Source organism: Flavobacterium sp. 245, from assembly GCF_004362055.1.
GTDB lineage: Bacteria > Bacteroidota > Bacteroidia > Flavobacteriales > Flavobacteriaceae > Flavobacterium.
Map to the genome: position 1 here is coordinate 1 of NZ_SNXB01000018.1, position 48744 is coordinate 48744.

General features: G+C 33.6%; 39 protein-coding genes. 28 read left to right on the forward strand and 11 right to left on the reverse strand.

Annotation, left to right across the window (positions count from 1 at the left end):
• Nucleotides 1-528: 528 nt before the first annotated feature.
• The 16 genes from EV145_RS21765 (at nt 529) to EV145_RS21840 (ending at nt 22032) form a co-directional block, all read left to right on the forward strand.
• On the forward strand, nt 529-1371 hold the full coding sequence (locus EV145_RS21765) for a prephenate dehydratase (protein ID WP_133527279.1): 843 nt from the start codon (nt 529-531) through the stop codon (nt 1369-1371).
• A 117-nt stretch (nt 1372-1488) separates the two neighbouring features.
• The gene (locus tag EV145_RS21770; protein WP_133527280.1) at nt 1489-2634 is read left to right on the forward strand and encodes a pyridoxal phosphate-dependent aminotransferase; all 1146 of its coding nucleotides are present in this window, start codon (nt 1489-1491) and stop codon (nt 2632-2634) included.
• Between the two features lie 93 nt (nt 2635-2727).
• Nucleotides 2728-3588: a prephenate dehydrogenase gene (locus tag EV145_RS21775; RefSeq protein WP_133527281.1), complete on the forward strand. Its 861-nt coding sequence runs from the start codon at nt 2728-2730 to the stop codon at nt 3586-3588.
• A 12-nt stretch (nt 3589-3600) separates the two neighbouring features.
• On the forward strand, nt 3601-4683 hold the full coding sequence (locus tag EV145_RS21780; RefSeq protein ID WP_026983484.1) for a bifunctional 3-deoxy-7-phosphoheptulonate synthase/chorismate mutase type II: 1083 nt from the start codon (nt 3601-3603) through the stop codon (nt 4681-4683).
• 505 nt (nt 4684-5188) lie between these two features.
• Nucleotides 5189-8530 (forward strand): VIT domain-containing protein, encoded by a 3342-nt coding sequence (locus tag EV145_RS21785; protein WP_133527282.1) that lies wholly within the window; start codon nt 5189-5191, stop codon nt 8528-8530.
• A gap of 139 nt (nt 8531-8669) precedes the next feature.
• Nucleotides 8670-9647: a ribosome small subunit-dependent GTPase A gene (rsgA, locus tag EV145_RS21790; RefSeq protein ID WP_133527283.1), complete on the forward strand. Its 978-nt coding sequence runs from the start codon at nt 8670-8672 to the stop codon at nt 9645-9647.
• 160 nt (nt 9648-9807) lie between these two features.
• The gene (gene dtd / locus EV145_RS21795) at nt 9808-10260 is read left to right on the forward strand and encodes a D-aminoacyl-tRNA deacylase (RefSeq protein WP_133527284.1); all 453 of its coding nucleotides are present in this window, start codon (nt 9808-9810) and stop codon (nt 10258-10260) included.
• A gap of 63 nt (nt 10261-10323) precedes the next feature.
• Nucleotides 10324-12231 (forward strand): DUF3857 domain-containing protein, encoded by a 1908-nt coding sequence (locus EV145_RS21800; protein WP_133527285.1) that lies wholly within the window; start codon nt 10324-10326, stop codon nt 12229-12231.
• A gap of 157 nt (nt 12232-12388) precedes the next feature.
• Nucleotides 12389-14404 (forward strand): DUF3857 domain-containing protein, encoded by a 2016-nt coding sequence (locus EV145_RS21805; RefSeq protein ID WP_133527286.1) that lies wholly within the window; start codon nt 12389-12391, stop codon nt 14402-14404.
• 1 nt (nt 14405) lies between these two features.
• Nucleotides 14406-16328, forward strand: a complete 1923-nt coding sequence (locus EV145_RS21810) for a DUF3857 domain-containing protein (protein WP_133527287.1) — start codon at nt 14406-14408, stop codon at nt 16326-16328.
• Nucleotides 16329-16538: 210 nt separating this feature from the next.
• Nucleotides 16539-16745: a hypothetical protein gene (locus EV145_RS21815; protein WP_133527288.1), complete on the forward strand. Its 207-nt coding sequence runs from the start codon at nt 16539-16541 to the stop codon at nt 16743-16745.
• Between the two features lie 2 nt (nt 16746-16747).
• Nucleotides 16748-17074: a nucleotide pyrophosphohydrolase gene (locus EV145_RS21820; RefSeq protein WP_133527289.1), complete on the forward strand. Its 327-nt coding sequence runs from the start codon at nt 16748-16750 to the stop codon at nt 17072-17074.
• 98 nt (nt 17075-17172) lie between these two features.
• Nucleotides 17173-18402 (forward strand): 3-phosphoshikimate 1-carboxyvinyltransferase, encoded by a 1230-nt coding sequence (locus tag EV145_RS21825; RefSeq protein ID WP_133527290.1) that lies wholly within the window; start codon nt 17173-17175, stop codon nt 18400-18402.
• A 309-nt stretch (nt 18403-18711) separates the two neighbouring features.
• A complete protein-coding gene (gene queA, locus EV145_RS21830; RefSeq protein WP_133527291.1) occupies nt 18712-19761 on the forward strand; it encodes a tRNA preQ1(34) S-adenosylmethionine ribosyltransferase-isomerase QueA in 1050 nt (349 codons plus the stop codon).
• Between the two features lie 181 nt (nt 19762-19942).
• On the forward strand, nt 19943-21220 hold the full coding sequence (kynU, locus tag EV145_RS21835; protein WP_133527292.1) for a kynureninase: 1278 nt from the start codon (nt 19943-19945) through the stop codon (nt 21218-21220).
• Between the two features lie 386 nt (nt 21221-21606).
• The gene (locus EV145_RS21840; protein ID WP_133527293.1) at nt 21607-22032 is read left to right on the forward strand and encodes a YMGG-like glycine zipper-containing protein; all 426 of its coding nucleotides are present in this window, start codon (nt 21607-21609) and stop codon (nt 22030-22032) included.
• Between the two features lie 58 nt (nt 22033-22090).
• Here EV145_RS21840 and EV145_RS21845 read toward each other — a convergent pair whose 3' ends face one another.
• Nucleotides 22091-23899, reverse strand: coding sequence for a hypothetical protein (locus EV145_RS21845; protein WP_133527294.1), 1809 nt, complete (start codon nt 23897-23899; stop codon nt 22091-22093).
• 335 nt (nt 23900-24234) lie between these two features.
• Nucleotides 24235-25791: a hypothetical protein gene (locus EV145_RS21850; RefSeq protein WP_133527295.1), complete on the reverse strand. Its 1557-nt coding sequence runs from the start codon at nt 25789-25791 to the stop codon at nt 24235-24237.
• A 117-nt stretch (nt 25792-25908) separates the two neighbouring features.
• On the opposite strand from EV145_RS21850, the gene EV145_RS21855 reads away from it, so the two are divergent.
• Nucleotides 25909-28296 carry a penicillin acylase family protein gene (locus EV145_RS21855; protein WP_133527296.1) on the forward strand — a complete coding sequence of 796 codons (2388 nt, stop codon included), beginning with the start codon at nt 25909-25911 and terminating at the stop codon, nt 28294-28296.
• A 112-nt stretch (nt 28297-28408) separates the two neighbouring features.
• Here the strand turns inward: EV145_RS21855 and EV145_RS21860 are convergent, their stop codons facing one another.
• From EV145_RS21860 to EV145_RS21885, 6 genes are all read right to left on the reverse strand, one after another.
• On the reverse strand, nt 28409-28858 hold the full coding sequence (locus EV145_RS21860; RefSeq protein WP_133527297.1) for a hypothetical protein: 450 nt from the start codon (nt 28856-28858) through the stop codon (nt 28409-28411).
• A gap of 147 nt (nt 28859-29005) precedes the next feature.
• A complete protein-coding gene (locus EV145_RS21865; RefSeq protein WP_133527298.1) occupies nt 29006-30457 on the reverse strand; it encodes a serine hydrolase domain-containing protein in 1452 nt (483 codons plus the stop codon).
• Between the two features lie 364 nt (nt 30458-30821).
• A complete protein-coding gene (locus EV145_RS21870; RefSeq protein WP_133527299.1) occupies nt 30822-32357 on the reverse strand; it encodes a serine hydrolase in 1536 nt (511 codons plus the stop codon).
• A gap of 78 nt (nt 32358-32435) precedes the next feature.
• A complete protein-coding gene (locus EV145_RS21875; RefSeq protein ID WP_133527300.1) occupies nt 32436-33230 on the reverse strand; it encodes a helix-turn-helix domain-containing protein in 795 nt (264 codons plus the stop codon).
• Nucleotides 33231-33291: 61 nt separating this feature from the next.
• Nucleotides 33292-33831: a hypothetical protein gene (locus tag EV145_RS21880; protein WP_133527301.1), complete on the reverse strand. Its 540-nt coding sequence runs from the start codon at nt 33829-33831 to the stop codon at nt 33292-33294.
• A 48-nt stretch (nt 33832-33879) separates the two neighbouring features.
• Nucleotides 33880-34473, reverse strand: a complete 594-nt coding sequence (locus EV145_RS21885; protein WP_133527302.1) for a GNAT family N-acetyltransferase — start codon at nt 34471-34473, stop codon at nt 33880-33882.
• Between the two features lie 430 nt (nt 34474-34903).
• Here EV145_RS21885 and EV145_RS21890 point away from each other — a divergent pair, with 430 nt between their 5' ends.
• Nucleotides 34904-36247: an FAD-dependent oxidoreductase gene (locus tag EV145_RS21890; RefSeq protein WP_133527303.1), complete on the forward strand. Its 1344-nt coding sequence runs from the start codon at nt 34904-34906 to the stop codon at nt 36245-36247.
• An 85-nt stretch (nt 36248-36332) separates the two neighbouring features.
• Here the strand turns inward: EV145_RS21890 and EV145_RS21895 are convergent, their stop codons facing one another.
• Entirely contained in the window at nt 36333-37850 is a 1518-nt protein-coding gene (locus EV145_RS21895; protein ID WP_133527304.1) for a helicase HerA-like domain-containing protein, read from the reverse strand.
• 380 nt (nt 37851-38230) lie between these two features.
• On the opposite strand from EV145_RS21895, the gene EV145_RS21900 reads away from it, so the two are divergent.
• The 8 genes from EV145_RS21900 to EV145_RS21935 all read left to right on the forward strand — a co-directional run bounded on the left by EV145_RS21900 (nt 38231) and on the right by EV145_RS21935 (nt 44717).
• Nucleotides 38231-39055: a MotA/TolQ/ExbB proton channel family protein gene (locus tag EV145_RS21900; RefSeq protein WP_133527305.1), complete on the forward strand. Its 825-nt coding sequence runs from the start codon at nt 38231-38233 to the stop codon at nt 39053-39055.
• Between the two features lie 55 nt (nt 39056-39110).
• Nucleotides 39111-39737, forward strand: coding sequence for an ExbD/TolR family protein (locus EV145_RS21905; protein WP_133527306.1), 627 nt, complete (start codon nt 39111-39113; stop codon nt 39735-39737).
• Nucleotides 39738-39756: 19 nt separating this feature from the next.
• On the forward strand, nt 39757-40311 hold the full coding sequence (locus tag EV145_RS21910) for an ExbD/TolR family protein (RefSeq protein WP_133527307.1): 555 nt from the start codon (nt 39757-39759) through the stop codon (nt 40309-40311).
• A gap of 37 nt (nt 40312-40348) precedes the next feature.
• Nucleotides 40349-41149 carry an energy transducer TonB gene (locus tag EV145_RS21915; protein ID WP_133527308.1) on the forward strand — a complete coding sequence of 267 codons (801 nt, stop codon included), beginning with the start codon at nt 40349-40351 and terminating at the stop codon, nt 41147-41149.
• Nucleotides 41149-41379, forward strand: coding sequence for a hypothetical protein (locus EV145_RS22650; protein WP_133527309.1), 231 nt, complete (start codon nt 41149-41151; stop codon nt 41377-41379). The genes EV145_RS21915 and EV145_RS22650 overlap by 1 nt, the downstream gene beginning before the upstream one ends.
• A gap of 1 nt (nt 41380) precedes the next feature.
• Nucleotides 41381-42301 carry a PstS family phosphate ABC transporter substrate-binding protein gene (locus EV145_RS21925; RefSeq protein ID WP_133527310.1) on the forward strand — a complete coding sequence of 307 codons (921 nt, stop codon included), beginning with the start codon at nt 41381-41383 and terminating at the stop codon, nt 42299-42301.
• Nucleotides 42302-42317: 16 nt separating this feature from the next.
• The gene (locus EV145_RS21930) at nt 42318-43985 is read left to right on the forward strand and encodes a tetratricopeptide repeat protein (RefSeq protein WP_133527311.1); all 1668 of its coding nucleotides are present in this window, start codon (nt 42318-42320) and stop codon (nt 43983-43985) included.
• Between the two features lie 99 nt (nt 43986-44084).
• A complete protein-coding gene (locus tag EV145_RS21935; protein ID WP_133527312.1) occupies nt 44085-44717 on the forward strand; it encodes a 7-carboxy-7-deazaguanine synthase QueE in 633 nt (210 codons plus the stop codon).
• Between the two features lie 63 nt (nt 44718-44780).
• Here EV145_RS21935 and EV145_RS21940 read toward each other — a convergent pair whose 3' ends face one another.
• Together EV145_RS21940 and EV145_RS21945 are read right to left on the reverse strand one after the other, a co-directional pair.
• Nucleotides 44781-45326, reverse strand: a complete 546-nt coding sequence (locus EV145_RS21940) for a YfiT family bacillithiol transferase (RefSeq protein ID WP_133527313.1) — start codon at nt 45324-45326, stop codon at nt 44781-44783.
• A gap of 21 nt (nt 45327-45347) precedes the next feature.
• A complete protein-coding gene (locus EV145_RS21945) occupies nt 45348-46055 on the reverse strand; it encodes a class I SAM-dependent methyltransferase (protein WP_133527314.1) in 708 nt (235 codons plus the stop codon).
• A gap of 74 nt (nt 46056-46129) precedes the next feature.
• Here EV145_RS21945 and EV145_RS21950 point away from each other — a divergent pair, with 74 nt between their 5' ends.
• On the forward strand, nt 46130-46624 hold the full coding sequence (locus EV145_RS21950) for a YkgJ family cysteine cluster protein (RefSeq protein WP_133527315.1): 495 nt from the start codon (nt 46130-46132) through the stop codon (nt 46622-46624).
• Between the two features lie 107 nt (nt 46625-46731).
• Nucleotides 46732-47967 carry an ABC transporter permease gene (locus tag EV145_RS21955; RefSeq protein ID WP_133527316.1) on the forward strand — a complete coding sequence of 412 codons (1236 nt, stop codon included), beginning with the start codon at nt 46732-46734 and terminating at the stop codon, nt 47965-47967.
• Nucleotides 47968-48744: the final 777 nt, after the last annotated feature.

The following is a 48744-nucleotide window of genomic DNA, read 5'->3' on the forward strand; positions in this document are numbered from 1 at the left end:
CTAAAGTCGAATCTTGACTATTATTTCTCATCGTAACAAAATTTATTAAAGTTAAATTTTGTTACCGAATTATCTAACCTTTACAGGAATGACAACAAGGAAGAAAAATATGGCTTTAACTCGAAAAATTGAATTAAATACCCACAAAGATTTACGCTAATTCGTGAATTCGTGGCGAAAAAACCTTAGCATCTCAGCAACTCAGAATCTTAGAACCTCATTTTAATATTCTCATTTTAAGATTCATTTATTAAATTATCCTACAAAACCGGTAGATTTTGTTAAGAAATCCTTTTTTGTTTCATAAAATGCATTATTTTTTTTGGTGCGCTAAAAATAATTTATACATTCGCAGAGAATTTAAATAATAACACAAACAAAATGGCATCTAACCGTTTTTATTTTAGCAACTCTTTTTATTTCTTCTTTAGTAGAAGTAAGGATTGTGCTATGGTTATTTGAGAAATATAAAAGACAAATAAAACTAATATACAATCCTGATGAAAATCAGGATTTTTTTTTGAATATATGACAACTAAAATTGCGATACAAGGTATAAAAGGTTCCTTCCATCATCAGGTAGTGAATGAGTATTTCTCTGAAAATGTGGCTATTGATGAATGTTTGTCTTTTGAGGAATTAATCGACAGCCTTCTTTCAGGAAAATCGGATCAGGCGGTTATGGCGATTGAAAATTCGATTGCAGGACCAATTATTCCGAATTACGCTTTGATTGACAAGAACAATTTACACATAATTGGAGAGCATTATTTAAGCATTCACCAAAATTTAATGGCTTTGAAAGGTCAGAAAATTGAAGATATAAAAGAAGTTCATTCGCACCCAATGGCAATTTTGCAATGTATGGATTTCTTAAAACAGTATCCAAACATCAAATTGGTTGAAGATAAAGATACAGCCGAAACTGCGAGAAGAATTCAGGAAAAACAATTAACCGGAATCGCTGCAATTGCAAGTAAAACGGCTTCTGAAATGTATGATTTAGAAATCATCGCTCCGGAAATTCAAACAATCAAAAACAATATGACGCGTTTTGTGATCATTAAAAAACAGAATTCATTTTTACCGGAAAGCGAAATCAACAGAGCTTCTATCAAATTTGAATTAGATCATAAAAGAGGAAGTCTGGCAGCGGTTTTGAATGTAATGAGTGACTGCAAACTGAATTTGACAAAGATTCAGTCGCTTCCAAAAATTGAAACACCTTGGAAATATTCGTTTTTCGTAGATGTCACATTTGAAAAATACGAAGATTTTGCAAAAGCCAAAGCGTTACTAAACATAATGGCAGAATATTTCAAAGTGTTAGGAGAATATAAAAACACAAAGCCTTTGAGTAGTGAGTCATAAAGTTGGAAAGTCGAAAGTCTTAAAGTCCAAAAAAGCTTAGAGCTTACTGTCTAAAGCAAAAATAAAAGTTTAAAAAGAGCCTAAAGCCTAAAGCTTACGGCCTAAAGCAAATAAAAAATGATTACAACAGCAAAAAGATTAGATACAGTTGAAGAATACTACTTCTCATCAAAATTGAGAGAAGTTCGTCAACTAATGTCTGAAGGAAAATCTATCATCAATATGGGAATTGGAAGCCCTGATTTGAGTCCGTCGAAAGCAGTAATTGAAGCGGTTGCCGCGGCAATTCAGGATGAAAATGGGCATGGTTATCAGAGCTATCAGGGATTACCGGAATTGAGAAAAGGAATGGCAGATTTTTATCAGAATCAATTTGGTGTTGAATTAAATCCGAATAACGAGATTTTGCCTTTGATGGGTTCGAAAGAAGGAATTATGCACATTTCGTTAGCTTTTTTAAATGAAGGCGATCACGTTTTAATTCCGAATCCAGGTTATCCAACGTATACTTCGGTAACCAATTTGGTTGGTGCAGTTCCGGTTTATTATGACTTGAAAGAAGCAAATGCCTGGGAACCGGATTTTGAAGCTTTAGAAAAACTGGATCTTTCGAAAGTAAAAATTATGTGGCTGGGTTATCCGCACATGCCAACAGGAGCAAGAGGAAGTTTAGCGTTATTTAAAAAATTGGTTGCTTTTGCTAAAAAACACAACATATTATTGGTCAACGATAATCCGTACAGTTTTGTTTTGAATGATAATCCGATGAGTTTGTTGCAAGTTGAAGGTGCGAAAGAAGTGGCTTTAGAATTGAATTCATTAAGCAAGACGTTCAACATGGCTGGCTGGAGAGTCGGAATGGTTTTAGGGAATCCTGAAATTATAGATGCAGTGCTAAAAGTAAAAAGCAACATGGACAGCGGGATGTATTACGGAATTCAGAAAGGTGCAATTGCAGCGTTGAATTGCGATAAATCATGGTTCGAAGATCAAAACAAAATTTACAGACGCCGCAGAGAATTAACAGAAAAACTAGCAGAAAAATTAGGTTGCGAAGTTTATAAAGAAGGAGTTGGACTTTTTGTTTGGGCCAAATTGCCGGAAGGAATCGAATCAGCAGAAAAGTTCATTGACGAAATATTATACGAGAAACACATTTTCATCACACCGGGAACAATTTTCGGAAGTAATGGAGAAGGATATATCAGATTCTCGTTGTGTGTGAAAGAAGAAAAAGTACAAGAAGCGATAGATCGATTTTAGAAGTCATTGCGAGGAACGAAGCAATCTCAGTTGCTGAATCAGTTGTTAGTGTGGTTGCTTCGTTCCTCGCAATGACAAAAAATAAAAATAAATATGAAAGTATACGTAATAGGAATAGGGTTAATAGGAGGTTCGATGGTGCTGGACATCAAAGACCAACATCCGAACGCGACTATTTTTGGGATTGACAGCAACGAAAAACACTTGCAGGAAGCAATTGATTTGGGTGTTATCGATCAGGCAGGAAACTTTGAAGATTTGGCTGAAGCCGATTTTGTAATTGTTTCGGTTCCGGTTGATGTGGCACTGATCGTTTTACCAAAAGTATTGGATTTGGTTGGAGATAAAACAATTGTTTTTGAAGTAGGATCGACTAAAAAACCAATTTGTGATGCAGTTGCCAATCATCCGAAAAGAAGAAATTTTATCGCAACGCATCCAATCGCAGGAACAGAGTTTTCCGGGCCATCAGCGGCGATAAGAGGTTTGTTTAAAGGAAAGACAAACATTATTTGTGAAGTGGAAAAAACCACTTTTAAATTGCAGGAAAAGGCATTACAGCTTTTTAACGAAATTGGAATGAGGATTCGATATATGGATCCAACGTCACACGACAAACACATTGCTTACGTTTCGCATTTGTCGCACATTAGTTCGTTTATGCTCGGAAAAACGGTAATGAACAAAGAAAAAGACGAACAGGATATTTTTGATATGGCGGGAAGTGGATTTGAAAGTACCGTTCGTTTAGCAAAAAGTTCTCCCGCAATGTGGACACCTATTTTCAAGCAAAACAAAGAACACGTTATTGAAACATTAGAAGAATATATTTCAAATCTCAGTCGGTTTAGAGATTTGCTAAAAGAAGATAATTACAATGCCATTTTTGAAGAAATGGAAAGCACAAATAAAATTAAAGAAATACTAAACGGATTAACAACAACTAAAAAGTAAATTAGAATTAAGATGGAAAATAAGAAAGAAATGAGAAAGTGGTTAGAAGATTTCAATTTAAATCACCCACTTGTGATAGCTGGACCTTGTAGTGCAGAAACGGAAGATCAAGTATTGAAAATTGCTCATGAATTGAAAGATTCAAAAGTTAGTGTATTCAGAGCTGGGATCTGGAAACCAAGAACGCGTCCGGGAGGATTTGAAGGTGTTGGAGAAATTGGTTTAAAATGGTTGCAAAAAGCTAAAAAAGAAACTGGTTTATTGATGGGAACTGAAGTTGCGACTGCAGCTCACTGTAAATTAGCTTTAGAACATGATATTGACGTTTTATGGGTTGGTGCTCGTACAACTGCAAACCCTTTCGCAGTTCAGGAAATTGCTGATACTTTGAAAGGAACTGACAAAATCGTTTTGGTTAAAAACCCTGTAAACCCGGATTTAGCTTTATGGTTAGGTGGTGTTGAGCGTTTACACATGGCTGGAATTGAGAAATTAGGAGTTATTCACAGAGGTTTCTCTACTTACGAAAAAACAAAATATAGAAACATTCCAGAATGGCAGATTGCTATCGAATTACAAAATAAATTCCCTGATTTACCATTAATCATCGATCCATCTCACATTACCGGAGATCGTAAAATGATTTTCGAAGTAACGCAAGAGGCTTTAGATTTGAATTACGATGGTATGATTATCGAAACGCACTACGATCCGGACAACGCTTGGTCTGATGCTGCTCAACAAGTTACTCCAGATGCTTTGAAACAAATCATTAAAGATTTGACTATTAGAAAAACGGATGATACTACAGATGAATACAGTTCAAAAATGACAAAATTAAGAGCTAACATCGACGTTTTGGATGCTAACTTATTAGAGTTATTAGGAAAACGTATGAAAGTTGCTGACGAAATTGGTCAGGTGAAAAAAGATGCAAACGTAGCGATTCTTCAAAATAATCGTTGGAATGAAATCTTAGGAAAAATGATTTTAGAAGGTGAGAAAAAAGGTCTTACTGAAGAGTTCGTTTTGAGAATGTTCAAAGCTATCCACCAGGAAAGTATTGGTCACCAAGAGAAAATTTTCAACGCATAATTTTTTCTAAAACATATAAGTGATATAAGTTAACTTAGGTTTTTATAAAATTATTGTAAAGTTTTCTTATAACATTATTTAAAGATAGATTGTTTTTTTAAGAATCTCCGGCACTTTGTAAAAGAAGTGTTGGAGATTTTTTTTGGGTTGTAATTCATATAATTTATGCAAAATAGATTTTTATATAAACATAGCCCACGGTTTTAACCGTGGGGACAAAGATTATGAATACGCTTTGTCATCAAAAAAATGCAAACATTGATTGTGTTCCCACGATTTCAACGATGGGGACAAAAATTATTAATATGCAGTGCGATCCCAAATATTGCAAACATTGATTGTGTCCCCACGGTTGAAACCGTGGGCTATATTTTACGAGACTTTTAATTAATCGTGAACCAATATTTTCTTATGTAACTTATAGTTTTTAATTTTTTTTTAATTCATTCCAACCTTTTTATATTTTTTGATCTCTATATCAATATACAATCTTAACTTTCGTGCTATGAAATCAAAAACATGTATGTCTATGCCAAAAAATTTTCAGGTTAATTTGAAACTATTGTTTTATGTTTTACTGTTTTTAGGAACAAAAATGTTCGGACAAAGTCCTGAATTAACGGTGAAAGGTGAGGAGGCTGAAAAAGTGCGAATGAACAAACTTTTCGTCAATGTAAAAGTCGTGGGTAATATTGCTTATACCACTGCTGAAATGCATTTTTTTAATTCGGGGACTCGCCAGATGGAAGCGGAACTTATTTTTCCGTTGCCCGAAAATGTTTCGGTTTCCAGATATGCGATTGACATAAATGGAAAATTGCGTGAAGCGGTTCCGGTAAATAAAAATAAAGGAAAACAGGTTTTTGAGGCAATCGAACATCGTCGTGTTGATCCAGGATTATTGGAGAAAGTCGACGGGAATAATTTTAAAACAAGAATTTATCCGCTGATGCCAAATGGTGAACGAACTGTTGTTATTGGCTATGAAGAAGAACTTTCGGCTTTTGATAAGGATAATTTGGCGTATCAACTGGTGAGCCGATTCCCTAAAAAATTAGATCAGTTTGAAATTAATGTTTCGGTTTTGGGAGCCTCAACTGCGCCAATTGTTACCGAAAATTCTGGGAAAGAAATTGTTTTTTCAAAATGGGATCAATCTTTTCAGGCTTCGGTAAAAAAAGAAAATTATCAGCCTGAGGAAAAAATAATAGTTAAGATTCCGATTCAGCAAAATATTCCAAGTGTTTTGATGCAGAATGCTGGCGGTCAATATTATTTTTATGGAAATACTTTTATAGAAGGAAATAAAATCGCTAAAAAAATACCAGCTTCAATTGGTTTGATTTGGGATAATTCTTTGAGCTGTAAAAATCGGGATCTAAAGAAAGAGTTGAATTTATTAGATGCTTATTTCCAAAAGATAAAAAACACAAAAGTGACTTTGTATTTTCTGAATTACACTTTTGAAAAACAAAAAGAGTTTGTGATTTCTAACGGAAATTGGTCCGAATTAAAGACCATTTTAGAAAACACAAAATACGATGGCGGAACGCGTTATTCACAAATTAGTTTTGAGAATCAGGATGAATTTTTGTTTTTTTCTGACGGATTATCTTCTTTGAGCGAAAACCTTTTGCCAAAAACAAAAAAGCCTATTTACACTATTGCATCTTCGGTTTCTTCAGATTTTGCTTTTCTGAATTTTTCTTCAATTAAAACTGGCGGTAATTTTATCAATTTAAATCAGATAAATTCGGAAATAGCTTTGGATAAATTGACGAATGCGAATTTGAAGTTTCTTGGAATAAAAGAGAATTTTACAGTAACCGATTTATTTCCCATGGAAGGAACTTCGGTTTCAGGGAATTTTAGTTTTTCTGGTATTTCTTTGAATCCAAAAAACGAAATCACTTTATTATTCGGATATAATAATGAAGCTGTTTTAGAAAGAAAAATTACACTTGATGGTGCGGTTCAAAACACTAATGATATTAATGTTGAGAAACTTTGGGCACAGAAAAAAATAGCCAATCTTGAATTAGAATATGCTAAAAATGCTGATGAAATTGAACTTCTTGGAAAGAAATTCGGAATTGTAACAAAAAATACTTCACTGATTGTTCTGGAAAATGTAAGAGATTATATTTCATATGATATTTTACCGCCTGCTGAATTGCGTGCAGAATTTGACCAAATTAAAAAGCAGGAACATGATGCTACATTGGCACAGCAAAAAAATAATTGGGAAAGTATTGAAAGTTATTTTGGAAGTATAAATGCTTGGTGGAAAGAGAATGTAAAATACAAAGGGCAGAAAATTGCTTCTAAGTATAAATCCAAAAGATTGGCTCAGCCAGTGAGAGCTGAAGCAAATGAAACAATTAAAGGAGATCCAGATGCAGTGCTGACGGTAGACGAACCTGTTGGCAGAGGAACATCTGAAACTGTAATTGAACAAGACAACAATGTTTATAATACTGCTGCACCACCTGCACCAAAAGTCGACCAGGTTAAATTCGTATCACCTGTGGTTGCGAAATCGCAAGAAATTACCCAAGATATACCAGTAATTACTGAAATTAAAGATAAAAAAGTAGGAAGTGAAGTTTTAAAGACTGCAGAATTAGAAGAAACAGTTGTAGTAGGATATGGTACTCAAAAAAAATCAGATTTAGTCGGTTATATCCCAGAAAGCGTTTCAAAAAATAAAGATCTTTTGGAAGATTCAAATCTCACTAGAGGTTATTTGGCTGGAGATTCAAAAAAGCCTTTAATTATAGTTGATGGTCAGTTTTATGAGGGTGAATTGACCGATCTAAAGTCGGATGATATCGATACAATAGATGTTTTGAAAGATGCATCGAGAATTGCTACTTATGGCAGCAGAGGGGCAAATGGAGTTATTATTATAACAACGAAAAAGAACTCTTCAAATAGTGGAGTTGTGCAAACTAAAAGTTGGAATCCAGATCGATTGTATTTAAAAGCTTTAGCAGCTGCTCCAAAAGAAAAACAATATGATTTGTATTTGGATTTGAGAAAAGCACAGGAAAGAAATCCGAGTTTTTATTTTGATGTGGCACACTTTTTCTACAATCAAGGTGATGTTAAAAAAGCGCTACTGATCATTAGTAATATTGCTGATTTAGGTTTAGAGAATCATCAGCTTTATAAAACTTTGACTTATACTTTGCGTCAGTGGAAAGATTATAATGATGCGGTTTTTACCGCAAAACAAGTTGCGAAATGGAGAGCTCACGAACCACAGAGTCTTAGAGATTATGCTTTAACGCTAGAAGATGCAGGAAAATATCAAGAGGCTTTTGATGAATTGGTAAAATCACTTGAGGTAACTTACTACGGAGAAATGAGCGGGCAATATGAAGGTGTTGAAGATATTATTTTAATGGATATTAACCGATTGATGACTGCGCATCCAGGATTGAAAACCGGAAAATTAGATAAAAAATATATTGCAAAAATGCCGGTTGATATTCGAATTATTATGAATTGGAACCAAATGGATGTCGATTTAGACCTGCATGTTATTGAACCAACTGGCGAAGAATGTTATTACAGCCATACAAGTACGGCGATTGGAGGCAGATTTTCAAAAGATTTTACGCAAGGTTACGGCCCAGAACAATATTTAATTCGAAATGCGGTAAAAGGAAAATACCAAATTAAAACCAATTTCTATGGCGAAACGACATTAACTGAAAATGGCCCGGCAACAATTATGGTTGAAATTTATACAACAAAAGCCGGGAAAACTTCCAGAACTTTGAAAGCAATTCAGTTAGGAAAAATTAAAGAGAATCAAGTTTTAGCCGAAATTATCTGGTAAAGTCTGCAAATTAAGAGGGTGTCTTTCAAATTTAAAAGGCGAAATTGCGTTGTTCCATTCTAAAAACGTAATTTTGCCTTTTAATTTTTTAGATTAAAGAGCAATCTAAAATCTAAAATTTGATATCTAAAATTAAAGAATGACAGGAACCGTTTATAAATCTACAGGAAGCTGGTACACCGTAAAATCTGAAAATGGAGATTTTTTGGAATGCCGTATGAAAGGGAAATTTAGAATTAAAGGTATAAAAAGTACCAACCCTATTGCTGTAGGCGATATTGTTGATTATGAATTAGAAGAAACATCTGATGCTCTGACCGGAACGATTCATAAAATTCACGAAAGAAAAAACTATATCGTTCGTAAATCGGTTAACTTATCGAAACAGATTCATATTATTGCTTCAAATATTGATCAGGTTTTTTTGCTGGTCACTATTGATAATCCGCCAACTACAACGAGTTTTATCGATCGTTTTTTGGTTACTGCCGAAGCATACGGAATTGAAGCCGTCCTGATTTTCAATAAAATTGATACACTAAACGATCAGACTTTAGACGATCAGCTTTATCTGCAGCATATTTATCAGGAAATTGGATATAAATGCCTCCGAATTTCATCTACAGAAAATAAAGGCGTTGACAAGCTGAAAGAAATGATGATTGGAAAAGTAAGCATGTTTTCAGGACATTCTGGAGTTGGGAAATCAACTTTGGTAAATGCGATGGAACCAAGCCTGCATTTAAAAACAACAGTAATTTCAGAACAAAGCAAACAAGGACAGCACACTACAACTTTTGCCGAAATGTATGATTTGTCTTTTGATGCTAGAATTATCGATACTCCAGGAATTAAAGGCTTCGGAATTGTTGATATGGAGCCATCAGAAATCAGCGGTTATTTTCCTGAATTTTTCAAATTAAAAGATCAATGTAAATTTAACAATTGTTTACACAAAGAGGAACCGCATTGTGCCATAAAAGCAGCATTAGAAAAAGACGAAATCGCTTGGTCGCGTTATAATAGCTATCTAAAAATCCTTGAAGGAGACGAAGAGCATTATCGAACAGACAATTATGGAGAAGATCGTGCGGCGAGTGATGAAACGAGAAAATAATTGAAATTCCAAACTTTTTAAATTCCAAATTCCAATTTGAGCGAGATCGCGATTCTATTGTAGAGATGCACTGCAGTGCATCTCTACAATAGAATTTAAAATCTGCGTAATCCGTGTAATCTGTGGCCAATAAACTACGTCACATTAGATCGAAAAAATAATGAGAGTAATTATTCAAAGAGTTTCCCAGGCATCAGTAACAGTAGATGGTCAAAAAACAGCCGATATTCAAAAAGGATTATTGATTTTAGTTGGAATTGAAGATGCAGATAATCAGGAAGATATTGATTGGCTTGCTGGTAAAATCATAAAAATGCGAATCTTTGGTGATGAAAATGATGTTATGAACTGCTCAGTTCAAGATATCGCCGGCGAAATTATTGTCGTTAGCCAGTTTACACTTCACGCTTCTACAAAAAAAGGAAATCGACCATCTTATATAAAAGCGGCAAAGCCAGATTTTGCAATTCCAATGTATGAACGCTTTGTTGAAGCATTGGAAAAAGAATTCAATAAAAAAGTTCAAACGGGAATTTTTGGTGCCGATATGAAAGTCAGCCTCTTAAATGATGGCCCTGTGACGATTACTATGGACAGTAAAAATCGCGATTAAAAAAAGTTTGACAAATGTTAAGGATTTCTAAAAAAAATATATATTTGAAGAAATTACTTACCAATGAGAAGCCCTTTTTTTTCGTTATTTTTTTGTTTAATTGCCCTTACTTCTTACGCACAAAAGGTTAATTACAATGTTACTTCAATCCCAGACAGTCTAAAACAAAATGCAAATGCAGTTGTTCGATTAGATCAAATGGATATCACGATTGCTTCCCAGCGAAGCATGAATGCGAAAATCCAAAGAATTGTTACTGTTTTAAATGACAAAGGACTTGGTCATATTGATGCTTATAGGCATTATGACAAAACCAGTTCAATAAACAGCATCGAAGCTATTGTCTATGATGCAGCCGGAAACGAAATCAAAAAAATTAAACGAAAAGATTTTAGAGATCAAAGTGCTGTCAGTGGCAGTACGCTTTTCTCAGACAGCCGTGTTATTTATTTAAATTATACCCCAATTTCATATCCTTTTACAATTGTTTTTACATGTGAAGAAGAAACTTCAAACACGGCATTTATACCGCAATGGTATTTTCTGGGCGGCTATAATGTAAGCGTCGAAAAATGCGTGCTAAATATTGCTTTTCCAAACGATTTAGGTTTTAAGAAAAAGGAATTTCAGTTTTCTGGTTATAACATTAAAAAAACCGAAGAATCGAGTACAAAACTAAGTTATATCGCAGAAAATATTTTAGCAAGAAAATCAGAAGATTTAAGTCCGTCTTCACGTGATTTATTTCCAAGAGTTATTATGGGGTTAGAAAAATTTCATTTAGAAGGTGTTGACGGAACAGCCACAACTTGGGAAGCATTTGGAAAATGGTACGGTGATAAAATTTTAACCGGAACAACGACTTTGCCTGAAGAAACCAAAGCGAAGATGAAAGCGCTTGTTGGCGACGAAAAAGACCCAATCAAGAAGGCAAAAATCATTTATGACTATGTGCAGAAGAAATCACGATATGTAAATATTGCTGTTGGAATTGGAGGATGGAAACCAATGCTTGCCAGCGATGTTGATCGTTTAGGTTATGGCGACTGCAAGGCCTTGTCAAATTATACCAAAGCGCTTTTGCAGGCAGTTGATGTTCCTTCATATAATACTATTTTATATGGTGATTCGGATAAAGCGAATATTCAATCTGATTTTGTTTCAATGCAGGGAAATCATATGATATTAGCAATTCCAAACGGCGATAATTACACTTTCTTGGAATGTACTAGTCAAGATGATCCGTTTGGTTATCAAGGAACTTTTACAGATGATAGAGATGTTTTGGTAGTAAAACCAGACGGCGGTCAAATTGTTCGAACAAAAGTGTATGATGATAAAGGTAATATACAAAAAGACAAAGGAACTTACACGATTGACGAAAACGGGCATTTTTCGGGTTCTATTTCGATAATTTCTGAAGGTTCTCAGTATAGTGAAAAGTACAGAATCGAAACGTATCAGCCCACAGAAAAAGAAGCGCATTATAAGGAATATTGGGATAATATCAATAATCTGAAATTAGGGAAAATAACATTTTCAAACGATAAAGAAAATATTCGTTTTACTGAAGATGTCCAGTTAAGTGCCATAAATTATGCTTCAATTTCGGCAAACAAAATGATTTTTGCTATTGATGCTTTCAATCAAAATGGTGAAAGTGTGAAACGCATCAGAAACAGAAAAAATCCATTCCAGATTCAGCGTGGTTATGTCGATTTTGATGAAATTGAAGTAAATCTTCCAGCTGGTTTTACAATCGAATTTCTTCCCGAAAATTATGAACTGAAAGGAAAATTTGGTGAGTATAAAACTGAAATTATCAAAAAAGACAATAATAAACTGATCTACAAACGAAGCATGTTTTTGAATAAAGGAAAATATTCAAATAAAGAATATGATGAGTATCGACTTTTTAGAGAACAGATTTCAAGAAATGATAACGCAAAAATTATTTTAATAAAAAACTAAAAAAAACAACCAGTAGTACAATTTTCAAACACCTAGAAAAATAGATTTAAAATACTTAAAAAGGCGTTTCTTTTTAAGCTCTTTGCTGGAAATAAAATCTATGTTTCTATGTGTTGAATAAAAAAACAATAACTAATTAACCAAGACCTAACCCCGCATGAAATTAATTAAAATCTTAAGCCTTTCAATTGTGCTTTTGGTTGTATCAAAAACAACAGCACAAGAGTTTAAATTAGGAAAAGTATCTGTTGCTGAATTAGAACAGAAAGTACATCCCAAAGATTCCACAGCTCCGGCTGCTATTTTGTACAAAAAAGGAAAAACAAAAATCGAGTTTGATCAAAGTGAAGGTGACTTTGTTACGTTGACAGATGTTGAGGTTCGATTAAAAGTGTACAAAAAAGAAGGTTATGAATGGGCAAATCATGAAGTTTGGTACTACAAAACCTCCGGACTTACTGAAAAAGTATCTTTTTCTGATGCCTATACTTATAATTTGGTAAATGGTAAAATCGAAAAAACGAAGTTGAAAAGCGAGGGCACTTTTGATGAAGTTTTAAATAAATTCAGAGCTCAAAAGAAAATTACAATGCCAAATGTAAAAGAAGGTTCTGTAATTGAATTTAAATATACAATCAAAAGTCCGAGTGACCGCTTAATAAGAGAATGGAATTTTCAAGAAACTATTCCGGTAAATTATTCAGAGTTTGTGACTTGTATTCCTGAATATTACGTTTTTAATTCTAGGCAAAAAGGTTATTTTTTTCCAAAAATGACTGTTGATAAAGGCCCTCGCTCAATTGTAATAACAAGTAAAGAAAGATCTGAGGGATATGTAGCTAAAACTACATTTTCAACTGACAAAATTGATTATACTGAGACAAGAACAACATATATAGCACACGATTTTCCAGCGATGAAAGAGGAATCTTTTGTTAACAATATGGATAACTATGTTTCGAGTATTCAGCACGAATTGTCGATGACAAAATTTCCAAATTCGCAAATGAAAATGTATTCTACTGATTGGGAATCAGTTGTAAAAACAATTTATAACTACGAAAGCTTTGGTCCGGAATTAAATAAAACAGGTTATTATGAAGATGATCTAAAAGTGCTGCTTGCTGGAAAAAATACGCCTGAAGAAAAAATCTGGACGATTTTGAATCATGTAAAAGCGAATGTAAAATGGAATGGTTATACAGGTTATGACTGCGATAACGGCGTTAAAAAAGCATACAAAGAAAAAACAGGAAATATTGGTGATATCAATTTAATGCTGACTTCAATGCTTCGTTACGCAGGGCTGACTGCAAATCCAGTTTTATTGAGTACACGTGAAAACGGAATTGCATTATTTCCTAACAGAACCGCTTTTGATTATGTAGTTGCAGCTGTCGAAACGCCACAAGGAAATTTATTATTAGATGCTTCAAATAAATTTTCAACACCAAATATCCTTCCTTTCAGAACCATCAACTGGACTGGAAGATTGATTCGTAAAGATGGTACTTCTGAAGAGATTGAGTTGACACCTAGAAAAGTTTCAAATGATATTGTTTTTTTAAGTTACAGTATTGATCCTGATGGAAAAGTTTCTGGAAAAACCAGAAGACAATACACAGATCATATGGCAATGATTACAAGAGAAAGAATTGACGGCGTTAAACAAGAAGATTATCTTGAAAAATTAGAAAACAAAAGCAAAAAAATCGAAATAAGTGATTACAGCAGAACTAATGAAAAAGAAATTTTATTGCCTGCAATAGAGACGTATGCCTTTACCGGAAACGACTTATGCGAGATTATTGGCGGTAAAATATATATTAATCCAATGTTGTTTTTTGCCAATGATAAAAATCCATTTAAACAGGAAGTAAGAGAATATCCGGTAGATTTTGGATTTCCACAAATGGATAAATATAATATTACAATTCAGATTCCTGAAGGCTTTATTGTAGAAACACTGCCGGCTCCTGCGATTATAAATATGGAAGACAACGCAGGAAGCTTTAAATTTAATGTTGCAGCGAACGGAAATAGCTTGCAAGTAAATATTGCAAATCAAATTAATGAGGCAATTTTTTCTGCAGAAAAATACGAAATGCTGAAAGAATACTATAAAGGAATGATTGCGAAAGAAACGGAGAAAATTGTTTTAAAACGTATCTGATATGAAGTTCCAAGGCTTGGTAATAATCTTTTTTCTGTGCATTGGTTTTTCAAAAATCAATGCGCAAAATTTTACATTAGGTAAATTAAGTATTGCTGAGCTTGAGGAAAAAACACACTCAATAGATTCTTCTGCTCCGGCAGCTGTTTTATTTACTAAAGGTCTTGTCAAAATAAATAATACAGGATATACAGAACGCATAACGCAGACAAGAATAAAAATTTATAAAAAAGAAGGTTATCACTGGTCAAATATGCAATTTACATTTCCGTCAGGGAAATTAAGCGCGATCAGTATTACCGATGTTTATACGTATAATTTAGTCGACGGAAAAATTGTCAAATCCAAGCTAAAGTCAGAAGGGGAATTTTTAAATAAAATAACCAAAGATTTTTGGGCTAAAAAAATTGCATTTCCAGATGTCAAAGAAGGTTCTATTCTGGAATTTCAGGTTAAAATTATTGGAGGTTCACTAAATATTCCGGATTGGGATTTTCAAAAAAGCATTCCTGTGAATTTTTCGGAATTTAAAACGATTATTCCAGATGTGTTTTCATTCAAAAAAAACATGAAAGGATTTTTTATTCCAAAATCAAACTCACAAGTTGCCCAAACATATGGTTATTTAGCAATGGAAAGTACGTATTCTCTTCAAAACGTGCCGGCAATGAAAGAAGAGGATTTTGTAAATAATATGGATAATTATCGTTCGTCAATTTCGCATGAACTCGAAGCGATCACTATTCCAGGACAGATTTACAAAACATTTTCGTCTAATTGGCCTTCTGTTGCAAAAACCATTTATGAGTTTGAAGATTTTGGTCCCGAATTAAGAAAAACCGGTTATTTTGAAGAGGACTTAAAATTGTTATTGACTGATAAAATAAAGCCAGAAGATAAGACAACTGCCATATTTAATTATGTGAAATCAAACATAAAATGGAACAAGCATCTTGGTTACGGATGTGAAAAGGGAGTCAGAAAAGCATATAAAGAAAAATCAGGAAATTGCGCCGATATTAATTTAATGCTTACGGCGATGCTTCGTTATGCAGGTTTAGAGGCAAATCCGGTTTTGATAAGTACGCGTTCAAACGGAATTTCATTTTTTCCGAGTACGGGCGGATTCAATTATGTGATTGCAGGAATAGAAACACCGAAAGGAATGGTTTTGTTAGATGCAACAGATGATTATGCAACTATAAATGTTTTGCCTTTAAGAGATTTAAACTGGGTTGGAAGATCAATTCGTAAAGATGGAGCCTCTAAAATTGTTGATTTAATGCCCAAAAAGAGTTCCGCAGATATTGTTGCACTGAGTTTTGAAATTTCAGAATCTGGAAAAATTGAGGGAAAAGCAAGAAGACAATATGCTGATTATCATGCGCTGAATTTTAGAGAGAAAATTGCAAAGGAAAATGAAGACGTTTATATCGAAAAATTTGAAAATGAAAATAATAAAATAGAGTTAAGTGATTATAAAAGAGTTAATGAAAATGAATTTGCATTGCCCGTTTCCGAATCATTTTCTTTCGCAGGAGCAGATTTGGTAGAAATCATCGGCGGAAAAATATATTTAAATCCGATGCTGTTTTTTTTAAACGAAAAAAATCCTTTTAAACAGGAAAAAAGAGAATATCCGGTCGATTTTGGATTTCCAAGTTTACAACGTTATAATATTGATATAAAATTGCCAGAAAATTTTACAGTGGAAAATTTACCAAAGCCCGTTGCTGTCGTTATGGAAGATAATTTAGGCGTTTTTAAATTTGATATTGCACTTTCAGATAACAGAATTCAGCTCTCAATCATCCATCAAATCAATGAAGCGATCGTCCCAATTGGGAAATATGACATGCTAAAAGAATATTACAAAACAATGATTGCAAAAGAAACCGAAAAAATTGTTTTAAAAAGAATATAAAAAATGAAGTTCTTACATGGGCTGATCAAAAGGTGCGTTTTTATATTAGGAATGAAAATCTGAACGAAGATCGCTTAGAATTTCCGAACGGAATTGCCTATAATCTTGAAAATGGCGCAATAGTAAAAACAAAACTTGATAAAAAAGGAAGTTTTAAGAAAAAGGTCAATAAATTTTGGAAAGAAAAAACAATAAAACTCCCAATTGTAAATGCCAAATCCAATTCGAATCTCATCTGAAAATAAAGAAATCGTTTTTACATTAAATATTTCAAAACAGGAAAATAAAATTCAGATTAGCTGTATCAAAGAAATAAACAATAGTATTTTTGCAGCTGGCGATTACAATGGATTAAAAGATCTTTTTCAGAAAATGATTGCCAGCCAAAATGAAAAAATTGTCCTAAAAAAAATATAGCAATGGATTTGAAAAATGCACAATTAGATGTTGATACTTGGATAAAAGAACATGGCGTTCGTTATTTTAATGAATTAACCAACATGGCGCAGCTTACAGAAGAAGTAGGTGAAGTGGCCAGAATTATTGCACGCCGGTACGGAGAACAATCAGAGAAAGAAAGCGATAAAAACAAAGATTTAGGCGAAGAATTGGCCGATGTTGTTTTCGTTGTTTTATGTTTGGCGAATCAAACGGGAATCGATTTACAAGTCGCTTTTGATAAAAAAATGGATTTAAAATCGGTTAGAGATAAAAATCGTCACAAAAACAATGATAAATTGAAATAATTGTGAAATTTCAGCGCGAATTTTGATTTACGGGCGAGGAGTGGTAAATTGCGCGCTTGGATTATGTTACTCATAGTTCGCAACACATAACTAATATCATGAATTTAAAATTAAGCACGAATTCGCAATTCACAATTGATGATTCGCAACTAAATATCACTGGTTCTAAAAGTGAAACGAACCGATTATTGTTACTAAAAGCGTTATTTCCTAATATTACTTTAGCCAACACTTCAAATTCTGACGACAGTGAAGTAATGCAGAAAGCATTAATTGGCAATGACGAAATTGTTGATATTCACCATGCGGGAACGGCAATGCGTTTCTTAACGGCTTATTTTGCTGTTAATGAAGGCAGAGAAGTTGTAATGACAGGTTCAAGCAGAATGCAGGAACGCCCAATCAAAATTTTGGTTGATACTTTAAGGCAATTAGGAGTTGAAATCTCTTATGAAAAAGAAGAAGGCTATCCGCCAATTCGAATTAAAGGAAAAAAAGTAACGGCTTCAAAAGTGAACTTGGCGGCAAATGTGAGCAGTCAATATATTTCGGCACTTTTATTAGTGGCTTCAAAACTAGATAATGGTTTAGAATTGACATTAGAAGGAGAAATTACTTCAGTTCCTTATATCAAAATGACTTTGGCTTTGCTGAATGATTTAGATATTCAAACTAGTTTTGAAGGAAATGTAATCAAAGTGTTTCCAAAAGAATCTGTTGAATCAAAAGAAATGGTTGTAGAATCGGACTGGAGTTCGGCTTCTTACTTCTTTAGTTTAGTCGCTTTGGCCGATGCTGCAAAAATTACATTAAGCAGTTATAAAGAAAACAGCCTTCAAGGAGATTCAGAATTAATTTCTCTTTATGAAAAAATGGGTGTAAAAACCACTTTTCAAGGCAATAAAATGACATTGGAAAAAGTAGCTGGTTTCAATTATCAAGATGTAAATTTTGAATTGAATAATACGCCAGATATTGCGCAGACAATCGTTGTAACTTGTTTAGGTTTAGGAATCGGATGTCATTTAACAGGTCTTCATACTTTAAAAATTAAAGAAACTGACAGACTTGAAGCATTACGAATTGAGCTTACAAAACTAGGCGCTAATATTTCGGTAACTAACGACAGCTTGACTTTAGAGCGTTCTGGAAATATTAATCACGATGTAAAAATAGGAACTTATAATGATCACCGTATGGCAATGGCGTTTGCTCCGTTAGCAATTAAAGTTCCAATTATTATTGAAGATGCAGGAGTAGTTTCAAAATCATACCCAGATTTTTGGAATGATTTAAAAGCTTTGAACTTCCAAATCTCAGAAGTGTAAATTTTTTTGGAACAATATAAATTCATATAAATGCAAACTTAAAACATAGCCTCTGGTTTCAACCAGAGGTTTTTTTATGTTCGAATTTGAATATGATCGCAAAGTTTGTCATTTCAATAATAAGTTAAACAGGTTTGTGTAAGAAAAAAAACATTTTTAATGCTTTCCGAAACGCCACTAAATCAACGACTTTTGAAAATAAACGTCAAAACACTTGACAACGCCTATCTCACAATCGTATATTTGCAAACGATTTAAAATTTTAGATAAAAAAGTCTAAGATTGATATTTTAAAATCTAACTTCAAATATGAAATTATCACACTTCAATTTCAATTTACCGAAAGAACTTTTGGCTGAATTTCCAGCAGAAAACAGAGATGAATCTCGTTTAATGGTAATTGACCGTAAAAAACAGACTATCGAGCATAAAATGTTTAAAGACGTTATCAACTATTTTGATGACGGAGACGTTTTAATTTTGAATAATACAAAAGTTTTCCCTGCACGTTTGTACGGAAACAAAGAAAAAACGGGAGCAAGAATTGAAGTTTTCTTATTAAGAGAATTAAATTCTGAGCAACGTCTTTGGGATGTTTTAGTTGATCCAGCTAGAAAAATCCGTATCGGAAACAAACTTTATTTTGGCGACGACGATTCATTAGTTGCTGAGGTAATTGACAATACAACATCTCGTGGAAGAACATTACGTTTCTTATACGATGGTTCTTATGAAGAATTTAGAAATAAATTGACAGAACTTGGAGAAACTCCAATTCCTAAATATATCAACAGAGAAGTTACTGCTGAAGATGCTGAAAGATACCAAACTATCTACGCAAAAGAAGAAGGAGCTGTGGCGGCACCAACTGCTGGTTTACACTTCTCAAAACATCTTTTGAAAAAATTAGAAATCAAAGGAGTAAATTTTGCTGAGGTTACACTTCACGTAGGTTTAGGAACTTTTAATCCAGTTGAGGTTGAAGATTTATCTAAACACAAAATGGATTCAGAAGAATTGATCATCAATCAGGAAGCTTGTGATGTTGTGAATGAAGCAAAAGCAAAGAAAAAACGTATTTGTGCCGTAGGAACAACTTCTATGCGTGCAATAGAAAGTTCTGTTTCTTCTGCTAATACTTTGAATCCTTATGAAGGATGGACAAATAAATTTATTTTCCCTCCTCACGATTTTAGTATTGCAAACTGTATGATTACAAATTTCCACACACCAAAATCAACATTATTAATGATGATTTCTGCTTTCTGTGGACATGACTTAATGAAAAAAGCATACGACGAAGCGATCAAAGAAGGATATAAATTCTATTCTTACGGAGATGCGATGTTAATTCTTTAATTAGAATTTATCTTATAAAAAGGCCCGACAAGTTTTAAAAAACCTGTCGGGTTTTCTGTTTTTTAATGGTTTCAAGTTTCAAGTTTCAGGTTTCAAGTTGCTAACAAAACGTGAAACTTGAAACGTGAAACAAAACAAAACAAACAAAATTTGTTATTTTAGCGTCCAAAACAAAAACACAATGACTTTTCAAAATACACGCGAATTCGCGAAACAACTTGATGCGCAAGATGCATTAAATCATTATCAAGATCAGTTTATTTTCCCGAAAGTAAATGATAAGCGAGTAATTTACTTTACAGGAAATTCATTAGGATTACAGCCAAAACGTACTAAAGCTTATATTGATGAAGTAATGAATGACTGGGCAGAATTAGCTGTCGAAGGTCATTTTTATGCAGAGAAACCTTGGTGGGATTATCAGGAAAGATTTTCTGAACCGTTAAGTAAAATTGTGGGAGCGTTGCCGTCAGAAGTTACCGTAATGAATACTTTGACTGTGAATCTTCATTTGTTGATGGTTTCTTTTTATCAGCCAAAAGGCAAACGCTATAAAATTATATGCGAAGAAAAAGCCTTTCCATCTGATCAATATATGTTTCAGAGTCAGGTTCATTTTCACGGATACAAATCGGAAGATGCAATTGTAGAAATCAAACGCCGTGAAGGTGAACACAATATTCGCTTAGAAGATGTTTTAGCAAAAATCGAAGAAGTTGGCGACGAATTGGCTTTGGTTTTAATAGGAGGTGTAAATTATTATACCGGACAAGTTTTTGATATTAAAACTATTACTGAAGCCGGACAAAAAGCAGGGGCAAAAGTGGGTTGGGATTTAGCTCATGCAGCTGGAAATATCAAACTGGAACTTCACGATTGGAATGTAGATTTTGCCGCTTGGTGCAGTTATAAATATATGAACTCAGGACCAGGAAATGCGTCAGGCTGTTTTGTACATGAAAGACACCACAATGATCCAGATCTGCCACGTTTTGCTGGATGGTGGGGACACAATAAAGAACGTCGTTTTAAAATGGAGCCAACTTTTGATCCTGTTCATGGAGCAGATGGATGGCAGATTAGTAATCTTCCCGTTCTTTCGTTAGCGCCTTATTTGGCTTCTGTAGAAATGTTTGCCGAAGTTGGGATGGATGCTTTAATTAAAAAACGTGACCACATTACTTCCTATTTAGAATTTATTCTGCACGAAATTGATAAAGAAGTAGAAAGTACTTTTGAAATCATCACGCCTTCAAATCCAGAAGAAAGAGCTTCACAATTGTCTGTTTTTCTTCATGGTCAGGGGCGAAGCTTATTTGATTATTTAATGAAAAACGGTGTAATTACAGATTGGCGTGAACCAAATGTTATTCGTCTCGCGCCAGTTCCTTTATATTCTTCTTATGAAGATATGTACGACTTTGGGCAGATTCTAAAAAAAGGAATTTTAGAGGAATAAAAAATAATCTCGCAAAGTCGCAGAGACGCGAAATTTTTATATAAAGTTACAGATTAAAAATATTAAACGATTTTTTCAATTGCCTCCAGCTTTAGCTGGAAGTAGTAAGGATTAAATTTGAAAGGCTTTACCTAAACAGATATAGTTTGGCTAAAGCCTTTTTTTTGATCATTTTTTCATCCAGTTAAAGTTGGACGCCATTGAACTATAAAGAATAAAACTTTGCGTCTCTGCGACTTTGCGAGATTAAATTATACAGCTTTAAATAAAAATTCTTCCAGAAAACACAAAATCTTCTAATTTTATAAACTTTCAAAAAAATCTTGTAACTCAAACAAAATGTAACGGCCTTACTTTGTAGTGTAATAATTTTTAAAACTACAATCATGAAAGCCTTATATATATTATTAGCCGCTTTATCTATAGTTTCTTGTCAAAATCAAGGAAAGAAAGATATCAATATAGCAAAACAAGCCAGTATTGATTCAATGAAAGTTGAAATAAGTAAACAACGAGTTATAGACTCAATGAAAACTGAAATGGCGAAGGTAGAAGCGGAAAAAGCAAAAGCGCAAGAGCAAAAAGTTGTAGTAGTTCACCAACAAGATGGTACAGCAACCGCCGCGACGCCAAAAAAGAAAGGCTGGAGTGCAACTGCTAAAGGCGCTGTAATTGGTGCTGGAGTAGGGGCAGCAACTGGAGCAATTGTGAGCAAGAAAAAAGGTGAGGGTGCAATTATTGGTGGTTTAGCCGGTGCTGCCTTAGGAACTGGAACAGGTGCTGTTATTGACAGCAAGAATAAAAAAGAGTAAGATTTTATACTATAAATAAAAGAACGCCGATTTAGATATTCTAAATCGGCGTTTTGTTTTATGCTAATTCCAGTTTTGGAATATGTATTGCGTTTAATTCTGTTTTATAAAAATCGAATTGGCTTTTGATTTTTTCTTCTTCTGTTTTAAAATAAAAAGTTGATGAAAATAGATTTTGATAATATTCAATTCCTTCTAAAATATTTGCTTTGAAAGAATTCCATTTTTTGAGCTGCATTGCGGTTACTTCTCCAGAAATGTTTTCAATTTCATTTCTAAAATAATCTACATACATTTTTAATTCCTTCACAAATAAATTCGGGCGGTCAGTTCTTAAAACCGATTTTCCCTGATAAATATGCTGTACCATTTCTTTTAAAGAAACTTCCTGATCAAAATAAGCCAAGTTTGGGCCAGGACAAATTACAACGCCCTGATTTTGGCCTTTTATACGAATATCATTTTCAAGATAAGAAGCATTTGCCAAACCAACGCATAAACATGATTTTTCGGTTATTTTGATTTTGCTTTTTGCGTAATCGTCGGAAGATAAAGTTTCTTTTTTAGCTTCTAATTCTTCCAGTTTTATATCCTGATATTTTTTTGAAGCTGTGCAAATTCCATGTGGATCATATTCTTTGCTTAAAGCTAAAAATTTCTTCGGACAAGAACTTCCAGCTTTGTTTTCATGAATACGTTTTTGTTTTAAAAATTCATTTGTTGTGCCTTTTAAAGTATTAAAGGGAACTCCTAAAGGCGAAATATTACTCAGATAAAAATCATCTTCTTTGGCCTTCATTAATAAATTTCTTGTTTCTTGATCTACCGATGTCGCTTCAGGAACCAATAAAAAAGGAGAGCCCCAGCCAACAGAATCGACTTTATATTGATCCAATAAAAATTCATGTTCTTCAGCTGTTCCAACACCGCCTTGAACCGTAATTTTTAATTCTAAAGGATTTTCTGGGAAATGTTGATTTTTTTGCTGTAAAGCCTTAATCATTAATTCGTGAGCCGATTGTACCAATTGTTCTTTTTTCTGCTTGAATTCTTCTAAAATGGTACCTAGTAATAGCCCATCAGTGGCAAAAGCGTGACCGCCACAGTTTAAACCAGATTCGATTCGGTATTCAGAAACCCAAATTCCTTTTTTAGCTAAGAAATTTCCCTGAATCATTGCCGATCTATAATCACTTACTTTTAAGATTATTTTCTTTTTAAGCTCGTTATTTTCATTTGGGAAAAAGTCTTTGAAATTTTCGAAGTAACCAAATAATCTCGGATTCATGCCGGCAGAAAGCACAACCGAAGATTCCAGATTACTATTGGCAAAACCTCTCAAAGCTGCATGTGCATCATTAAATTCAGTTGGAAGCTGTTCATTTTTAACAAAATTATCTTTGTCCAGTTTCGTCATAATATTAACGTCGATTTCGCCGGAAAATAGATGTGATTCGATATAATGCTGTATGTTTTCTTTAAAAGTGATACCGTCATCAACTAAATTTTGAAAACCTTTTTTAATGTCAGATGTGTTGGGCAACATGGCCATAAAATTGTCAAGAGCGGTTTTGCTTTCTGCTAATTCAGTTTTGAAACTTTCGAATTTTTCTTTTACTATTTTGTCTACTAAATTTAGATAAGAAGTAATTCTTTCGGCACGGTAATCATGAAATTTTTGTGTGATTTCTTCGTATGGAATATTGAATTTAGTGCTATAAAAGTTACGCATCTTCTCAATCAAGTCATCATCAGCAAGGGCAATAACAGACGAAATTCCATAGTGTGACACACGAATAGGGCTGTCTATTGTATAAGCAAGACCCATCACAGGAATATGAAAAGTATGTAAAGGGGATTTTGTCATTTGTTTTTAGATTAAAATAAAAACAAATATTGGAAAAAGGATTTTTGTAAAACCTGATAATTATCATGTGCAAAGGTTGGTTGCCACGAATTACACGAATTTACACGAATTAATTTTTAAAAATTCCGCGAGTAAAAATGAATGAAAATTTATGTAATTGTTGGCAAAATGCAAATTATAAATAAATATAGCCCGTGGTTTCAACCACGGGGAACGTATTGTAAGAATGTGTTATGGGATTTCTTTGTGGAAATGCGTTGTGTTCCTGCGGTTGAAACCGCAGGCTATGTTGGCAAACATTTTAAATAAAATTCCTGAATTCGTGGCTAATAAACCTATATCAAAATCTTCTTCAAAGATTCGGCAATGCTTCGCCATAAAAAGTTATAGAATGATTTTTCGTGGATTCTTTCCAATTCAACGTCTGCCGTTTTTGCTTTGTCTTTCGAATCGTTTTTGACAAGTAAATTTACAATTGCCGATTTTAGTTTGGCTTCTTTTTCAGGATCTTTCTTTTTGTATAATTTTACTTTTAAATCGTCGTAATCTAAAGAAGCATTTCCTTTTGAAACATTATCATTACCATAAAAATTAAAACGGTATTTATTAAAAACTCCTGTAAATGAAGCGTTCATATAAGGTTTGCTGAATTGCCCCATCGCCCTAACATCAAAATTCGAAATCACGCCTTGAATATGAAAACCGTCGCTTTTATCCAAAACGTTGAAACTCCAATCAACATCTAAAGGCGAAGTTTTCATGAAAATGCATTTCACTTTTATCTTTACATCGTTGGTTTTTTTCAATCCGAATCCGCTTCTTAGATTTGTTGCCTGCAAATTGAATTTGTCAAAGGTTAAAATTCCTGGGCCTTTCGAAAAATCAATTTCTTCTTCGTAAACCAATTTCGATTTCAAAACCTGCAAAGTGTCAATTTGAAGCGGGAATTTTATATTTCGCAATAAATGATTGTACAGGTATTTTTTGCTCAAATCATCTTTCGGCATTTTACCGCGATAAATATTGGCGTCAAAATGATTGATTACAAGCGAATTTGCTTTAAAGAAAAAGCGATCATTTTTAAACCCCCAATCCATTTTTGCAATTTGAGCCGAATCAAATTTTAAGGTATAAATATCTTTTTCTTTGTCGAGACGTTTTGTGAATTCGCGTCGGTTAAACTGAGGGATATTGGAGAAATTATTGATTTTTAGAAAATTCTTTTCGGTAGTAATTTTTCCGATATTAATATGATATAAAGCGCTCGGACGATAAAACAAACTGTCGCATACTAAAGCATAGGTTTTGTATTGGAGCGGAATTTTCTCTTTTAAAGTGGCGTCGGTTATTAAAATTCCTTCTAATTTCAGGATGATTTTTTTAATGCTGAAAATAGGTTTATCAGTATCTAATGAAACAACATCAACCGATCCATCATTTAAATAAATGTTTGAAACAGCAATAATTTTGCGGAAAGGATCGACAATTTCAGTTTTAATACTTTTGCTGTTGTTTAGTAATTTTTCTCCTTTTTTATATAATATTACTCGTGGCTTATTGATAATAATGCTTTCGGCCTGAATAATATCGCGAAAAGCTAAATCCCAAATGTTGAAGTGTTTAATTGTAACCGATTCGATTTTAGAAAAAAGACCATTTTTGCTGTCTTTAGGTTCTTTTTTCGGGCTCACTAATAAGGTCAGCGCATAGATATTTCTCGAGAAAAGCGAAACTTCAATTTTTTCGTAATTGATATTATAAGCCGTTTTGTTTTTCTCGTGAATAATAATCGGGAGCTGTTTTTTTATCCAGTAATTTAGGCCAATATTGACAAAAACTAGAAGAAGGAAAAGAGAAATTACACCAATCGCTATTTTTTTATAGATAGACATTTATAGTATTAATTTTAAATACATAAATTTAGGCTTTTAAAGGGAGGGATTATTACATTATTCTTCTTTTTGGTTACATCATTTTACAAACCTTATTTATCTACACTTTTGCAAAATATGAGAAGATTAAAAAAAATTCTGCTGGTTTTAGTATTGCTTATTGTTATTCTTGCAATTGCGTTATTTGCTTATATTTTTCATTTGAAGCCCAAATATGAAGGTACACTTCAACTGAAAAATCTTGAAAAGGAAACTACAGTTTATTTTGATGAATTTGGAGTTCCTCATATTTATGCCGATTCCGAAAAAGATGCGATGACAGCGCTTGGATATGTTCACGCGCAGGAAAGATTATGGCAAATGGAATTGCTTCGAAGAATTGCGCCGGGAAGATTATCTGAAATCTTCGGATCTGTAGCGCTTAAAAATGATAAGTTTTTTGCCGGAATTGGTATCGAAGAAGCTTCGGCGAAAGCCATTGCTAAATTGGACAAAAACAGTGTGAGTTATCAATTGACTCAAGCTTATCTGGACGGAATAAATCAGTATTTGGAAGAAGGTGTAACGCCAATTGAATTTACGCTTGTAGGAGTTAAGAAAGAAAAATTCACTATAAAGGACGTTTATAATATCTTCGGATATATGTCTTTCAGTTTTGCAATGGCTCAAAAAACAGATCCTTTGCTAACGGAAATCCGCAATAAATATGGAGTTGACTATTTGAAAGACTTAGGAATAAACGGCGAATTTAATACAACACAACTTAAAAGTTCAAAAGAAAATATGGAGACCTATACCGAGATTTCAAAATCGGTTGTAGCGTTGTTAGATAAATCGCCAATTCCGCCTTTTATCGGAAGTAATAGTTGGGTCGCTGGACCGCATAAAACGAAAAGCGGAAAAGTAATTTTTGCCAATGATCCACACATTGGATTTTCACAGCCGGCTACTTGGTACGAAGCGCATATAGTAACTCCAGAACATGAGTTGTATGGCTGTTATTTGGCCGGAACTCCGTTTCCGTTATTGGCGCACAATCGTGATTATGCTTACGGTTTAACGATGTTTGAAAATGATGATATTGATTTTTATCAGGAAAGAACCCTTGGCGGAGATCCAAATCAATATGAGACTCCAACCGGTTTTGGAAAATATGAAATCAGAAAAAAAACAATCAAAGTAAAAGATACATCTGATATTGTTATGACAATAAAGTCAAGCCGACACGGACCAATTATGAATGATCTTTTAGATCATTTGGATAAAAAAAATCCAATTGCAATGTCGTGGACCTATACCAGAGAACCCATACAGATCTTAGATGCGGTTTACGGACTTTCGCATGCTAAAAGCAAAGATGATTTTAGAAAAGCGGTTCAGTTAGTAGCCGCGCCTGGATTGAATGTTATGTATGGAGATGCTAAAGGAAATGTAGCTTGGTGGGCAACGGGGAAATTGTATAAACATAATAAAGACGTAAATACGTTTTTGATTTTAGACGGTGCAAGCGGAAAAGATGATATTACAGAATATTTAGATTTTTCGAAAAATCCATCTTCTGAAAATCCGAAATGGGGTTACGTTTATTCGGCCAATAATCAGCCGGAAGCGATAGATGGTTATTTGTATCCGGGTTATTATTTGCCAGAAGACCGCGCCAAAAGAATTTCAACTTTAATGGATGCCAAATCGGATTGGGACAAAGAAGCAATCAGTAAAATGATATATGATAATACGTCGCCAATTGCTCCGGGAACGGCTCAAAAATTGATTTCGAGTTTGGATAACAATAAACTTTCAGCAGAAGAAAAACAGGCTGTTGAAGTTTTGAAATCTTGGAAAGGCACAACAAATCTTGAAGATGTTGCACCAACGATTTACAACAAATGGATTTATCTGTATATGAGAAATACTTTTGAAGATGAAATAGGAAAAGACAATTTCGATTTGTTTATAGGGACGCACATCGGGAAACAAGTTATTGCAAGACAAGTTGCCAACGAAAATTCAGTTTGGTGGGATAATATCAAAACAAAAAATGTAAAAGAAACCAGAACAGATATTGTTTCAAAATCATTTCATGAAGCTATTGCGGCGCTTCAAAAACAATTAGGAAATATCATTACAGATTGGAAATGGGGTAAAGTTCACACGGTTGAGCATGAACATCCTTTAGGAAAAATTGCCGCACTTCGTGGATTATTTAATGTTGGTCCGTTTGATTCGCCAGGGTCAAACGAAGTGATAAATAATTTGTTCTTCGGATTTAATGAAGAAGGAAAATATTACGTAAAAGGCGGGCCTTCAACCAGAAGAATTGTTGATTTCTCTGATATTGAAAATAGCTGGAGCATTTTGCCAACAGGTCAATCGGGAAATCCATTCAGTAAACATTACAGCGATCAGGCGATAATGTACAATGAAGGCAAATTCAGAAAAATGAAATTGAATAAAGAGGAAATTATAAAAACATCAACAAAACTGGTTTTGAAACCGAGGAATTAGTTTCAAGTTTCAAGTTTTCGGCTTGTGTAATCTTTGTCAAAGTTTTAAACTTTGACAAAGATTTTGAGGCTAAAAAAACTTAGAACCTTAGCTACTTAGAATCTTAGCATCTTTACTTAGAAATATACTTTCCTAAAACAATATCATTTGCAAAAATATTCAGATTATTTGCAAGGGCTTTGTTAGCGGTCATTACATTTTTAGTTTGGTAAGCAGTATCTTTTTCATACGCTTTTAAAAGTGTTTCTAATTCAACTTCATCATAAAAAGCAAAAACATTGTAAATCGCATCTCTAAAATTTTTATAGTTGATGCTTTCAGTAATTTCCATTGCTTTTTGTTCGTTCCAGCCTTCTTTGGCGGAAGCCTCATTAATTTTAGACAAGCAAAAATCAATTACATAGGTTTTATAATGTGCGGCTTCGATAATCTTGTCAACAATAATTTTGTTTTGCTGTGTTGGCATTGCCGGTGGCGGAGGGTTATTTTGCGATAAAGATTTAGCAGAAATAAACAAACATAAGAATGCCGTTAGAAAGCGGTACTTTTTTAAATTTTTCATAGGTTATTTTATTGTTTTTGGGTACGGCTAAAATAGTATTTTTAAAGCTAAATCATAGAATTTGAATGTTAGAAATTGTAACAAAAAAACTCCGATAAAACCGTTTTAAAATCGGTCTCATCAGAGTTTTAAGAAAATTTAGATAGTTTATTTTTTCGAAAGTTCTTCTAGTGCTTTTTTTCCGCCTTCATTTGTTGGATCAAGCTCGACAGATTTTGTATAATTTGCAATCGCTAAGTTTTTGTCGCCATCTGCTAAATAAGCTTCACCTAAACTGTCGTATGTATTTCCCGATTTCGGAAAAGTTTCAACATTAATTTTGAAAACTTCAATGGCTTCTTTTTTCTTCCCAGATTGTAATAATTGATAGCCCACTCGGTTCATGTCGCCTTCCTTAATAGCATAAGTGGGATCGTTTTTTAATTTTTTATAAGCTTCTGTTCCCGCCACAGCGCCTTTAGCAGTGTATACATCCAATAAATCTAGAGCCAAAGATTTTTTAGGTTGAAGAAAAGGCTGATCATACAAAATCGCACGAATACCATTGGTTATTTCTCCCAGAACAGTTCCGCCGGTATTATTAAGCAAAACGATCAGGTTTTTATCTGCAGGTATTCTTGAAATATTGGTGTTAAAACCGTTTATGCCTCCACCGTGTTCAATTAATTTCAGTTTTCCTTTATCGCCATTTGCAACTTCTCTGGTTGACCAGCCATATCCATAAAAACCATCCCAAGCTTTGATGTAAGGTTTGTATAAAGATTCTATAGATTTTTCTGAAAGCAATTTTGTAGTATAAAGTGCTTGATCCCAAAGGTATAAATCTTCAACAGTTGAGTATAAAGAACCCGCCGCATACGGAATACTCATATCAAGATAGGCAGCGTTGCTGATGTTTTTTCCATTTTTTTCATAACCGGCCGCTCTGTTTTTTGTTATCAGATCAAAATGGTCATAACCAGTGTTGACCATTTTTAAAGGCGTAAAAATGATTTCCTGTAAATTTTGCTCGTATGTTTTGCCTGTAACTTTTTCGATAATATAACCGAGTAAAAAGTAGCCCGAATTGCTGTAATTGAATTTTTCGCCCGGAGTAAATTCCAGCGGAAGACTTGAAAACGTTTTAACAAATTCTTCTGGAGTATAAGGATTGCGACTTTTATCTTTAAAAAAGTTGGGTGCCGATGTATAATTTGGAATACCCGAAGTATGTGTCAGTAAATGATGAATTGTGATTTTATCACCAGTTTCTTTTGGATAATCGGCTAAGTAAGTTGTAATAGGAACGTCCAGTTTAAGTTTTCCTTCTTCGGCCAATTTTACAATTAAAAGGGCTGTGAATTGTTTGGTGATTGATCCTAATCTAAATTTTGTATCCGGCTGATTTGGAATATTCCATTCAAAATTAGCAGAACCAAATCCTTTCTTAAAAATTACTTTTCCGTTTTCGGCAACTAAAGCTGAGCCGTTAAATTGTCCGTATTCATTGTATTTGGCTAAAAGCTGTTCGATTTGTTTGGCTTTGTTTTGTGCATAAGTGTTCAGCGAAAAGAGCTGTAAAATGGCACAAAAAAGAATTAGTTTGATTGCGTTTTTCATAATGATTGCTGATTATGGGTTTTTGATTAATAAATGATTCATTTTTGATTGATGATTGAAACTTCTAACAAATAGATATTCAATAATTTAAATCGAAATTACGATTTTTTTATCTGAATAAATTGTGGTGTTTAAATTGTTAGACGATCGATTTAGTATTTGGTTTCAAGAACAATCAAATTTTTTCATTTTATTTTAAATCAAAACGAATCTGAGCATAAACTTAAAAGTATTTTTAGCGGTTTATGCTCCTAACTAACGATTCGTTTTAACTAGCAATCATTCTTTTAAGCTTATAAAATTTTGCTTAAAAACAGTAGTATGAGAATAATTAATTTTATCATTTGTTTTAAAATTAAAAAGTTTACTTCTTTTCGATGTCGATCAGTTTTTGCCCGTTTTCTCTCAAATAATGAAGCAGTAATTTTTCATAAACTTTGTAGCCATCATCGACATTGGTAAAAATAAGCAGACCTTGTTTTGTTTTTGGAAGCAAAAAGAAAAGCGTCTGTACGCCTTGATCAGCGCCTCCGTGCGAGAGTGCATATTCTCCATTTCCAAAATCATAGATTTCAAAGCCTAAACCAAAGTATTTGTCTTTTTTATTTTGGGCAACCTGATGCGAATTCATTTCATCAAATACCTTTTTGTTTAAGCCGTCGCTGTTCATTACACTGCACAAAAAAGTGCCGTAATCTTCAATAGTCGTCAATAAATCATCGGCGGCGTTTGCTGTTTTGTTTTTTACTGGTTCATAAGCATTGCTACTTTTGTCATAATTAATTGCATATCTGGAAATATCAACTTTGTCGTTCCATATATATTGAGTATCATTCATTTTCAGAGGCTCAAAAATTAATTCTGAAGCCAATTGATTTAAGTTTTTTTTGAATTTCTTTTCCAAAGCTTTTCTCAGATATTCCATTCCTTCGCCCGAATATTGATATTGCGTTCCAGGTTTGAATTTGAAATCTAATTTTCCAGATTTATTCATGTATCTCCAGTTCGGAAAACCCGTTTGATGACTTAAGATTATTCTAGTTGTCAAGAGTTTTGTGTTAGGATCATTTGCAATATCTGGATCGGTCCAATATTTGTAAAGCGGTTCGTCTAAATCCCATTTTCCTGCGCTTACTAATTTTAAAGCTACAATTGAAGTTACTGGTTTTGTCAAAGATGCTACGTTCCAAATTGTATTATAGGGAGCTGGAACGCCTTTTTTTAGTTCGCCAAAAACCTTTACCTGTTTTAGTTTTCCGTCTGCAATAATTCCGATTCCCAAAGCGGGAATATTATTTTCCTTCAGCCATTTTTCGGTTTCTTGCTCATTGTCAAAAAGATTGGTTTTTTCTTCAGGCGTGTTTACAGCCAAATGATCGTAACTCAAAGATCTTTTTAATCGCCAAATATTGTTTTCCAAAACCCAAACATGAGTAAATCGAGCTTTGCCTACTAATTTTTCGTTTTTCTGTAGTAGAGGCTCATTTTTAGCCGCAATATTTTCATAAAACTGATGAATTCCGGTTTGAATAGCGCCGTATAAAACGCCTTTTTTATACAAAGGATAAATTTTTGAGCTTCCTTCAACTAATTCTCTCCGGCATTTATAAGTTGCGGGAGAACCACATAAGCCTTTTTTAAAACTTTCTAAAAATTCTGTTTTATTCGAAGTGCCGTCTTTGTCGTGAAAGAATTCAAATTGATCACTGTATAAATTTTCAAATTGCGTGATGTCGCAGGTGTTGAAACCAATATTAAAAAGAAGGCTGTCTCGCGACATAATGATTTTATATAGGTCTGAGTTTTTTTCTTCCTGAGAAAATCCGGTTTGATGGGTGAAAAATAAAATTCCGATCCAAAAGATTTTTAAATAAGAACAAGTGAGATTGATGATTTTCATTTTGATAATTGATTGATGATGAATGATTTTGCAATATTACGCCAATCAAAAGTTTCAAAATTGTATAAAAGCGAAATCTTATCTTTTTTGCGATAGAAAGTACGAATCGGGATTGAATGTCTTTGGAGTTGTTTTGGTAACGTCTTTGAATTTTTTTATAAAATGTGACTGATCAAAATATTTGTTATAAAGCGCAACATCTGTCAATTTTAATTTTTCTAAATCAGAATTGACCATTTGGTCGACCGATTTTCTGAATTTCAGAATCTGAATGTACTTTTTAATCGTTAATCCTGTTGCGTTTTTAAATTTTATCTGCAATAAACGCTGTGAAGAATGAAATGCCGAACTGATTTCTGAAACCGAAATTTGTTCTTCCTGAGTTTTTATAATTTCACAGATTTGTTCAATTACATTTTTCTCCGAATGTAAAGTCGCTAATTCCTCAAAATAAGTGTTAATCGTGTTTAATAGAATTTCAATTGCAGCATCAATCTGAATTGGAAAAAGAATTTCTTCAGGTTTAATTTTGATAATCGAATCGGTAAAATTGCTCAAATCATATTTTGGAAACATCGAAAGTGTCCAAGTGTGAAGCTGGATTATAGTAACTTTAGTTTTGGGCTCGATATTCACCAAAACTTTATTGGTCATTTGCGAACAAAAGTAAATGCCCTTGTTCATTTCGTATTTGTTTTTACTCGTATGAACTTCAATCGCATTTCCAGAAACAATGGCAAGATTAAAACAGCCGTTTGGCAAAACGAGTTTGTTTTCAATCAGGCTTTCGCCGATGCTGTTGTCTAAACACCAAATTTTATTGACGAACCTTTCAGCTTTTTGACTTACGTAATATTCTGAATAGAGGTTCATTTTTGACTAATTAAGTTGGATTATCTTGCTGAAAGAATTAAAAATAGAATTTTAAAACACTTTATTTATAGGTTACAGTGGCAGCATTAATTTTTAATGAATTAACCAATTCTTTAAACGAGTCGAGATATTTGTTAAATTCAGCATTATCTTTTGCAGAAAGGACGGCAGTAATAATTGTAGTTTTTGATTCAATTACAAGTAAAACTTCTTCTTTGAAATCTGGATAAATATAGGAGACCGCTTTATAGCGCCCAGTTAAAAAATTATCTTTTTTCAAATTTTCAAATTTTAGATTTAACTCACCAATCTTTATTTTTGGAATTTCATTTTTTAAGCTTGTGCTATTTCCTTCAATCCATAAATCCATATCAGGCGATGACTGGTAATCTAATCCGTAAACATACATATAGGTATTATCGCTGACATCTTTTTCGGCAGGTTTTATTAAAAAAGGGATCTGGTCATTTACTTCCTGAACCCAGTTTTTAGGAATATTCAACATTATTAAATGCTTATTGCCAGTCAACATTTTTGATTGCGCGAACAAATTGAAGGTAAAAAGAATAAAAAACGAAATTAAATAAGTTTTCTTTTTCATGTGATTATGTAGAAAGGATAGGTTTATATCAAGCTAATGTATTGCTTTTTATAGAAACTCTCCAAAATAATCTCGTTTAGTATTTTCCCATTCTTCCAAAATAATACTATAATAAACATCGTCTTTAATGTTTCCTTCAGAATCAATATAATTGTTTCTAAATAAACCTTCTTTTAAAGCACCTAGTTTTTCAATTGCTCTTTGTGATTTTGTGTTTTCAAGATCGGCGCTGAATTGAATTCTTTTAAATTGAATTTTTTCAAACCCAAAATTCAACAATTCATATTTGCAGGCTTTGTTTAATCCCGTTCCCTGAAAATCTTTTCCGTACCAAGTCCAGCCAATTTCACATTTTTGGCTCGCATGATTTAAATAGCCGTAACGCGTACTTCCGGCAACTCTGTTTGTGGCTTTATCTATAATAAGGAAAGGATAACAAATTCCGTCTGCTTTTTGTTTTAAAGTGTTTTGAATGTAATTTTCGAAATCTTGGTCGTTACGAACGTACATTCCCATATATTTCCAGATTTCATCATCAAATATAATTTCTTTGAGTTCGATGTTTCTTTCGTTTTCAAAAGGAAGCAATAAAACGCGTTCGTTTTCTAAAATGATATTTGATTGTAATAGTTCGCTATTCATGGTTTTGTAAAGTCAATTGATTTAAGTTTTTAATGTAGCTGAAATCTTCTCGCAAAGTCGCGAAGACGCAAAGTTTTTCTCATTTTATGTCATTCCGACTGAAAGGAGAAATCACACACGGGAGTCGACAAAGATTGGCGATCATCGTTACGGAACTACTAGTGTGATTTCTCCTTTCAGTCGAAATGACAAACAGTACGTTTTATGATTGCTTCAAAAACCTTTGCGTCTTCGCGACTTTGCGAGATTATCTTTAGCGAAAATAAACCTTTTCCAATTTCTAATAAATCTATAAAAACCAGAATTTGTTATGAAAACGAGTTTGCATGCCCAATTAAATAGGATGAAAATGGTTAAATATTTCCTTTATTTTAAAGCTGTTGTATAATTATTACTTATTTTTACGACCTTATATATTAGATTTTCCCTGATGCAAACTTCACTCAAAATTGCTGTTGTCGGTTCTGGACTTGTAGGATCACTGTTGGCAATTTATCTTAAAAGAGCAGGCCATACCGTTCATGTTTATGATCGAAGCCCTGATATTCGCAAAATAAATTTCTCTGGTCGTTCTATAAATCTTGCTATGTCTAATCGTGGCTGGAAAGCGCTAGACGCTGTTGGTGTTGGTGATTCGGTTCGCGAAATTGCTATTCCAATGGACAAACGTGCGATTCATTTGGTCGATAAACTGAATTTTCAGCATTACGGTCAGGAAGGCGAATCCATTTATTCGATTTCGAGAGGAAAGTTGAACCGAAAGATGATCGATCTTGCGGAAGAAGCTGGAGCCGAGTTTCATTTTGAACAGAAAATTTGGGATGTAACTTTGAGCGACGCGACTTTGCATATTGGCGAAAGCGAAAGAGGCGAGTGGGAAGAACGAAAATATGATATGGTTTTTGGTGCCGATGGTGCTTTTTCGAGAATCCGTCACAGAATGCAGCGCCAGAGCATGTTCAATTATTCGCAGGAATTTTTGAATATGGGTTATAAGGAATTGAATATTCCGGCAAATCCAGATGGAACGCATAAATTAGATAAAAACTCTTTTCATATTTGGCCAAGAGGCGAATACATGTTAATTGCGCTTCCAAATCTTGACGGAAGTTTTACCTGTACTTTGTTTATGCCTTTTGAAGGCAAGAATTCTTTTGAATCATTAATCGATCGAAATATGGTGGAAGATTTCTTCGAGAAAAATTTCCCAGATTCTATTGAAGTGATTCCGGAACTGGCAAATGATTTCTTTAAGAATCCAACGAGTACTTTGGTAACGATGAAATGTTTTCCTTGGACTTTTGAAGATAAAATCGCTTTAATTGGAGATGCTTGCCATGCTATAGTTCCGTTTTACGGACAAGGAATGAATGCAGGTTTTGAAGATATTACGGTTTTGAGCGAAATGATTGAAAAGTACCAAGACGATTGGAAAAAAATATTTTCGGAATATCAGATTTCAAGAAAACCAAATGCTGATGCAATTGCAGAGCTTTCGTATCGCAATTTTATGGAAATGAGTACAAAAACTGCCGATGAAAAATTCTTATTGCAAAAGAAAATAGAAAAAGTCTTTTCTGATAAACATCCTGATAAATGGATTCCGCTTTATAGCCGAGTTACTTTTAGTGATCGCCCTTATGCTGAAGCTTTGGCAATTGGCGATTTTCAAAACGGAATTATGGAAGAAGTTTTAAAAATTGACAATATTGAAAACATCTGGGATACGCCAGAAGTTGAAAATAAAATTCTAGCGTTATTGCAAAACGCATAATTTTTTCACCATATAAGTAATATAAGTTCAATGACTCTATACGCAAAGTATACATGAACTTATATTACTTATATTGTGATTTTTTTTACTTCTTAAATATTTTCGTCAGAACCCCAAAAACACCTCTTATAAAGGTAGCACTTGTTACCACTTTCAAAACCGATTTTGTAACTACTTCTGTCGTACTTGGCCCTGCTTTTGATGATTTTGTTGGAGCTTGCTCTTCTTGCTCAGCCACAGCTTGGTTTGCTTCTTCTATTTTTTTGTTCAGAATTTCGTAGGCGCTTTCACGGTCGATTTCTTCGCTGTATTTTTTAACTAATTTTGATTTTCCGTTGATTTCCTCAATTTCATCTGGAGTTAAAATATCCATACGGCTCATAGGCGCACGCATCATCGTGGCTACAAGCGGTGTTGGAATTCCTTTTTCGTTAAGTGCAGTCACTAAAGCTTCTCCAATTCCTAAACTTGTCAGCAATTCATCGGTTTTATAATAATCTGATGTTGGGTAATTATCTGCTGTTTTCTTGATCGCCTGACGGTCATTTGCTGTAAAAGCTCTAAGAGCATGCTGAATTTTTAAACCTAATTGAGCCAAAACACCGCTTGGAACGTCCATTGGGTTTTGTGTTACAAAATAAACACCGACACCTTTTGAACGAATCAATTTTACAATCGTTTCAATTTGTTCTAATAATGCTTTGCTGGCTTCGTTAAAAATTAAATGTGCTTCATCAATAAAGATTACTAACTCCGGTTGTTCTGCATCGCCTTTTTCGGGCATCTTTTGATAAATTTCGGCAAGCAGACTTAGCATGAAAGTAGAGAATAACTTTGGTTTATCCTGAATGTCCGTCAAGCGGATGATGTTTACGTAGCCTTTTCCATTTTCGTCAATTCGCATCAAATCATCAGTTTCAAAAGACAATTCGCCAAAAAATAAATCGCCTCCCTGTTGCTCCAGTTCGATAATTTTTCTCAAAATTGTTCCTGTTGTAGCAGTTGATATTTTGCCATAACTGGCAGCGATTTCGTCTTTGCCTTCTTCGGTGATATAATTAATGACTTTTTTTATGTCTTTTAAATCAAGCAATGGCATTTTGTTGTCATCGCAATATTTAAAAATTACTGCCACAACGCCGGCCTGAGTATCATTCAAATCTAAAATTCGTGAAAATAAAACAGGACCAAATTCAGAAACCGTCGCACGCAAACGAACTCCGTTTTGTTTAGACAGTGACATCAGTTCAACGGGAAATGAAGCGGTACTATAAGGTATGTTCATTTTAGCATGGCGCTCTGTTATAAAGCTTTGTTCTTTGCCTTCTTTCGCAATGCCACTAAAATCTCCTTTAATATCCATCATTAAAACCGGAATTCCGGCATTTGACAGCTGTTCAGAGAAAACCTGAATTGTTTTTGTTTTTCCAGTTCCTGTCGCACCTGCAATAAGACCATGGCGGTTTAAAGTTTTTAAAGGGATTTTTACATGAGCTTCCGCAATTGCTTCTCCATCTAGCATTGCGCTACCTAAAGTGATGCTGTCGCCTTTAGAAATATAGCCATTGTTTATGTCTTGAATGAAATTATCTTTTTTATTCATGTTTTTATTTGTAATTTAGATGATTATAAGAGTTTTGCTTCGTTTTTTAACAAATAACTGTTATTTTTTTTAGTAAGAAAATGCGTTTTTTGATTGAAAATGATATAAAAAAAATATTCGCAGCTTTTTAAGAAGATTTCAATGGATTAATTGAATATTTACTAAAACGTTGTAATTTTTTTACTATTCGACCCTTTTTTTGTTTTATCAAAAAAATGATGTCAGCAATTTAATGAGATATTTTTTAAATTGACGTTAAATTTCCTTCAATAAAATTAAAAAAAGTTTTTTTATTTAAACTAAACGTATAAATTTGCTCCTCTACAAGTTAAATATAACTAAAAAATAAAAATTATTTAAAACTATTAAAATTAAAAAAAATGGCAAACGTTAAAGTTAAAAAAGAAAGCACTTCAAATGGAGGAGGAATGATTACTGGAATCATTATTGCAGCGTGTATCTTAGTTGGGGTGTTTATTTGGAAAGTAATCATGGGTTCTCCTGCAAACTTCGAGGGTGGAAATCCTGAAACAGGTCACCCAATCAATACTCTAGGTATGGTATATAAAGGAGGATTTATTGTACCAGTATTATTAGGTATGTTTTTAATGGTTGTTGTTTTTTCTATTGAAAGATTCATTGTTATCGGTAAAGCAGCTGGAAAAGCTAACTTAGATAAATTCATGAAAGGTGTTCAAGCAAGTATCAAAGAAGGAAACATCGAGGCTGCTATCGCTTCATGTGACAAACAACAAGGTTCAGTTGCAAATGCAATTAAATCTGCTTTGATTAAATACCAAGACGTTAAAAAAGAAGGATTCAACAGCGAAGAAGCTTCTGAAGTAATCCACAAAGAAATCGAAGAGGCAACTTCATTAGAAATGCCAATGTTAGAGAAAAACATGACTATTATCTCTACTTTAGTATCTTTAGGTACATTAGGAGGATTATTAGGAACTGTATCTGGTATGATTAAGGCGTTTGGTGCGTTAGCTTCTGCTGGAACTCCAGACCAAGCTGCTCTTGCAACAGGTATTTCTGAGGCACTTATCAACACTGCAACTGGTATCTCTACTTCAGTTATGGCGATCATCTCTTACAACTTCTTTACTGCTAAAATTGACGATTTAACTTACTCTATCGATGAGGCTGGTACTACAATCGTTAACACTTACAGAAAATTCAGAGGAAGTTTGAAACAATAATTAATTTTTGATATTTATAATTTCGATTAATTATATCAAAATAAAATAAAAGATAATGGCTAAAATAAAAATGAAAAAGAAGTCAACATCGACAGATATGACTGCCATGTGTGATGTTGCGTTCCTTTTGCTTACGTTCTTTATCTTGACCGCTACTGCTAAGGTGCCAGAAGCACTTCCTGTAGATATGCCTGCCTCTACTGTAGAACATAAATTACCAGATACTAATTTGGCAATTATTACAATAGGAAAAGGAAAAGACGGGAAAAGTAAAGTGTTTTTTGACATCAAAGGAAGAGAGATTCGTAAAAGAACTCTTGAAGGAATGGGAGCAAAATTCGGTGTGAATTTTTCTGAAGATGACCAAACTAAATTTTCGTTAATGGACGACTTCGGTGTTCCAGTAGCGGGTTTAAAGCAAATCATCGATATGAAATCTGCTGATAGAGCTAAGGCTGACCAACCTGGAATTCCAATCGATTCTTTAGATAATCAATTGAAAGAGTGGCTTCTTGTTTCAAGAAGAGCTGCAATTGATATTGAAGATAAAGAGTTGCAGATTGCGATAAAAGGTGATGCTAAAGAACAATATCCTCAAATCAAAAAGATTATGGATATTTTACAAGATCAGAAAATCAATTCCTTTAACTTAGTTACAGGTACGAGAGGGAAAGACTTTTAATTAAAAAAGATACACTAAAATGGCTGAATTAAATACCGGCGACGGTGGTGGCGGAAAAGGTGGCAAAGTAAGAAGTAAAAAGCAAAATTCAAAAGTCGATTTAACGGCGATGGTGGATTTGGCATTCTTATTGATCACGTTCTTTATGTTAACCACTTCGTTGTCAAAACCTAAATCGATGGATTTGTCATTGCCTGATAAAGACCCATTAGATAAGACCCCTCCAGTTAAAGTAGATGAGAATCGTACGATGACTGTTATGATGGGTGAAAACAACAAAATGGTTTATTATATGGGATTATTAGTAGCTCCTAAAGTAGGACCTAAAGATATTGCATATGGTAAAGATGGTATTCGTAGAGAATTATTAAAGCAAAAGAAAGAAGTTTTAGCTTATTCTGCTGCTTTAGGAAAACCTAAGAATGGAATTATAGTCATCATTAAACCAACTAAAAAATCAACTTACAAAAATTTGGTTGATATGTTAGATGAGATGGCTATTACAGGAGTTGATACTTATGCTATTGTTCCTGAGTTTAGTCCTGAGGAAACAAAATTAATAGATAAACAATAAGATTTATCTTGTTTGAACATCCTAATAATCAAGAAAAATGAAATTAGATATTATAAAAAATCAGTGGCTTGATATCGTATTCGAAGGACGTAATAAGATATATGGGGCATATGAGTTAAGAAAATCGAACAGCAAAACTACGATAAAAGCGCTTATCTTAGGTTCGATTATTTTTGCCTTTGCTGTAGGAGCTCCTCTTATTGCAAGCTTCTTGCCAGATTCTGGTGAAGAGGACATGGATAAGGATATTAAGATCGCTACTGTTAAGTTACCTCCTAAGAAAAAAGAAGAGGTAAAACCAAATGAACCGCCACCACCGCCACCACCACCAAAAGTGGATCAGGTGAAATTTGTGAAGCCGGTTGTTGCTAAAGCAAATGAGGTTACTGAAGATCCTCCAAAAATTGAGGAACTTAAAGATAAAAAGGTTGGAGCTGAAACTATTAAAGGAGATCCAGACGCAGTTTTAACTGTTGATGAGCCGGTAGGTACTGGAACTGCTGCAGTAGTAGAAGAAGATAACCAAGTATATAACACAGCTGGTATCGAAGTAAAACCAGATTTCCCTGGAGGAATTGATAAATTCTACAAATTCGTAGGAAACAATTACAAAACTCCAGAAGAAGAAGGTTTAAAAGGTAAAGTTTACGTTACGTTTGTAGTTGAAAAAGACGGTTCATTAACCGACATTAAAGTTTTAAGGGATATCGGTTACGGTACAGGAGCTGAAGCAATTCGTGTTCTTAAAAAATGTCCAAAATGGACTCCTGGCGAGCAAAATGGTAAAAAAGTTAGAGTACTTTACTCTCTTCCTATTACTATTCAATCTGCAGAATAATGTTAAAAGATATGCTTAATAATATTCAGAAGAAATCGCTCAAAGAGCGATTTCTTCTTGTTTTAGGAATACTGTTTTTTTTAATATATCTTGTGCTGGGTTTAATGATTATGTTCTGGGAGAAGCTTCCTTTAGATATGGAACCTAAATACCGATATGCTTTTGGAGGATTGTTGATTGTTTATTCGGCAATACGCTTCTTAAGATTAATTAATTCTAATACGGACTAAGATGTTGAAGTATAGTAAAGTTTTTGGTTTGATTGTTTTTGTCTTTTTGTTTGCGATGTGCAACCAAAAAAGCAAGAATGAATCAAAAGAAACAATTTTAAAAGGATCGCTTGATGTTACAGTCGATGAAACGGTAAAGCCAATCGTAGACGATCAGGTTGCTGTTTTTGAAGGAACTTACTATGGTGCTAAAATTGCCGTTAAACCAAAGTCTGAAGTTGAACTTATCAATGATTTATTAAATCAAAAAGCAAAGGTTGTAGTGACTGCCCGCAATTTGAATGCTGATGAACTGAAAAGATTTGAAAAAAGTAAAATTAATCCTAGAGTTACGCCTTTTGCTGTTGATGCAATTGCTTTAATTTCAAACAAGAGCAATAATGATACATTAATTGCGTTGAAATCTGTAATTGATTTTATGCAAGGGAAAAAGGATACAGGAATAAAAGGGCTTGTTTTTGATAATCCTAATTCTAGTACAGTTCGTTATATGAAGGAGCTGGCTAAAGTAAAGGATATTCCGGCAACTGACGCATTTTCTTTTAAAACTAACGATGAAGTTATTAAATTTGTTTCTGAAAACGACGGAATGATTGGTATAGTTGGTGTTAATTGGCTTTACCAGCCTTCTCCAAATATGAATGAAACAATCAGTAAAATCAATGTCTTAAGTGTTAAAGGCTTAAATGATGACAAATATTATAGTCCAACTCAAACTGACATTGCATTAAATAAATATCCTTTGGCACGTGATTTGTTTATAATAAACTGTCAAGGGTATAACGGGCTGGGTATGGGACTTGCTTCCTTCATGGCTGGCGAGATTGGTCAAAGAATAGTGTTGAAATCTGGATTAATGCCAGTAAAAACGCCAAGCAGAAAGCTTAATATTAGAACCCAAATTTTAAAAGATAAAGAATAAATTAATTACGACAAAGATGAATAAATTTAAAATTTTTAGTCTTGCATTAGTTGCATCTGCCACTGTTGCAAAAGCGCAAGACATCAAAGAAGCAAAAAAGGCAATTGATGCTGAGCAATTTCAAAAGGCAAAATCATTGCTTAAGTCAATCATAAAAGCAAAACCTTCAGATGGTGAGGCTAATTTTGTTTTAGGAAACATCTATTTAAATCAAAGCGTTGTGGATTCAGCGAAGATTTACTATTTAAATGGATTAGAAGCATCAGATAGAAAAAACCTTAATTATATCGGATTAGGTCAAATTGATCTTGACAGTAAAAATGCTGCATCTGCTCAGGCTAACTTTGGTTTAGCTACTAAAGATATGAAGCGTAAAGATGTTGATGAATATATCTACATTGGTAAAGCTTACACTAATTCAAATACTCCTGATTATAATGCTGCAATTGCTAGTTTAAAACGTGCTTTGGCAATAGAGCCACAAAATGCGACTGCTTTGTTGGCTATTGGTGATGCTTATTATGGAGCAAACAATCAAAACGATGCTTATAAGGCTTACCGTGATGCTTTTACTGCAGATCCTACACTTTTAAGAGCTAAAATGCAATTAGGTGTTTTGTTGAAAGGTGCTAAATCATACGATGAGGCTATTAAAGCGTTCAATGAAGTTATTGCATTAAATGCAAGTTATGGTCCGGTTTATAGAGAATTAGCTGAGACGTATTACAAATGGGCAAGAAATAAGCCTTCTACATCGAAAACTAATTTGCAAAACGCAATCACAAACTATGAGAAATACTTAAGTTTGACTGATTACTCTTTAGATTCTAAAATGCGTCACGCAGATTTCTTGATTTTGGTTAAAGATTATAAGAGTTTAGAAACTGTAGCAAATAAAATGATTGCTGAGGATAAAGTTAATCCTAGAATTTATAGATATTTAGGTTATTCTGCTTATGAAAACGGAAATATTGATGTAGCTCTTAAATCATTAGAGGATTATGTAAAAGTTCCAACTAACAAAGTTATTGCTAAAGATTATTTAACTTTAGGATTTGCTAAAATTAAAAAAGGTACTGGAGCTGACGGAGCTGTTGAAGCGTCTGCTTTTGATGCTGGTTTAGCTGATATCAAAAAAGCAGTTGAAATGGAACCGTTAGCAGTTGAAGATCTAGGGGATTTTGGTAAAGAATTGTTTAGTAAAAAACAATACAACCAAGCTGCTGCTATCTACGAATTAAGCACTACTAATGCTGAGCAGAAAAATTATTTGAATGATAATGTATATTATGGTATTTCATTATACTATGCAAATGCTAATAAAGCAAACGGAGCTGCTGATGCTGCTGCTTTAACTAAAGCTGATGCTGCTTTTGATAGAGTTCTTGTAGCTTCTCCAACTTATGATGAGGCGTACTTATACAAAGGAAGAATCAACAACTTGTTAGAGAAAGATGATTTAATTATCAAAAACTACGAAGAGTATATTACTAAAACAACTGCTAAAGGTGCTGAAGAATTGGCTAAACCTGCAACAGTTAAAAAAGTAGTTGAAGCTTACAATAGTATTGGTGCTGCTTATGCTAATACAGATAAAGCTAAAGCAGTTGAATATTTCAACAAATCTTTAGTTTTAGATCCAACTAATGCTTATGCAACACAGTCTGTGAAAGCTTTGAAATAATATAAGTTTTCTAACTATTTATAAAACCGACAGTTCAATAGACTGTCGGTTTTTTTGTTCCGTTAAGAAATGACTATCTTTGCACTTTAAAATTGAATAATGTTAGCAAAAGAAATACAATTAGAAGTTAATAAAGGAGCAATGTTGCCTTTAATGGAGGAATTTTACACCATTCAGGGAGAAGGCTTTCATACAGGAACTGCCGCATACTTTATTAGAATTGGAGGGTGTGATGTGGGATGCCATTGGTGTGATGTTAAAGAAAGCTGGAATGCAGAACTTCATCCGCCAACTAGTACTGAATTAATTGTAAAAAATGCTTCAGCTTATGCAGATACTGTTGTGATCACTGGAGGTGAACCATTAACATGGGACATGACTTTGCTTACACAGCAGTTAAAAGATAAAAATCTAAAAGTGCATATAGAGACATCAGGTGCTTATCCGTTGAGCGGCACTTGGGACTGGATTTGTCTTTCTCCCAAAAAGAATAAATTGCCAACTCAAACAGTTTATGATAATGCGCATGAATTAAAAGTGATTATTTATAATAAACACGATTTTATTTTTGCAGAAGAACAAGCAGAACTTGTGAATGATAATGCAATTTTATTTCTTCAGCCCGAATGGAGCAAAAAAGAAGAAATGACGCCGCTGATTGTTGATTATGTAATGAATAACCCGAAATGGCGTGTTTCGCTTCAAACACATAAATATTTGAATATACCATAAAAGAAAAAATCTCTTCAATTGAAGAGATTTTCTTTTTATAAGGCTTACTAACAACGGAGTTTTTCAGTCCCAGTTTTTAATTTTTTTTAAAGTGGTGATATGTGCTAAATGATGATTAGAATGCCAGGCATACATTCCTATGATTCGTTTTAGCTTCAGTTCTGAATTGTTTTCAGGATGGATAAATGATTTTTCTAATTCGCTTTCTGATAAATTTTTCATAATGTAAGCTAATCTAAAATGAAGCCCTTCTAGTAACTTTAGTGTTGGCTCAATCGGCATATATAAATTATCTGGAAGTTCGCTCCATAAAGTTTCATCATATGCTTTTATCACGGGATTGTTTTCAGTTAAAGTCCATTTGATTCTAATATAACAATTCATATGACTTTCAGCGCAATGATGAATAACTTGCCTTACTGTCCATCCTTCGGGGCGATATTGTGTATCAAGTTGTTCGTCAGTCAAATGAATTGTTTCGTTTTTTAATTTTTCTGGAAACGAGGCAATTTCTTCAATTTTATTTAATATGTATTCCTTTGAATAGTTATCTGGAATTACAAATTTCCCAATTGGATACTTTAATTTTTCTAAATCTAGTTCTTCCATTTTTTTAGAATGTTTGTACGTTTATATCGAAAGTTTGGCTAAATAATCATAGTGCTCGCCTTCTAAAATTAGTTCACATTTTAATCCGTTCGCAATCGCAGCATTCTGAAGCGTATTGTAATCTAGGTATAGCCAATCAAAAGATTTTTCTTTTTCTCCTTTATACGAAATAGTAAAAGTTAATTCTCCATAATATTTATCACCCGACGGAATCCATTTGCCGCCGTCTTCATCTTCATCAAACATATAAATGATATCTGAACTGTCAATTAAAATTTGACCACCAGGATTTAATAAAGATTTTAATTTAGATAAATATTGATTGCAGTTTTCTAGTTTTCCAAAAATTCCTGTGCCATTCATTAATAAAAGAATAGTATCAAATTTTTCTTCTTCAAAATCTAGAATGTTTCGAACTATTGCGTTTTTCACTCCGCGTAATTGGCAGGTTTCGATTGCTTTTTCTGAGATATCTATTGAAGTCACATTTAAATTGCGGTCATTTTGAAGAGAAAGGCTATGGCTTCCCGCGCCACAGCCTACATCTAAGGTTTTTCCGAAAGATAATTGCAGGGCTTTTTGTTCCAATTTTGGCATTTCATTATAGGAGCGAAATAGATACGCAATACTCATTTCATCTTCTTCAGAAATAGAAGTTTCGGTAATAATGTCTTCGGGTGAATTATTAGTCTGGAAATCGAACATCGCTTTCCCAAAAAGATCTTTCATCGTATTTTAATTCAAAGATTAAGGTTTCAAGTTTAAAGTTGTTTAATTTTGCAGTTCAACTTTAAATTTTAAACTTGAAGCAAATTTTAAACAACTTAAATAAGTTAGCCAAAGATAAGCATATCGAAAACAAAAAGTATTTTGATAAGCTTAAAAAGAAACAGCCTAAAAATTTAGACTATGTAATGCAGGACTTACATGATGCTGAGTTCAAAAAAACAGATTGTCTGCAGTGTGCCAATTGTTGTAAAACGACTGGGCCGTTATTTACTTTGGCTGACATCGAAAGAATTTCAAAATCGTTTAAACAAAAACCACAACAGTTTATAGAGCAGTATCTAAGAATTGATGAAGATAAAGATTATGTGTTAAAAAGCGTTCCCTGTACTTTTTTGGATGCTGAGAATTATTGTATGATTTATGATGTTCGTCCAAAAGCATGTCGTGAATTTCCACATACTGACCGCAAGAAGTTTTATCAAATAACAGATCTGACATTAAAAAACGTCGCAATATGTCCTGCCGCGTATAATATTGTTGAGGAAATGAAAAAGAAGCTTCCGCTATAATAAATGCAGCTATTTTGGAATTGTCTTTTACAGGAATTCGATTCTGATTTTTTAAACGTATTTTTGAAGAAATAAACAGTAGGTATTACCAATATAACATCATTAAATTGAATTTAGAATATTTTATAGCCAAAAGACTTATTACTGCTAAAGATTATAAAAGCAGTATTTCGGCACCTATCATAAAAATTGCTATTTCGGCAATTGCAATTGGTATTATTATGATGCTGGTTTCTGTGGCGACCGGAATTGGGCTACAGCAAAAAATCCGCGATAAAATTTCTGCTTTTAATGGTCAGGTAATTATATCAAACTTTGATAACAACAATTCCGAAGTGACTTTGGTTCCAATTTCTAAAAAACAGGATTTTTATCCTAATTTTAAATCGGTTCCCGATGTCAGCCATGTTCAGGCTATTGCAAGTAAAGCTGGAATTATAAGAACGGCAAATGCGTTTGAAGGTATTATCTTTAAAGGAGTAGGAGCAGATTATGATTGGAGCAATATAAAAGAGTATTTGGTTGAAGGGAATTTGCCCGATTTCTCAAAAGCACTTAATGAAGAAGTTATTATTTCCAGATTTCTCGCAGATAGACTTAATTTGAAATTAGGAGATAGTTTTAATACCTTTTTTCTAAAAGAAGAGCAGGGAAAATTGCCAAACAGCCGCCGATTTAAAATTGCTGGTATTTTTAGTTCAGGATTTCAGGACTTTGACGCGACATATATAATAGGGGATATTCGTCACATACAACGAATCAACAGATGGGCGCCAGATCAAGTTGGAGCTTTTGAAGTTTTTGTTAAAGATTTTACCCGGATAAAAGAAACCGGTAATCAAATTTACGAAGCGACATCGTCAAGTCTGGATACAAAAACGATTATAGAAAAGTATAGTTATATTTTTGATTGGCTTCAGCTTTTTGATTTCAATATAGTAGTAATTCTAGGTGTAATGATTTTAGTTGCTACTATAAATATGGTAGTGGCTCTTTTAGTCCTAATTTTAGAACGAACACAAATGATTGGAATTTTGAAATCACTAGGTGCCAATAACTGGACTGTCCGAAAAATATTCTTGTATAATGCCTTCTATTTAATTATTCGTGGATTGTTCTGGGGTAATCTTATCGGTATTTCGATATTGTTGATTCAACAGCAATTTGGAGTTATTCATCTTAATCCCGAAAATTACTATGTCAATCAAGCGCCAGTATATCTAAATTGGGGTTATGTAATAGCGTTGAATTTGCTAACCGTGGTAATTTGTTTTTTGGTATTATTGATCCCTTCATATTTAATAACGAAAATATCTCCTGTCAAAGCAATAAGGTTTGATTAATGATTGAAAATATTTAATTGTATGTAACCCGCCAGATTATAAAATTTGGCGGGTTTGTTTTTTCTATACATATATAAGTGGAGGATCACATTTATAATATATGAGAATAAGGATTTAGAACATTTGATTGGGGCGGGAGTTTTTGAAGCCAGTAATTTGTTTTAATAAGCAGCTGTTTCCCGCTATCCGCTACACACGAGTGATAGCGAACTGAGGAAGTAATCTTTTGTGGTGAACCCCGCCACAAAAGGATTTTCACTACTATCGGGGCTAGGGAAGTTGTTTTCGAGAGAGGCCTTATATATAAGTATAGAAAGATACGTGTCGGAAAAGCAGTGAAAAGAGACTTTGTGCCTTGGTTTCTTCGTGGAAAAGGCGGAAAAAGGCTAAAAAGGGGGGTAATATAATATGGTGTAAAGTTCTCAGGAAAGAATGTATTGCTTTGTGAAGTCCATAAAAATGGCGTTTTCGGAAATGCAAGAATTGAGATAAACACAAACACTACGGAATATTCTTATAAATGATAAAAAAAATCAAAAGCTAAGTTTTGAGTTATCAGAGTGTTAAGAAAAAGTTTTAAAAAAGATCAAAAAAACTCAGATAAAAAGCTTGTTTAACTCAATAAAGGTGCTACTTTTGCACCCGCAACAACGACAAACGTTCACTGAAACACTGGCAAGTTAAACGAATTAAGGGAAACGAAAGTTTTGAAAAATAATTCAAAAAAAGCTTGTGGGATTTGAAAACGGATGTTACATTTGCACCCCGCAAAACACG

Excerpts from the sequence above, each read along its gene's own strand:
- EV145_RS21765 (WP_133527279.1), top strand. The coding sequence starts at position 529 with ATGACAACTAAAATTGCGATACAAGGTATAAAAGGTTCCTTCCATCAT.
- EV145_RS21770 (WP_133527280.1), top strand. The coding sequence starts at position 1,489 with ATGATTACAACAGCAAAAAGATTAGATACAGTTGAAGAATACTACTTC.
- EV145_RS21775 (WP_133527281.1), top strand. The coding sequence starts at position 2,728 with ATGAAAGTATACGTAATAGGAATAGGGTTAATAGGAGGTTCGATGGTG.
- EV145_RS21780 (WP_026983484.1), top strand. The coding sequence starts at position 3,601 with ATGGAAAATAAGAAAGAAATGAGAAAGTGGTTAGAAGATTTCAATTTA.
- EV145_RS21785 (WP_133527282.1), top strand. The coding sequence starts at position 5,189 with ATGAAATCAAAAACATGTATGTCTATGCCAAAAAATTTTCAGGTTAAT.
- rsgA (WP_133527283.1), top strand. The coding sequence starts at position 8,670 with ATGACAGGAACCGTTTATAAATCTACAGGAAGCTGGTACACCGTAAAA.
- dtd (WP_133527284.1), top strand. The coding sequence starts at position 9,808 with ATGAGAGTAATTATTCAAAGAGTTTCCCAGGCATCAGTAACAGTAGAT.
- EV145_RS21800 (WP_133527285.1), top strand. The coding sequence starts at position 10,324 with ATGAGAAGCCCTTTTTTTTCGTTATTTTTTTGTTTAATTGCCCTTACT.
- EV145_RS21805 (WP_133527286.1), top strand. The coding sequence starts at position 12,389 with ATGAAATTAATTAAAATCTTAAGCCTTTCAATTGTGCTTTTGGTTGTA.
- EV145_RS21810 (WP_133527287.1), top strand. The coding sequence starts at position 14,406 with ATGAAGTTCCAAGGCTTGGTAATAATCTTTTTTCTGTGCATTGGTTTT.
- EV145_RS21815 (WP_133527288.1), top strand. The coding sequence starts at position 16,539 with ATGCCAAATCCAATTCGAATCTCATCTGAAAATAAAGAAATCGTTTTT.
- EV145_RS21820 (WP_133527289.1), top strand. The coding sequence starts at position 16,748 with ATGGATTTGAAAAATGCACAATTAGATGTTGATACTTGGATAAAAGAA.
- EV145_RS21825 (WP_133527290.1), top strand. The coding sequence starts at position 17,173 with ATGAATTTAAAATTAAGCACGAATTCGCAATTCACAATTGATGATTCG.
- queA (WP_133527291.1), top strand. The coding sequence starts at position 18,712 with ATGAAATTATCACACTTCAATTTCAATTTACCGAAAGAACTTTTGGCT.
- kynU (WP_133527292.1), top strand. The coding sequence starts at position 19,943 with ATGACTTTTCAAAATACACGCGAATTCGCGAAACAACTTGATGCGCAA.
- EV145_RS21840 (WP_133527293.1), top strand. The coding sequence starts at position 21,607 with ATGAAAGCCTTATATATATTATTAGCCGCTTTATCTATAGTTTCTTGT.
- EV145_RS21845 (WP_133527294.1), bottom strand. The coding sequence starts at position 23,899 with ATGACAAAATCCCCTTTACATACTTTTCATATTCCTGTGATGGGTCTT.
- EV145_RS21850 (WP_133527295.1), bottom strand. The coding sequence starts at position 25,791 with ATGTCTATCTATAAAAAAATAGCGATTGGTGTAATTTCTCTTTTCCTT.
- EV145_RS21855 (WP_133527296.1), top strand. The coding sequence starts at position 25,909 with ATGAGAAGATTAAAAAAAATTCTGCTGGTTTTAGTATTGCTTATTGTT.
- EV145_RS21860 (WP_133527297.1), bottom strand. The coding sequence starts at position 28,858 with ATGAAAAATTTAAAAAAGTACCGCTTTCTAACGGCATTCTTATGTTTG.
- EV145_RS21865 (WP_133527298.1), bottom strand. The coding sequence starts at position 30,457 with ATGAAAAACGCAATCAAACTAATTCTTTTTTGTGCCATTTTACAGCTC.
- EV145_RS21870 (WP_133527299.1), bottom strand. The coding sequence starts at position 32,357 with ATGAAAATCATCAATCTCACTTGTTCTTATTTAAAAATCTTTTGGATC.
- EV145_RS21875 (WP_133527300.1), bottom strand. The coding sequence starts at position 33,230 with ATGAACCTCTATTCAGAATATTACGTAAGTCAAAAAGCTGAAAGGTTC.
- EV145_RS21880 (WP_133527301.1), bottom strand. The coding sequence starts at position 33,831 with ATGAAAAAGAAAACTTATTTAATTTCGTTTTTTATTCTTTTTACCTTC.
- EV145_RS21885 (WP_133527302.1), bottom strand. The coding sequence starts at position 34,473 with ATGAATAGCGAACTATTACAATCAAATATCATTTTAGAAAACGAACGC.
- EV145_RS21890 (WP_133527303.1), top strand. The coding sequence starts at position 34,904 with ATGCAAACTTCACTCAAAATTGCTGTTGTCGGTTCTGGACTTGTAGGA.
- EV145_RS21895 (WP_133527304.1), bottom strand. The coding sequence starts at position 37,850 with ATGAATAAAAAAGATAATTTCATTCAAGACATAAACAATGGCTATATT.
- EV145_RS21900 (WP_133527305.1), top strand. The coding sequence starts at position 38,231 with ATGGCAAACGTTAAAGTTAAAAAAGAAAGCACTTCAAATGGAGGAGGA.
- EV145_RS21905 (WP_133527306.1), top strand. The coding sequence starts at position 39,111 with ATGGCTAAAATAAAAATGAAAAAGAAGTCAACATCGACAGATATGACT.
- EV145_RS21910 (WP_133527307.1), top strand. The coding sequence starts at position 39,757 with ATGGCTGAATTAAATACCGGCGACGGTGGTGGCGGAAAAGGTGGCAAA.
- EV145_RS21915 (WP_133527308.1), top strand. The coding sequence starts at position 40,349 with ATGAAATTAGATATTATAAAAAATCAGTGGCTTGATATCGTATTCGAA.
- EV145_RS22650 (WP_133527309.1), top strand. The coding sequence starts at position 41,149 with ATGTTAAAAGATATGCTTAATAATATTCAGAAGAAATCGCTCAAAGAG.
- EV145_RS21925 (WP_133527310.1), top strand. The coding sequence starts at position 41,381 with ATGTTGAAGTATAGTAAAGTTTTTGGTTTGATTGTTTTTGTCTTTTTG.
- EV145_RS21930 (WP_133527311.1), top strand. The coding sequence starts at position 42,318 with ATGAATAAATTTAAAATTTTTAGTCTTGCATTAGTTGCATCTGCCACT.
- EV145_RS21935 (WP_133527312.1), top strand. The coding sequence starts at position 44,085 with ATGTTAGCAAAAGAAATACAATTAGAAGTTAATAAAGGAGCAATGTTG.
- EV145_RS21940 (WP_133527313.1), bottom strand. The coding sequence starts at position 45,326 with ATGGAAGAACTAGATTTAGAAAAATTAAAGTATCCAATTGGGAAATTT.
- EV145_RS21945 (WP_133527314.1), bottom strand. The coding sequence starts at position 46,055 with ATGAAAGATCTTTTTGGGAAAGCGATGTTCGATTTCCAGACTAATAAT.